The organism is Glaciihabitans tibetensis (assembly GCF_003003265.1).
Taxonomy (GTDB): domain Bacteria; phylum Actinomycetota; class Actinomycetes; order Actinomycetales; family Microbacteriaceae; genus Glaciihabitans; species Glaciihabitans tibetensis.
The window spans coordinates 55,144-112,814 of the sequence record NZ_PVTL01000006.1 but is presented as its reverse complement, the minus strand read 5'-3'; the positions used below and the strand labels follow the sequence as shown (position 1 = coordinate 112,814).

The window sequence follows — 57,671 nt, the reverse complement described above, 5'->3', positions numbered from 1 at the left end:
GGGCCACCATGGCGACGGCGATAATCACGCCGACCGCGCCGCGCTCGTCGCGTAAGGATGTCCGCCCCGCGCGCCCTCTTAGCCACCGCATCGCATTGCCGCCCTTCCGGTGAGTGTGAGTCCTTCGCCGAAAAAGCCGGTGAGATAGCTGTAGTCGTAGGTGATGGTGACGGTCGCGGTGACGCCAGCCGCACAGGTGCCCGTGGGCGTGAAACGGATGTCGGCGTCCGCCACGGCCGGGTCAAGCACGACGGCGGCCGCACGCACATCGGCGCGCGCTGCCGTCTGATCGTTCTCGATCGCGACGGTGCGCACACCCTCGCGGGCGGCATTCGTGAGGGTGATCTGCGCGTTGTAGACGAGACCAAACTCCATGATTCCGATCAGCATCGCCACCAGAATGGGCAGAAGCAGGGCAAATTCCACTGCCACGGCACCGTCTTCGGAGCGGAACATCGCGTGCTCGGGATGTCGGGTGTTCATTACAGTCCTCGGGGGACTCGGTAGACCAGGAATGCCGCGGTGCCCGACGAGATCGGACACCGCGGCACGGACGCGAACGGGTGAGTGCGCGCCTGTGGCTATCCGGCGGGGGTGGAAGTGGTCGCGACCTCCGGAATGGAGTCGCTCACGCCCTGGAAGAGGCCAGCCAGCTGGGGGCCGAGGAAGATGAGGACGGCGACGATCGCGACGGCGATCAGGCCGATGATGAGGCCGTATTCAACGGCGGTCGCACCGGTCTCCTCGCGGGAGAGCCGGTCCTTGGCAGCAACAAGGTAGGACTGGAGAGAGACAACGAGTGACAGCATGATGCGTCCTTAAGGGTAGGGAAACTACGAGACCAATTCGCGGATAAAGCACAACCCCAACCAAAGTTTGAGACCTGTTGGGAAAGACTCAGTCCGTGCCATAACTGTATCCCCCAAAGGGGGACGCGGAAGCCCCCTTTTGGGGGGCATTTAGAGTGAAACAGTTTCACCCTGGACGCGTGGCGGTGGCTACAGACAAAATGCTGGTCAGCCGGAAACTTCAGAGCGCGAGAACCAACACCGCTCCGCCGAACATCAGCGGCCCAAACGGGATTGTTGCGCCCCGCCCCACCCGTCGGAAAGCAATCAACCCAGCGCCGATCACCGCCGCGAGCGCGAACCCCGCTGCGGCGCCCTTCACTAGGGTGTCCCATCCGTCGAACGCGAGGTAGATGCCCACGAACGCCGCGAACTTCACATCTCCCATCCCGAGCCCGCGAGGAGAAATCAGCGCCAGCACCAGGTACAGGACAAACAACACGAGGCCGCCGAGAACAACCCGGATCGCGTCGGCCGCAACATCCGCTCCCGTGAAGCCAGGCGCAGCGCTTGCCGCTGTTCCTGCCGCTGCGCTTGCCGCTGCGCTTGCCCCTGCTCCTGCCGCTGCGCTTGCCGCTGAGCTGGCGCTGGCGCGATCCACCACCACGGCGACGCCGAGGAGAAGGAGCCCGAGCCCGATCGACGGCACAACTATCCGGTTCGGAAGTATGCGCAGACGCAGATCAATCGCCGACAGCCACGTGCCGGTCACCACGAAGAACGCGTAGGCAATCCCCGTCGCAGTGAATCCATAGCGGGTCACAACGCCGACGCAGAGAAGGGATGCCAGTGCGACCAGCACCACCAGGGTCGGGGTCGAGAACTCGCGGAGCAGCCTGTGACCTCGGGCCTTGACGCTCATGGGCTGCCCCTCCGCAGGCGGTTACCGTGCCATGGAAACGCGTGCCATGGAACGAGCACAGCGCCGGTTCTTCCACGCTCGAATTCGTGTTTACGACACAGAAGCGCATCCGTCGCCCCCGTATTGGGGGCGATGCTGCGCAAAAACTGCGCAGATCTTGAGCTTATCCATAGGTTCCGCGAGAATACTTGTCATGAGCGAGGGATGAGAGACTCCCCAGCTTTGGTCGACGTGCGCGTCGATTACGGGATACGAGACCACGTTTCACCCGTTGTGAAAACCCCCGGCATGAGACCCCGGGGGTTTTCTTTGCCACAATCAACACATGAGAATCGATCCAGAAGCCGTCCTGTGGTCAGCGCCAGAACGCGAACGCGCGGGGCGACCCCTGCTCGTCCTGTTGCACGGGTACGGCTCGCACGAGGGTGACCTGTTCGGCCTCTCGCCTCGCCTGCCGCTCGGTCCCGTCATCGCGTCGCTGCGCGCGCCAATCCCCGAAAACGGGGGCAATGCGTGGTTCACGATGCGGGACAGCACCCCGGGAGATCCTTCGAAGGAGAGTGTGGATGCCGCGGCGAGCGCTGTTCTCGAATGGCTCGACACCGTGGACTACACGAGCGTGGGGCTGCTGGGTTTCTCGCAGGGCGCGGCACTGTCGCTCCAGCTGATTCGTCACGCTCCCGAACGGTTCGCGGCGACCGTCGCGCTGTCGGGGTTCATCGCCAGCGGCGGGCACCCGGGTGATGCCGAGCTTGCGCGAGTCCGGCCAGAGGTGTTCTACGGTCGCGGCACAGCCGACCAGATCATCAGCCATGCGGCCGTCGAACGCACGGAAGCGTGGATCCCCGCGCACACCTCTGCGACGTCGCGGATCTACGAGGACCTCGCCCACTCCATCTCGGCGCAGGAGCTCGCCGACATCGCGGAGTTCCTTCGCGGCAAGCTGGACTGAGTTGGCGTCACTCGAGCGCGAGCCGCATCGTGGTGAGGTCGAGCCAGCGTCCGAACTTCGTTCCCACCTCGGGAATCACCCCGGTGACCTCGAAGCCGAATCGGGCGTGCAGGCGAAGGGACGCAACGTTTCCCGATTCGATGTCCGCGATCATCACGTGGAATCCGGCTGCGCGCGCATGATCGATCAGCGCTTTCATCAGCAGGGACCCGATACCGCGACCGTGGAACGCGGGAACCAGGTAGATCGAGTCATCCACCGTGTGCCGATATCCACTGTAACCACGCCATAACCCGTACGAGGCATAGCCGGCGAACGTGGCATCCACCTCGGCGACAAACACCGGAAAGTTCATCGCCCGTTGGGCCTCGAGCCAGCTCGCGCGATTGGCCCGATCGACGGTGGCGTCGAGCCAGAGGGCGGTTCCCGTGGAGATCGCGTCGTTGTAGAGCGCCAGAATCGCATCGAGATCGTCGGGCCGCGCCTCCCGGATCGAGACTGTGCCCGTCGGCCGGGCGGGTGGTGAGAGTGCATCATTCACAGCACACATCGTAGGGCCGGCACGCGAGCGTCAGCGCCTCCACAGGTGAGCGTCGGTGGTCCGGGGCAAGATAGTCGGATGGGCGATGTGCTCGAACGATTCTCCCCCGCGACCCGGGCGTGGTTCACGGGTGCCTTTCCCGAGCCCACCACCGCGCAGACCGGCGCCTGGGAGGCCATCTCTTCTGGCGCTCACGCCCTCGTCGTCGCCCCCACGGGTTCCGGCAAGACGCTCGCGGCGTTCCTGTGGTCCATCGACCGCTTGATCAGCCAGCACGCGCAGCCGGCGCTGGCTCCCGCTCGGTCTGGCACGTCACCACAGCAGCGCTCGTCGTCGAAGCTGGGCACGTCGTTAGAGGCGGGCTCGTCGACCCAGCCGCGCTCGTCGTCGAAGCCAGGAGCCGATAGCGCGGCTGATCCCGAGAAAACCCGCACGCGCGTGCTCTACATTTCGCCGCTGAAGGCTCTCGGCGTCGACGTCGAGCGCAACCTTCGCTCGCCCCTGGTTGGTATCACCCAGACCGCGAAGCGCCTCGGTCTGCCCGCGCCGGGTATCACGGTCGGGGTGCGGTCGGGCGATACATCCACCCAAGACCGGCGCCTGCTGGCACGCACTCCCCCGGACATCCTCATCACCACGCCGGAATCGCTCTACCTCATGCTGACCTCGGCGGCCCGCGAAACCCTGCTCGGGGTCGAAACGGTCATCATCGACGAGATCCACGCGGTCGCCTCGACGAAACGCGGCGCGCACCTCGCCGTCTCCCTCGAGCGTCTGGACGACCTGTTGCCGAAGCCGGCCCAGCGCATCGGACTGTCCGCGACCGTGCGTCCGCGCGAGGAGGTGGCCCGTTTTCTCGGCGGGAGCGCCCCCGTGACCATCGTCGCGCCCCCGTCGGGCAAACGATTCGACCTGACCGTCGTGGTGCCCGTCGACGACATGACCGAACTCGGCACCGCTCCCGTGATGGAGGGCTCCTCGGCCGGCGCTGCCCCGCAGGGATCGATCTGGCCGCACGTCGAGGAGCGCATCGTCGACCTCATCCTCGACCACCGGTCGACCATCGTGTTCGCCAATTCACGCCGCCTGGCCGAGCGTCTGACCGCCCGCCTGAACGAGATTTTCCAGGAGCGGATGTCTCCCGCCGCCGCCTCGCCAGAATCCACCATCGCTTCGGAACCAACAATTGCGCCTCGCGACGACGGCTTCAATGGTGACCTCGATGGTGACTTCGACGAGGGCGTAGCCCCGGCCTCCGACGACATCAGCGACGCATCGGGCGCACTTCCGGCGAGCTCTCTCGCTGCCGATGCACTTCCGGCGGGAGCGCTGGCCGCGGGTGGCAATTCTGGCGCCGCGACATCCCCCATGGACACGGTTGCCAGCCCCGCCGGCACCGCCACCGGCACCACCGCCACCGCCACCGCCACCGCCACCGCCACCGCCACGAAGACGGTGACAGACGTGCGCTCGCCCGTCGCCGGGATGCCCGCGCAGCTGATGGGGCAATCCGGAGCCACCTCCGGCGCGGGTGCCTTGCTCGCCCGCGCCCACCACGGCTCTGTGAGCAAGGACCAGCGCGCACTTATCGAGGATGACCTGAAAACTGGGCGGCTGCGGTGTGTGGTGGCCACCTCATCGCTGGAACTCGGTATCGACATGGGCGAGGTCGACCTCGTGGTGCAGGTGGAGTCGCCGCCATCGGTCGCGAGCGGGCTGCAACGCGTCGGCCGGGCAGGGCACCAGGTCGGCGAGATCTCCCGCGGGGTGCTGTTTCCGAAGCACCGCGCCGATCTCATCCACACGGCCGTGGTCAGCGAGCGGATGGTTTCCGGCGAAATCGAGGCGATCGCGATACCCACAAACCCGCTCGACATTCTCGCCCAGCACACGATCGCGGCGGTGGCCCTCGAGCCGATCGACATCGAGGAATGGTACGAATCGCTCCGCCGCAGCGCGCCCTTTGCTACCCTGCCGCGCAACGCCTACGAGGCCACTCTCGACCTGCTCAGCGGCCTCTATCCAAGCGACGAGTTCGCAGAACTGCGCCCGCGCATCGTGTGGGACCGGGTAAGCGGCACTCTCACCGGTCGTCCGGGGGCACAACGCCTCGCCGTCACCAGCGGTGGCACCATCCCCGACCGCGGGCTGTTCGGGGTGTTTATGGTCGGCGCGAGCGGAAGCGACGGCGGCAGCGCGTCCGGCAGTCGTTCAAGCAGCCGCGCCGGTGGCGGCCGCGTCGGCGAGCTGGACGAAGAGATGGTCTACGAGTCCCGCGTCGGCGATGTGTTTGCGCTTGGTGCCACGAGCTGGCGAATCGAAGACATCACGCACGACCGCGTGATGGTGACCCCCGCGTTCGGGCAACCCGGGCGGGTGCCGTTCTGGAAGGGCGACGGTCTCGGTCGACCGGCTGAACTCGGGCAGGCGATCGGGCAATACGTGCGGGAGGTGTCATCCAGCTCGGCAGAAAAAGCGGCGGTCCGCGTGGCGGGCGGCGGCCTCGACCAGCGCGCCGTGACCAACCTGATCACCTTTATTGCGGAGCAGAAGGCGGCAACCGGGCACGTGCCGACCGACACCACACTCGTGGTGGAACGTTTCCGTGACGAGCTGGGCGATTGGCGCGTCATCCTGCACTCGCCGTACGGCATGCCCGTGCACTCCCCGTGGGCGCTGGCGGTCACCGCCCGGGTGCGCGAGCGGTATGGCTACGACGGCGCCGCGGTCGCCGGCGACGACGGCATCATCGTGCGACTGCCCGACACCGAGGCTGAACCTCCCGGGGCGGAGCTGTTCGTGTTCGATGCCGCTGAACTCGAGCAGCTTGTCACCGAAGAAGTCGGCGGTTCTGCGCTGTTCGCGGCCCGCTTCCGCGAGTGCGCGGCGCGGGCGCTGCTCCTGCCGCGTTACAACCCCGGCAAGCGGTCGCCGCTCTGGCAGCAGCGTCAGCGAGCCAGCCAGCTGCTCGAGGTCGCTCGCAAATACCCGAGCTTTCCGATCGTGCTCGAGACCGTCCGCGAGGTGCTGCAGGACGTGTACGATCTTCCGGCACTGATGGCGCTGACGGGCCGCATCGCGAGCCGCAGCATCCGCATCGTCGAAACAGAGACCGAATCAGCTTCACCCTTCGCACGCAGCCTACTGTTCGGGTACGTTGCGGCCTTTATGTACGAGGGTGACTCGCCGCTGGCGGAGCGGCGAGCGGCGGCTCTCTCGCTAGATCCCACCCTGCTCGCGGAGCTGCTCGGCCGGGCAGAACTGCGCGAACTGCTCGACGCCGGCGTGATCGAGCAGACCGAGCTCGAGCTGCAACGGCTCGCGCCGGACCGCCGCGCGCGAGACCTCGAGGGAGTGGTCGACCTGCTGCGCGTGCTCGGGCCGCTCTCGCTGGAGGAGATCGTGCAGCGGAGTTGGCTCGCGGCACCTGCGGCGGCAGCGACGGAGGCTGCGGCAGCGACGGAGGCTGCGGCAGCGGGTGTGGATGCGGCTGCGACCTCGGGTGTGGATGCGTCTGCTACCTCGGGTGTGGATGCGTCTGCTGTGGATGCGTCTGCTGCGGCGACGGATTCCGGCCGCGCGGCACTGCTGCAGGGACTCGCCGACCTCGCCCGCTCGAACCGGGTGTTGCGCGCGTCAATCGCGGGGGACGAACGCTGGGCGGTCATCGAAGACGCCAGCCGACTGCGTGACGCCCTCGGGGTTCCGCTGCCGATTGGCGTTCCCGCCGCCTTCATCGAGCCTGTCGCCGATCCGATCGGTGACCTCGTCAGCCGTTACGCGCGCACCCACTCGCCGTTTACCGCGAACGCCACCGCGGCCCGGTTCGGCCTCGGCGTCGCGGTGGTGCTCGATTCGCTCCGCCGCCTCGGGCAGGGACGCCGGGTTGTCGAGGGTGAGTTCCGCCCCGGCGCCGCGGGAAGCGAGTGGGTCGACGCGGAGATCCTGAGGCGATTGCGCAGTCGCTCGCTCGCCGCCCTTCGCCACGAGGTCGAGCCGGTGTCGACGGACACTCTCGGCCGGTTCTTGCCAGCCTGGCAGAACGTCGGCACGAGCGCCGCGCCTCCGCGGCTCAGTGGAGTGGACGGTCTCGTTCAGGTCATCGACCAGCTCGGCGGCGTCGCCCTGCCCGCCTCCGCCTGGGAAACCCTCATCCTCCCAGCACGTTTGCGCAACTACACCCCCGCGTGGCTCGACGAACTCACGGTCACCGGTGAGGTGCTGTGGTCGGGAGCAGGGTCTCTCGCCGGAAGCGACGGCTGGGTCAGCCTCCACCTCGCCGACACCGCGCCGGTGACGCTTGCGGCGCTTCCCGATGGTGACACCACGGAAACAACCGAGCTGCAACGCGAGATCCTGGTCAGCATGGCGGGCGGCGGGGCGTATTTCTTCCGGCAGCTGGCCGGTGCGGTCGGATCGACGGATGACGCGGAGCTCACCACCGCGATCTGGGACCTGGTCTGGGCCGGGCTTGTGACCAACGACACCTTTTCGCCGCTTCGTTCGTTCCTCGGCGGAAAGGCCGCTCCATCGCGGGTTCCGCGCACCCGCGCCTACCGGGGACGCGCTCGGCCCACGATGCCCACGCAGGCAGGCCCGCCGTCCGTCGGCGGCCGCTGGTCGTTGCTGCCGTTGGCCGAAGGCGACACCACGGTTCGGGCCAAGGCCACCGCAGAACTGCTCCTCGAACGCTACGGGGTGGTCACCCGCGGGGCCGTTATGAGCGAGGGCATCCGGGGCGGTTTCTCCCTCATGTACAAGGTTCTCAGCACCTTCGAGGAGACCGGGCGCGCCCGGCGTGGCTACTTCGTCGACGGCCTGGGTGGTGCCCAGTTCGCCACCGGCGCGACCGTCGACCGCCTGCGCCACTTCACGCGGGAGCCGGGATCGTTCGCGCAGGAGTCAGAGTCGGGCTCGTCCGTCCAGGCGTCAGATTCATCGCGCTCGTTCGACCGGGCGTTGGAATCGTCGGGCTCGTCCGGCTCGGACGCCGACCCCGTCGCCGTGACCCTCGCGGCCACAGATCCCGCCAACCCGTATGGCGCCGCCCTGCCGTGGCCGCAGGTTACGGGGCACCGTCCCGGGCGTAAGGCCGGAGCCCTCGTGGTGCTGGTCGACGGCTTTATGACCCTCTACGTCGAACGCGGGGGAAAAACTGTGCTGACGTTCAGTGCGAACCAGCGGGTGCTTGCCGCCGCGGCATCCTCCCTGGCATCAACCGTTCGACAGGGTCTCGGCAAGATGCGCATCGAGGTAATTGACGGCGAATTCTCGATTGGCACGCCGCTCGGAACCGCGCTCGTCGACTCGGGCTTCGCCGCGACCCCGCAGGGGCTGCGCCTGCGAATGTAGCGCCACGCCGCCGCACACAGGTCGCCCCGTGCGCGGCGCACCGGCGTAGTTCTGGCTATCCGAACCGGCCGTTCACGTAGTCGAATGTGCGCGAGTCGATCGGGGACGAGAACATCGCCTCGGTGTCGCCGTACTCCACGATCGCACCGGGCGTGCCCTGCGCCGCGAGGAAGAACGCGCACTGCTGCGAGACCCGCTGGGCCTGCTGCATGTTGTGGGTCACGATCACGATGGTGACCTCATCGATCAGCTCAAGCATCGTCTCTTCGATGACGCGAGTGGATGTCGGGTCGAGAGCCGAGCACGGCTCGTCCATCAACAACACGCGAGGCTTTACCGCGAGGGAACGGGCAATGCACAGCCGCTGCTGCTGCCCACCCGACAGGCCGCCGCCCGGTGCGCGAAGGCGGTCTTTGACCTCTTTCCACAGCCCAGCCTTGGACAGCGAGGACTCCACGAGGTAGTCCTTGTCGTCGCGGGTGGCGCGGGTTCCGGTCAGTTTGAGTCCCGCGAGAACGTTGTCGTAGATCGACATCGCCGGGAACGGGTTGGGCTTCTGGAAGACCATTCCGATGCTCTTGCGTGCATCGGTGAGGCGGCGACCGGTGTCGTAGACGTCGTCGCCGTCGAGCAGCACCTCGCCGGCGAGGCTCGCGGATGGCACCAGCTCGTGCATCCGGTTCAGGATCCGCAGGAACGTCGACTTGCCACAGCCCGACGGACCGATCAGTGACGTGATGACGCCGGCCGGCATTGTGAGGGAGACACGGTCGAGCACCTGGTGGTCACCGAACCACGCGGAGATGTTTCTCGCGTCGAGTGTCGCGAGCGATGACCCGCCAATTGTGGGCGCGCCAGCGTTGGGGCCACCGGCTGCCGGGGCTCCAGCGACCGGACCGGGAGCTGCCGGGCTCGTGAATCCGCCGGCGGGGGCCCAGCCTGCGCTCGGCGCTGCTGGCGGAGCGACGGGCGGCATCGTTCCCGGAGCAACGGGCGGCAACGCGGCGGCTCCGGCGGACGGTGCGGCAAAAGATGGCGGTGCAAACGACGGTGCGGCAAACGACGGTGCGGCAAAACTCGGCGCGGCGGGCGGCGCGTACTTGGTCACCGACGGCGCCGCGGCAGCGGTGGCCGCAGGGACCGCGGGGGCGGCACCCCCGGGGGTTGTGGGAGCGGCGGCGCCGGCGACCACGGGAGAAGGCACTCCGGACGCCCTGTCCGCCGGGTTCGCCGCGGGCATGCTTACTCGGGCGCGTTTGCCCCGGGTCGGCTGCGCAACGGGGATCACCTCGGTCAGGTCGCTCGCGCCCGAAGCGCCCTGGGGGGTGCGGTGCTGGTCAGTCGTCAGCGGGTCAGACATGGAGTCTCATTTCTTTTCGTACTTCGAACTGCGCAGTTGGTAAATCCAGGTGACCGCGTGAGCGGGTCACGGTCGCTCACAGAAGCGGGCCTCGATCGCTCACAGAAGGTTGGGCAGCAATCGCGTCACCTGGTCGGCGACGAGAAGCCCGGCGGTCAGCATCACCGGGACGAACACGACCCAGGTCTTCTGCGCACCGATGCGCCGATACGCCCAGACGGCAGCGATCTCGGCGACCACAAGAAACTGAAGCGCAAAGACAAGGGCCCAGGCCGTGCTGGTGTCTGTGGCCAATTCCGTGTGCGCGGCAGGAAGAAGAGCCGACGTCGTTTGGCGGGTGCCAGCAGGCTGCACCTCGCTCGTGAGCTGGGCGTCAACTCGGGCGACGCCGTCCGGCACGAAGGCTGCGCCGCGGGCGGTTTCCAGAATGAGACGGCTCTCTCCCGCCTGAGGCGCGGCCGGTGACGGGTCCCCGGCATACCGCACACCGATGACCTCAAACACCTGTTCGCCTTGACCGGTGACGACGGTGAATATCTCACCGGGGGTCAGTTCCTGCAGACGGCTGAAGGGACCACCGAACGCAGCCGCGCGTCCCATGACGACGCTGACGCCGGCCTGCCCCGGCAGAACCGTGTCGCGGCGGTGACCCGGACCAGCGGTGAGCACCCCAGAAGTAGTTCCCTCGGAGATCACCTCGTCCACGCCGATTGCGGGGATCGAGATTTTCCCGACGGGAGCGCCGTCGCTCAGGAGAACGTCGTTGAGATCCCCTTCGCTCACGGCCGCGGTGCCCTCGGCGAGTTGAACCCGGTACGAATTGTCGAGCCGCTGTTGGGAGACAAAGTGTTGTACGTGGCTCAGCACCATGAGGTTAAATGCGAAGGCCAGCAGCACTATCGCGACCAGCACTAGCGAGCTGCGCAGCGCCGCCTGAACCGGGGTGAGAGCCACCGCTTCCATCGCCGCGCGCGGCGGACGGCGCGGGGGGCGGGGCGGGCGAGGTGGCATGCTCGATCGACCCTTGCCCGGCCGAGCCATTGTGTAATCCGCAGAGTACCGGCTCGCTGAACCCGGGTTGGCATACGCCTCCCGCGCCGCGGCGCCGACAGAAAATGCCGTGGTCGGGGACTCCGGCGCCTTCGGCGGCGCCTGCGGTTCGGCGGGCGGCGCGAGTGTTGCGGTGGGCGAGGCTGCGCGCTGGTCGTCGGTGTTTGCCGCGCCCGTGTTCCGCGCGTCGGTGTTTGCCGCGCCCGTGTTCGCCACATCCGTGTTCCGCGCGTTTGTGTTCGCCACGCCCGTGTCTGCGGCGTCCGTGTTCCGCGCGCCCGCGGGCCGTTCGTTCGTCAGCGTCACGCGGTGACCCTCGGCAGTCGAACCGTCCGCGCTGACCGCAGCACGTACGACACGCCGTACGCACCCGCGGCCACGAGAAGAATGGTGAACAGAAGCCATGGTTCGGCGAACACAATCCGGTCACGACTAACCGGAACCAGCTTCACGCCACCGACCTCGGCGGGAGGGGTGAACGTCATGTGAGCGGTGACGACGGTCCACTGCCCGACTCCGGGCAGCCGCGCGGTGACGACCCGGGACTGACCAGCTTCGAGGCCGACCACGTCTTTGACTTCGGTGCTGATCTTCGTACCGATCAGGGTGGTGAGCCAGAACTTCGCGGAGGCGTCGATGGGTTCGTCGGAGATGTTCCGCACGGTGAACTTCACCTCAAGGCTTCCCCCGAGGGGGTTCAGCGAGGGGTCGTAGCTCGAGGTAAGTCCGCTCAGCAGGACGGCACCGCCGAGGCTGGTCGAATCCTCGCCCAGGTCGCCTGTGCCGGTTGAGGGGGATGTCTCGGTGGTAGTGGTTGCCGTCGGGCCCGAGTTCCCGCGTCCGACTCCCGTGCCGGTGCTCGGCAGGGTTCCGTTGCCGGTTCCCGTTCCGGTGCCCGTTCCCCCGGCGGGCGTGAGCACCGCCGGCGTCGGTGTCGGTGTCGCTACGGTGATCGAGATGTCGATGCCGCCGTCGTCGGTCGCGGCCGCGGCACTGTGCGCTCCGGTGGTCATCGCCAAGGCGGAGAATCCGAGCACAGCGCAGAGAGCAAAGGTCGAGACCCGGCGCGCTGCATTCCCGGCCATGTGGGGGAAGGTCATCTTCGTCATCGCTCCTGCGTCTGATCTCTCTGCTTGCGTCATCGTTGCTGGCGTTGCACCGGCTGGTCGTTTTGACTTCACGGCGCTCATCGGTCGTTCCGTCCCGACACAGGTTCGGCCAAAGCTGGATCGCCCGGGCCAACAGGCTGCTCAGCACCGGTTGCCGTTCCGCCCTCGGCGACGCGGCGCGCCATCTCAGCCTCTTGGTACGCCATCCAGGCCTTCGCGCTCTTTTCGTCGCGCTTGGCCCGCCACCGACGGAACAGGAACGTCCCACCGACGAGCAGCAGCAGAACGATGAGCCACCAGGGCGTGACGAAAATAGTGGTGTCGCGGGAGACACTCGCCAGGGGCCCGGGGTTGAGCGCCTCGACATCCACCGATGGCGCCAATTGAACGTACGGGTTCAGGTAACCCCACTGGCCGACACCGTCGACGACCGTGGTGAAGGTGCGCTCATTGCCTGGAAGAATTTCCGACATCTCCTCGCGCTCCGTTTCGGCGGCGGAGACCCCGAAGAGGGCCTTGACTCCCACAACCACGCTTGCGCCAAGGGCGACGTTGCCCGAGTTCGTCACGGTGTAGGTAACCGTCGTGTCGCCTGCGAACGGGTTGATCTGTGCGGCATAGTTCGCGGAGATGTTGCTGATGGTCAGGGCGGGCTGCAGCTCTCCGGGCACACGCACATACATCCGCGTGGCCACTCGGCGGTCAACGAGGATCTCGCCCGAGGTCGATTGCACGGAGATTACTACTCCGGCCGCGTGGTCGCCCGGCGCGGCATCAGCCGGCACGTCGAGCGAGAACGGAATAACCTGCGAGGCTCCCGGCTCCAGCGGAATACTGAGCTGCTTGACGCCACCGGCGAAGGAAACCCAGCTGCCGGCGTCTACCGGCACCGCATCCGTGTCGAGCAGGCCGTAGCCACCGTCGTCGGTGTTGTAGGCGTCCGTGGCGAACACAACCATCGTCTGGGCGGTGGTGCCGGTGTTGCTTGCGACGTAAAGGTCATCGATGTGCTGGCCGGGTGTCGCCTGGTAGCTGAAGCGGGACCGCTGGTCGGGTCCGGAGGCATCGGCGGGAGCGCCAGAGATGCCATCGGTGTCATCCGCGCGCGCGGGCGAGACCGCCAGTGTCGCAAGCAAACCCGCCCCGATGAGTACCGCGAGGACAAGCGCAAGAGCCCGCACAACGCGGGTCGGGAATGCCAAGTAAGAAGCCACAGTGCATTAGTCCAAACAAAGGTGTCTCGCGGGGGGATCAGGGCCCAACGACGGGTGAACGTGAGGGGGTTTCTACTCCGGTGAAAGGTCTTTCCGAAACCGGGGGCGTGAATGAGCGAAACCGGGGGTGAAACGCAGAAAAAGATGGAGCGATATGACGGATGCTGCAAGCGCAGGCGAGAGGGACCGCGACGTGCGCGGCCCCTCCCGTTTAGTGCTGTGGTGCTGTGTGGGGTTGTGCTACTTCGAAGCGAGCGTGAGCGTCATCTTCGAGGTGTAGGTACCGGCCAGCTTGTCGGCCGGAGCTACGAACTTCAGGTCAGCGTCGAGAACGGTGGTTCCCACAGCGGTGTTGGCCGTGGCGGTCGCGAACGCGGACGGGTAGGTAGCCGAACCGGCGACCTGCGCCGGGGCCGTGGTCACACCGGCGGCAGTCGTGGAGACAACCTTCGGTGCAACACCGAGCTGCTTGGCCGGGATGGTGTTGGTGGCGTCGGCCTTGTTGACGAAGTCAGCAACCGTGGTGGTGAGCGTCCAGCCAGCCTTCGACTGAACGCGGCCGTCGTTGACCGTGATCTGGCCGAGGGTACCGGTCGAGGTCGAGAGACCGTCGACCAGGGTCGGCGAACCAATCGTTGCGGATGCACCGGTCGGAACCGAGAGGCTGAGGACGCCCTCGGGTGCGGTGACCGTGGTGGCCTCGAGTGCGATCTCACCGGTGAGGTTGGTATCAACCGGGGGAACAACAACCGGGGTCTCGAACGCGCGGGCCGTCCACTCACCAGTGACCGGCTTTACGTCGATCGTTGCGAACCACAGGCCCGACGCCGCCATGGCAACACCGTTGTACTTCAGGCAGGCAAGGCCGGCGCTGTAGGTACCACCGTTGGCCTTGACGGACATGACCGAACCGTTGATGTTCGCGGAGAGGGTCATCGGGTACTGCTGGATCTCCTTGTTGCTGCCGGGGATCATTCCCGACGGCGCCGAGGCGGTCCAGCTCTGGATCAGGCGCTCGGAACCGACGGGCGAGATGAACGTACGGACGATCTCGGTGTCCGCGCTGCACTGGAAGCGTGCCATCGGGTTCGTTGCTGACGCAGAGACAACTACGTCGTAATCGAACGGGTGAACCGCCGTTGCCGGGAAGGTCTCTTCCGTGATGGCGTCGATGAGATAAACGGGAATGTCGGAGCCGTTCTTTTCAGCGGCGGATGCGCTGGTCGCGGATGCACCAAAGATGGCGGCGGCGACGAGGGAAACGGCAAGGATGCGTTTGCTGTGAAGCTTGTTCATTATTCTGCCTTTCGTTCTGTAAATGTGGAGGATTGGGTGAATGTGGAGGACTAGGTGAGGTTGGCGCGGACGACGGTCGTCGACGACGGCGCGAGGAAGCCGAACTTCTTCTTCACAGCACCGGAGGTGGCTACCGGGTTGCTGAAGTTGGTGAGGCTCTTCGCCTTGGTCGGGTCAACGAGCGCAGCAAGCGCCGGGTCGAACCTGGCATCGGCCGCGTTGATGCGGGCGTACTCAACAACCAGGTACGTCTCGCGCCCGAACGTTGCGTTCGAGTAGTAGGTAGCGTTCGGGACCAGGTTGGCACCCGTTCCGGTGAACGGCTCGATGCCGTTCAGCGGGCTTCCGAGCGATGCGGCACCGGTGCGGTTCTGTCCTGCACCGTTCTTCTGGGCAACCCAGCTTGCGACCGAGAAGGGGATGATCTGGCCGTTGGTGATGACGGATCCGTCGTTCTCGGCGAAGCTGCTCTGCACGACGCAGGATCCGAGGGTCGGGTTCCCGATTGCGGAGAGGAAGAACTTGCGCGTACCGGACGCCGCCTGCGGGAGGACGGGGGTGACGGGCACGCCACCAATCGACGTCAGCGAGCAGTCGTAAACAGACTTGAGCTGAGCCGTGGTGATCTCGCCAAGCCCCGCGCCGACGTAGGCGTAGGAGAGAGCGTCGCGGCCATAGGGGACGTACGCGAGAAGGCCGTTCGCGTTGGCCGTGGCGCCAGCGCCGCTTGAGGTGCGCGCAATGTCGACCTGGCCGGTGATCGAGACGGCGGGAGTTGCGTTGCCTGAGACGGAGAAGGCGCCTCCATCGATCGATCGGCTGAGCGCCTTAATGCCGTCGCCGGAGCCGGCGGGGCGAGCAAAGTAAACTCCGGCCGTCTTCGTCTGGATGGCAGCGGAACCGAACGCGTCGTAGGAAGCAATGAAGCTTCCGTTTGCGGTCGTCTGCACGCTGGAACCGGTGATGTTCGTTCCGTTGGCGAGCGCGTTGCCCGAATCCTGGAGGGTGTCAGATCCGACCAGCACGTAGCTGCTCGAGACGGGGTCGGCGTAGGAGGGAGTTGCAAGAGCGAGGCCAGCAGCAGCGACGCTGAGAGCCGCACACATCGCGACAGCTTTATTTCTCTTCACTTCGGATCCTTTATGTTGAGTGTTTGACCGAGCTGTCGCGAGTACGACAGCCACGACTTGGGCACAGCACAGTCCCGGAGATCGGGCTCCGTTGCGGTACCAAGAATTGGGGGCATCAGAAGCGCCTTCTGAGCCGGGAGAAGAGCGGAACGGCCGCAGCGGCCGCGAAGCCGCCGAGCACTCCGCCGGGAATCGCCGCGGAGATCGCGCCGGTCTTCGGATCCTTCGGGGTCTCCGCCCCGGTGAGCGAAGCCGCGGTGACCCCCGTCGCCCCCGGATCCGTCGGCGCGCTCACCGCAGTGACGGACGAAGGAGCGCCAGTCGCAGCGGCCGCGGCGGCGTTCGAAACTGCGGACGCGGCAGCGGGGGCTGCGCCCGGGGTCGACGGGGCGGGCGACGCGGGCGGCTGTACTGGAACGCCGCCGCTCTGGATGATGTTCGCCGCGCTGAGTGCCTGCGTCTGCCAGCCTGCGGGAATAGGTGCGTAGCCCTCGGGCAGCTCCCCCGCGTTCGTCCCGGATACCTGGCCGGCGGTCGCCGCGTAGCGGATGAACGTCGCGTAGTCGGCGCGCTGATCCGCGTCCGTCTGCGCGGGATTGAGCGCGGCATAGACGGGCATCGCGAGGGGGTACGCGGACGGTGCTGCCTTCGCGGCATCCCCCGTTGGGTCGAGTTCATACACCTGCGCCTGGCCCGTCGCGGTCATCGCCGCGGCCGCAGCCAGAAGCGAGGTGTTGGTGGGAGCGACGAACTTGCCTGCCGCGTTGCGCAGCGATGCCGAAACAACCTGGTACTTGGCTGCGGAGGCGGTGTCGGTGAGGGCGAGTACACGCTGTTGCCCGATCAGGTCTCGCAGGGCCTTGCCGTACTTGGGTGTGGCCTGAGTCGAGTCCCACGCGCCGAGCACCTGCCCGTCGCCGCGGAGAGCCAGGTACGCGCTCTGATCGAGGTCGTTCGTGTACGGGCGCCAGGTCACCAGATTGACCGCCCCGCCGAGAGTTGGGCTTGCGGCCTGCTCGACAGGGTCCGCCTTCGGAAAGTTGTCCCGAGGGAGCACCAGGCCGCTGGTGGCGTCCTTATTGACTTCTTTGGTCACGTCTGCGTTCGTCGAGCTCCAGGGATTTACCCTCATGCCCCACGGGTCCGGCTTGCCTTCTAGGAACGCGACAGCATCAGCGTCGGCCATGATGTAGCGCCAGAGCTGCCACGCCGCGTCAGACCGACCCTGGGAGACCAGGAGGTCAGACAGAGAAGGGCTGATGAGCGCCTCGTACTTCCACTCGGCGTCGTTGATCGCAAGGAAGTCGGGGTCGAGCGTCAGGTTGCGGGCATTCTTTCCTTGGTTAGCGGAGCTGACCACACCGACGTGTTTCTTGTCGGCGTAGGTCGGCAGCGAGTCGAGGTAGGAATTGGTGAGCAGTTTGGCAAGCAGGCGCGGGGTCAGGTTGATGTTCTCGAACGGGAGAGCCGTCTTCTCCAGAACATCAGCCGGGACATCCCCAACGGTCGGCTGCCGGTCGATCGCAAACCCGATCGAAACTCCCGAGAGCGCAACCGGCGCGTATTGAAGTGCGTCTGGTGTGCCGCTCTCGGTACCGAGCGGACGCGAGGTGAGCGCCAGTGGCGATGGGACGGTGCCGTTGGCCATTGCTGCGGCGTCCGACTCGGCACCCTTCGACATGTTAAACGTAGCGCCGCCCTGAGACTTGCAGAGTGTCGGCTGCCAGGATCCGATTGCTTCGCTGGCGAGTTCGCTGCCGGCAAGTTGGCGCTCGGCCGACCCGATCGTGCAGTTGACGCCGATGGGCTTGAAGTCGAGCTTGACCGCGACGCTGTGCTTCCAGGAGTCCCAGAACAGCCCGGAGTTGATGATGTGCTGCTCGCCAGCGTCAGCAACTCCGCGCGGGATGACGACAAGCCAGCATGACTGGCTCGCGGTCGAGCCGTCCGCGAGCTTGGAGGCGTTCCCGCAGCCGAGACCCGGGGACTGAAGCGCCGTTTGCACCTCGAACTTGGCTGACCCGCTGCCGCTGGCGCCGGATCCGGCCCACTTGACTTCGTTCGACGTGTACTGGGTTACGAACTGGTTGACGTTGACGTCAACGTCGACCTTTTTGTTCTTCTTGGCCGCCTCGTCGTAGATAACCGAAGCCACCTTTTCTCCAGTGACGGCGGTAAAAGGGATTGACGCATAAGCGGGCGAGAAGACGTTTTCCGAGGGGACACTGAACTGCTGGTCCTGGGGAGCGATGAATTCGTCTTGAACAAAGTTGTCGCGGGTTGCACCCACGGAGTTGAAGGCACCGTACTGGCAGGTCGTGCGGTCCGGTGCAGTCGGATCAACGGGGTCGGTACCCCAGCACTGCGCGATCTGCAGGAAGTTTTCGCCACCGCTGGAGCTACCGGGGGCGGTGGATTGCTTACCGCCCGTCCAACTCACCACGATGCCCTGCGAGGTAAGGTCCTCCGTCTGGGACACGGTGACCTTGAGGTCAGGCATCGGCGCGGTGGCGATGTCGGCGTCTTGGTCCGCGGCCGCGACCGTGACCGCACTCGAGGAACTTGCACTCGCGGCATCCGTCGGGATCACCACGCCCGTGAGCGCGAGCACCGTGGCGACCACGATACCGACGACCGAGCCAGCCCCCAGGGACGCCAACCAGGTCCGCCCGGCAGGCCTCGAGTGACTTACGTTCACGGTACTCTCCAAGTTATTTCGGGGCTTTCGGTCAGCCACCGGCGATCAATTTATGGGCCGATGGTGTCGCTCGGATGAACGAATGCGGAACTAGATGTCCCGTGTAGCTGTCGCGCAGAATGAGAATTGATCGGGGAATGAACGCATCGTGAGGTGGGAACAAATCGTTCCCGGCACCAGACTCCATTGCTGGCTCAGATCCGCACCCGCATGCACCAACGCCGGCGGCCGCGCGCAGTTCGCCGTGCGCAGTTCGCCGTGCGGCCGAGCACCAGAGCAGCAGCGCGTCGGCTGGCGGCTGGCAGCGGCAAGACAGTTGGGTAGCGGCGCCGTACCTACTTTGTGGCTGTCGGACGCCTCTTCAGCCGCTTCGACAGCATCGGGGGCAGAACCACCGCGCCAACGAGCAGCAGCGCGGCGAACAACATCACGTACTGCTGCCCACCCCATCCCCCGCCTGGAAGCGTAAATGGTGAGGACGAGGCCGTGCCGACCATGCCCGACCCGCTGATGAGGGCGCCGTTGCTGTCGTAGACCGGAGCGGAGCCTGCGGCCGTGGCAGCGTCAGCGGTTCCCCCTCCTGCGCCAGCGCCGGCTGCCGCACCAGCACCGGCTGCTGCTGCAGCCGCGGCCTCGGGCGAGTCCGAAGCACCCGGGGTGTCGTTGCTCACGGGCGTTGCGGCCGGTGCGCCTCCGGTGCCTTTGCTGCACTGGGTGGTGCCCTGCTTGTCGCATGCCTCGGGTGCCGGCGCGCTTGCCGCAAGCTGGTTACTCGCCGGAGAGTCGCCCGGCTTGAAGGTTGGGTTTCGGCACGAGTTGATGTCGAAACCCGCAGGGTCAGCACCCGGGATCCGCGCGATCTGTTTCGATCCCGCGAGAACGAGGTTCATCGGAAGCGGCGAGTACCCGAGCTGCTGCGCCTGCTGTTGCCCCTCACACAGTACGTAGTTTGCGAACGCACCCAAAGTCTTCCCTTCCTTCTCGGTAAAGACCTTGTTGACCGTGGTGGGCACGATCATGTACGAGTAGCTCGACAGCGGGTACGTGCGGCTGTCTGCGCTGTTGTAAACGCCATCAAGGATCTGAGTCAGATAGTCCTTGGAAGCGGGGTTCTCGTCGATCTGCGCGTTCATCAACGCCACCGCGACGGAAGGCGCGGTCGGCTCGATGTAGTAGCCCGCGTTGTTGAGCACCTTTGCGACGGGAAATCCCGACTTCAACGCATACGAGTACTCGACGTAGGTGATGGCGCCCTCGCCATAGTCCTGCGCGACGTACCCGGCGACACCAAGGGACCCGTTCTGGGCCTTGATATTGCCAGAGACCGGATATTGAGAGGTCAGACCGCACGGCACCGGGCGGTTCACCACACCGCAGTAGTTGTTCCAGAGCGCTGTGTGCTGCTTCGACATCCATAGGGAAAATTGGGCTGTGGAGCCGGACCCATCCGAGCGCACCACCGGCACGATTGTTTTGTCGGGCATCGTCAGGCCGGGATTGTCCGCCTTGATGACTGGATCGTTCCAGTTGGTGATCACGTTGGTGAAAATCTTGGTGATCGTCTCACCACTGAGGCGGAGGTTAGTGACCCTTTTCCCCCCGATCTGCAGGTTGTACATAAACGCCGTACCACCGGCGACGATCGGCATGTAAGCGAACCCGCTGGTCGGCTTTTCGGGGAGGGAACCGTCTTCTGGAGCTGACTGGAACGGGATTTCGCTGATGGCAAAGTCCACGTCCTGCAGGATGAAGTGACGGCGCCCAGCAGAAGACCCCTCGCCGGAGTAGTTGATTGTCATGCCGTAGTTCTTGTTGACGTTGCTCCGCCATTGGTCGAGCGCGTTCTGGGACCAGGTCGAGCCGATGCCCGAAATCGGTTCCCACGTGTCGGCGGCATTCGCAGCGACCACGCCGGTGCCGGCGACAAGGCCAAGCGACAACGTCGAGAGCGCGATTCCGGCCGCGATGGAGCGGATTAGGCGTGTGAGCCTCACGATTGGGTTCCCTTGCTGTCGGTTGTGCTGTCGTGCGCGTCTGCGCCAGATGCGGGTGTTACGGGCGGCGTTGTTGCGGGCGGCATTGTCGGCGCCGGCGCCGAGGTTGGCGGCCCAGCGGTCGGCGGTGCAGCGGTTAGTACCGCCTCGGGACGTCCCAAGAAGGTGCGCCCCGGAGCCGGGCTGCGGTGCGCCAGCGCCTGCGCCGGAGACTGAATGGTCGATCCCGGAGTGGCTCCTGGCGCGGCTCCGGCAGCTCCGGGCTGCTGACGCCGTTTCTGCATGGCCGGTTCGGACCGCGGTGATTCTTCGATGCGGCGGATGTCACGGGCCGAGTTGGCGGCAGCTGCGGCCCTCTGGCGCTTCGAGAGTTGCGTCGGTCCGCGTCCACCGACGAGGCGGGCAATGGTAAACAGCGCCAGAACGATGGCGATGAGCACCGCAGCCGTACCGAACCCCCGCGCGATCATGTTGGGCTCGGGCGACTTCACAAAGTCGAATACCTGGAGCGGCAGCGAGATCATCGGTCCCGAGAACGGGTTGAGGTTCATCTCGGCTGAGACGCCAGAGGTGAGCAGCACCGGCGAGGTTTCACCGATTCCGCGCGCGGTGCCGAGGATCACGGCGGTGACGAGGCCCGATCGGGCCGTCGGCAGCACCACGTGCCAGACCATGCGCCAGCGGGTTGCGCCCAACGCGTAGGACGCCTCGCGGAGGTTCCCGGCGACCAGTCGAAGAACCACGTCAGAGGCCCTGATCACGATCGGCAGCATCATCACGGTAATCGCAAGAGCCGCTGCGAAACCAGACCGTTCATGCGTGATTAGCGCGATGATCGCTGCGTACACGAATAGCCCGGCGACGATGGACGGCAGCGCGGTCATGGCATCGGCAACGGTGCGTACAAAACGAGCGAACCGTCCGCCGATTTCATTGAGGAACACCGCCGTAATCACGCCGAGCGGGATGGTGATGGCGAGCGCGATCGAGATTTGGATCAGCGTGCCGACGATGGCGTGCAGGATTCCACCGGTATTGAGCGGATCGAGAGGGCCCGCGAGAGCCATCGTCTGCGTGAAGAAGTTCAGATGCGGCAGCGCACTACTCCCCCGCACGACCGTGTAGACGACGACGAAGACCAGCGCCGCGAACAGGAGTATCCCGGCGCTGGACAGCAGCACCGTCATCACCTTGTCCGAAACCTGCTGGCGATCGGACCGCAGCGCGACCAGGAGCGCGTAAAGAGCGAGGAAGCCCAGGAACGCGATAACGACCCATCCGACGGCGCCTGTCATCGGCGTGAACCAGCCGAACAGCAAGCAGGCAAGCGCTAGCCCGGCAGCGAGTGCGCCAAACAGGTTGAAACGGTCGTCGAGAGTTGCGCTGCGAAGGGCGCGACGCGGCGCGACCACCACGCCGTCGCGGTCGGGAAGCCGCGTGCGTGCCCCCGAGCCTGCCCCTGTTCCCACCGGCGGTGTTGTCTGTGGCTGGCCGTCCAACCTTGCCTCTCCACTTCCTACGGGTGGCACCACCGTTGGAGCCAGTTTCGTCGGCGGGTCCTGGGTGATCGTCGCTGACCACGTGGTTGCGGGCGCGTGCGCGGGATTGGGGGCGAGAGGCGGCGTTCCTGCACTTGCACTCGCACTCGCACTCGCAGCCATCGGGGCGCTCTGCGCAGCGACCAGTCGCGCCGTCGTTGCGGCTCTGGTCTCCCTCGCCCGCTGGATCGCGGCCGTCATCTGCGCTTGCACGAGCTGCGACTCCGTTGGCTCTTCCCCGCCGGAAGCGGGGGGTACTGCTGGCGACGCGAGTACGTAGGGCGCCACATTCATGTCCGACGGTGCGTGAACCGCCAGCGCCGCGTTTCCGTTCGTGAGCGGGACTTCGGTTCCGGCCACGTCCTCCAGGACGGGTCCGGCAGTATCAATGTGCTGGGGCATCACGCTTCGCTCTCGGCGCCGGAGCGCGAACGGGCAACCACCGACGATGCGGTGAAGTTGATGATGAGGGTGATCGCAAACAGGACGAGTCCAGCGGCCATGAGCGCGGACAGCCCGAACTCGCTTGACTCGCCATACCGAAGCGCGATGAGCGCGGACACCGAGTTGGTACCGGTCTTCAGCACCTCCCAGTTGATGACGAAGACCGGCGAGATGATCATGTACACCGCGATGGTTTCTCCGAGCGCGCGCCCAAGTCCGAGCATGGTGCCGCCGATGATGCCACCGCGCCCGAACGGGATGACGACCTCACGGATCATCCCCCAGCGGGTAGATCCGAGCGCCAACGCGCCTTCGCGTTCTCCCGCGGGTGCCTGCGAAAATGCCTCGCGCATGACCGAGGTCTGTGTGGGGACGACCATCAGCCCGACTACGATCCCGGCGATAAAGGCCGATGACGTGAACGCACTCGCGTCAGTGAGCGTGTCCCCATCGGTGGTCACGGCGAATATGGGGATCCAGGCAAAGTAGGTCGAGATCCACTGCGAAATCGGAATGATGTTTGCCTGGAGGAAAAAGGCGCCCCAGAGACCGAACACGACGCTCGGCACGGCTGCCATGAGGTCGACCAGGGTCACCATCGTCGATTTCAGCCGTGGAGAAACGATTTCGGAGATGAGCAGCGACGTTCCGAGCGCCAGAGGCACCGAAACGCACATTCCCACGATTGCGATCGTGATGGTTCCCGAGAGGACCGCCGCGATTCCGAAGGTCTTGGTCTCCGGTGACCACGCCTGCTCGGTCAGGAACGAGAAGCCGCTCACTGACAGCGCATCTGCGGCTCGCATCGACAGGAACAGGCCGACGCAGAGCATGATCGCGACGGTGATGATGCCGGCCGAGTAGCTCACGTAACGGAAGATCGCGTCCGAGATGGAGAGTCGTGAAGCGAACGATCGCCGCGCGCCTCCGGGCGGAGTGTCCGCACCGCCCAGCGCAGCCGCGCCGCCGGGAGGAATCGAGCCGCCCCTTGCCTTAACCCCCGGAAGCTGTGGGATCAGCGCCGTCTCTTCAATCAGCGCCGCGTCAGCACGCGCCGTCTCGTCGACACGCGCGCCGTCGTCAACACGCGCCGTCTCGTCAGCGGGCGCCGTCGTGTCGATCAGCGCCACCTCCTGGGTGCCGAAGGCAGTGTCCAGCGCGTCTTTCATGCACATCCTTGAAAATTACGAATACAGAGGGCTCGTCGATGCTTCCAGGTGATGGCGGAGGCGTGGACAGTGGCTGCGGCGGGGATCATCCGCTCCAACCTGCTCACAATCGACAGTGAACATGAACGACGATCAACGCGGAGATGAAGGACGCTCAACGGTGCCATGTTGACTCGGAACCGTCCGTGGATCGCTGCGTGAGCGCCGCGATCACCAGCCACCAACCGACGACTCGGTTGCCCGCGAGCGACTCCTGCGCCGGTCGGCCGATTCGATTGTGCGGACCGCCTCGACGATCACCGCAAGCTGCAGCGCTTCAACCGCGTCGGCGGAGGCGGCGACGCTCGACGAGGACGTCTCGTACCATCTGCTGCAGGTGATCACAGGCTCGCCGTCGAGAGTGGCGTACCACCCGCGGGTTCCCCGGTCGGGTCCTACGACCGCGGCCACGACAAGTCGTTCCCGGTTGGCGCACACCCTGTCCACATCCGCGCGGGCTTCCGCAAACGTCGGGTACACGCGCACGCTTCGCGCGATCTCGCGGTTGTTCGTCGCGAGCAACCGCCATACTCCGCCGAGCGGTGCGGACGATCCCGTGGCCGGAGGGCGCAAAAATGTCGGAGATTCGGATGCCGACGAAGCCGACGCAATCGCCGAAGCCAGCGCATCCCCGGGCTGGGACGACAGCGAGTGGGGCGGTCGCGCTGGGGCGGATGGAGCAGAAGCAGACGAGGCAAGCGAGGCGGATGTCACGGCGCCAGAAACACGCCGGGGCGGCATCGCTGCACCCCGCAGGGACGGGTGACGCAAGCCGCGTCCGGAGTAGCCACGCTGCACCGTTGGCAGGTGAACTACGGGGGAGCGATCGATGGTCAGGAGCGCCTCCGGGTGCTTACCCAGCGGCCCGTTTGCGTCGGGCAGCAGGTCTCCTGAGAAGCGCTGCCAGGCGGCCACCATAGAATCCGTGTGTGCCGCGAAAAGCGTAAAAACTATTCGTGGCGTCTCTGACATTAATCCCCCGGGTGGTCGCGCACACACGCGCGTCCTTACGGTTGCGCCCGCGGATGGCCGCGCTCCCACGCAAAGGTGAAGGAGAGATGTACGGGAGCTGTGTATGAGGCGAACGATGCCGCACGGACTACCGACCGGGAGTCCCCGAGCCGACCAGCAGCGAATCAGCCTTCGACGCCTCGGAGATGACATCTCTTCACTCACGAACGTCCGCGATTCGGCAGACTGGAGGAATGCCCGAAGGAGATACCGTGTTCCGCACCGCTCGCGCGTTGAACGAGGTGCTCGCCGGCGAGGTCCTTGAGCGCAGCGACTTCCGTGTGCCCGAGTTTGCCACCGTCGATCTCAGCGGGCAACGCATCGACGAGGTGGTCAGCGTCGGAAAACATATTTTGCATCGAATTGGGGAGGTAACGGTGCACAGCCACCTCAAAATGGAGGGGTCATGGCACCGCTACCTCCCCGCGACCGCGTGGAGACGACCCGCCTGGCAAGCTCGCGCGATTCTCGCGACCGCAGGCTGGGTAACGGTGGGATTCCAGCTCGGCATTCTTGAGGTGCTCCCGAGGGAACGCGAGAGCGAAGCGATCGGCTACCTCGGACCCGACATCCTCGGTCCCGCCTGGGATCCGGACGAAGCGGCTCGTCGCTTGACCGCCGACCCCGCCAGGCCCATCGGTCTTGCCCTGCTTGACCAGCGCGTGATCGCGGGACTCGGCAATGACTACCGCAACGAGCTGTGCTTTCTGCGGGGTGTGCTGCCGACGCGGCCGGTGGGTGAGGTTGGCGACATCCCGGGTCTGATCGCCCTTGCGCACCGGCTCATCTACGCAAACCGCGATCGCGCCGAGCGGGTAACGACGGGGGACACGCGTCCGGGGAAGACCGCGTGGGTAGCGCGCCGGGATCGTAAGCCGTGCTTGCGCTGCGGTACCCGAATCTTGCGCGGACGGTTGGGCGAGACGGTTTTGACCGAGCGCGACGTCTACTTCTGCCCCCGCTGCCAAACCTGACGTCGTCGCGAAGGCGCGGCACGTAGCCGCAGGGCGCAAGTCTCGCGGATCACCGCGCGTCGGAGAACCTAGCGCGGACCACCCGCGCTCACTGCCTCGGCCGCCAGCGGACGGCGACGACGAACAGGACGCCGAGAAGCGTGCCCAGGCCCAGGAGGACGACGAGCGGTCCGCTGTACATCGTCACCTGCATGGCGGCAAAGTCGCCCTGGGTTTGTATCGCCACGCCTTCGTTGAATGCAGAGTAGGCCCTCAAGAAAAGCCACGCGCCCGCGCCGACCAGCCCGACTCCGGCGCCAGCGAGAGCGACCAAGTACGGGTTGCGCCACGGTGGAGGTGCGAAATAGTCGTCACCCTGACGGGCGCCGACGGCGTTTGCGTCGTAGGGGATGCGGGAAGTATCCGGCGCGTCGCCTTTGGCCTCCGGTCCTCCGCCGGCCCGTCCGTTGTCGTCCCGTCCAGCACCGTCCGCAGCCCCGACGACAACGACGGACGGGGACACCGGCGCGTCGACCGCAATCCCGTTCACCGCGGCGGGGCCCGACGCAACGCGATTGACCGCACCGCGGCCCGACGCAACGCTGCCGACTGCAGCGCCGCTCACCGCACCGCCGGTCACCGCAGCGCCACGCGCTGTCGCAGCCGCACGTGCTATCGCCCCGCTCTGCTGTAGCTCAGCGTTTGGCACCTCGCGGAGCTGCCCAGCGTCGCGCACCCCTTCGGACCTCGCGCCAGGTCCCGCGGCTGGGGACGTCACATCTGAGGCTGGCTTTGCACTTTGCGCTGGCGAGGACACCGCAGCGGCTAGATGCTCCGAATCCGACGAAAGCCCGGTCTCGAGCCCGACCTGAGCGTCGAACTGAGAAGTGTCTGGTGACCGGACTGCGGACCCGGCTTGGGGCCGGACTGCGGACCCGACGTCGGACCCGACCTCGAAGCCCGGCTGGAACTCGGGATCGAACCGCGGATCGAAATGCGGCCGCGAACGGGTCGAAGAGTCATCCGCCATTGGAGCCTCGCTTTCGCAATGAGCATAGGCACGACGACCTCCCGGCACCAGAGGTTGCCGCGAATTGACTACCGAACCGCCTCAAAAATTAACAGGTAACTCGCAGAATCGGCAAACAGTGCCCATAGAAAGGTCCGCGAACCTACGGGAATGAAACTTCCTCGCCCTCTCGTCATCAATGTCACGTTGGCTGCCGTGATCATCGCCGCCGGCACCGGCGCCTACTTTGTCGCCAACCCGATCGCAGCAGCGACCGCGGAGGCCACGCAGCTCACGGGCACCGTGCAAGAGGGAATCGTCAGCAGCACCATCACCGCGAGCGGGTCGATTGCCGCAGCCCGTCAGGTGAGCGCATCCTTCAGCGTAAGTGGCACGATCGCCACCGTGGATGTCGCGCTCGGCGCCACTGTTACGGCCGGTCAGCAGCTCGGCACCCTGGTGACCGACGACCTCATCGAAGCACGCACCGACGCAGCCAACGCCCTCGCCGACGCCAACACCGATCTCACCGACGCCAATACGGCGCTGGCCGAGGCGAAGGCCGACCTCGTGACAGCAACCGCGGAAGCCGCGACGGCCGCTGCCGAAGAAGCAGCGACCACGACGGCGGGAACGAGCACCGGTGCCGGTTCGGCGACGGGTACCAGCACGGGTACCGGTTCCAGCACCGGCACCGGCACCGGCAGCTCGACCTCGACCACCTCGAGCAGCAGCGCCACCGACACCAGTCAGGCAGAGTCCGCCGTCACCAACGCGAAGAGCCAGCTGAGCAGCGCCGAAGACAAGGTAGACGAGGCCGCCGACGCCTACAACGACAGCGTCGACGCGGTTAATGCGGCCACATTGACCGCTCCGATCGCCGGCTTAGTCATCGCGGTCAGCGGCGAAGTCGGGGGAACCACCTCGACGGGCTCCAGCGGCACCACCTCGGACGCAAGCGGCACCGCGAGCGGCACCGCGAGCGGCACCGCGAGCGGCACCGCGAGCACGAGCACCTCCAGCTCCGGTTTCGTGACCATCGCGGACGTGTCCGCCTACACCGTGTCCGCGGCGATCGCCGAGGCTGACATTGCGTCGGTCGCCGTCGGTCAGGCCGCCACGGTCACCTTCCCGGCCCTCGATGACGTCACCGCCGCGGCATCCATCACGGCCATCTCCCCCACGGCCACCGCGAGCAACTCGATCGTCACGTACGCGACGACCATCACCCTCAGCGAAATTCCCGAGGGGTTACGCCTCGGCCAGACCGCCGAGGCCGCCATCACCACCGCCGCTTCGGCCGAAGGCTCGCTCTATGTGCCCACCGCGGCCATCACCACCGCGACGGACGGCACCTCGACGGTGGAGGTCCTTGATGAGTCGGATGTCTCCAGCGTGGTCACCGTCGAACTCGGCGTGGTCGGTGACGAGGGTACAGAAATCACCTCGGGGCTCACGTCTGGCCAGACGGTCGTTCTCGGCGAGGTCGCGGCAACCACGGATGACGCAGCCACGACGGAGCAATCCGGGTTCCCCGGCGGTGGCACGGGCGGCGGATTTACCGGCGGCGAAATGCCCACCGGCGGATTCCCGGGCTAGTGCGGCAAGCCGTGAAATTCCCCATCGCACCACCGACAACCGTCCACCACAACCCCAGCAGGGAGCACGCATGAGCACCGTTCCCGCCAGCGGCGACGCCGCAGTAGCGCGAGAGTCCGGGGCCGTCGCGGGACCGTCTGCGCAGCCTGTTCTCGAGCTCGTCGACATCCAGCAAATATATGGAACGGGGGATGCCGCGGTGCACGCCCTCCGCGGCATCAACCTGGCTGTCGCCGCCGGAGACTACGTCGCCATCATGGGCCCGTCTGGCTCCGGCAAGTCCACGCTGATGAACCTGCTCGGATGCCTCGACATCGCCTCGTCCGGCGTGTACTCGCTGGCGGGAAACGATGTGGCGACGCTCGACGAGGGCCAGTTGGCCGTCGTGCGCAACCGGGAGATCGGTTTCATCTTCCAGTCGTTCAACCTCGTGCCCCGCATGTCGGCGGTCGCCAACGTAGAGCTCCCTCTTGTCTATGGCGGCGTAAAGCGAGCGGAACGCCGCCGCCGGGCGCTCGATGCGCTCGGCATGGTCGGCCTGGGACATCGGGCCAACCACCAGCCGCAGGAACTGTCAGGCGGGCAACAGCAACGGGTCGCGATCGCCCGGGCGCTGGTCACCAACCCCACGCTCGTGCTCGCGGACGAACCGACGGGAAACCTCGACTCCGAGTCCACGGAGGAGATTCTTGCCATTTTCGACACTCTGGCGGACGCCGGACGCACCATCGTGATCATCACTCACGAACAGCACGTTGCGGAGCGTGCACACCGTGTGCTTTCGGTGAGTGACGGCCTCATTGTGTCCGACCGGGTCAGCCGCAAGGAGGTCTTCGCGTGAGCCTCCTCGACATTCTGCTCTCGGCCCTGCGCGGGGTGCTGGCCAACAAGATGCGCTCGATACTGACCATGCTCGGTGTGCTCATCGGCGTAGCATCCGTCATTCTGCTGCTCGCGGTGGGCAACGGGTCAGCTGCGACCATCCGAGAATCCATTGCCGCGCTGGGAACCGACACCGTCACGGTGCGCGCGAGCTCGACGGGCGGCGGCGGCGGTCCGGGCGCAACCGCGACCGAGGGCAGCACCGTCAAGGAGATCACCGTCGACGTCAGCGACAAGCTGTCGGACGCGGGCCTTGGCCATGTGTCTGCGGTGGTGCCGCAGGTCAGCACGTCGCTGACCGTGTCTTCCACGGCGAGCTCCTCCGACAGCGTCTCCATCATCGGCACCAGCAGCGACTATTTCGACGTGTCGACCGCCGAGGTCGGCACGGGCGAATCCTTCACGGAGGACGACGTCGCATCCGCGGCGAAGGTTGCCGTGATCGGATCGGAGCTCGCGACAACGCTCTTCCCGACCGGGTCCGCCCTGGGCGAATCGATCACGGTCGATGGCACTCCGCTCACGATCGTCGGGGTGCTTGCGACCCAGAGCAGCACCGGAACCGACGACCCGAACACCGTCGTTATTGCCCCGATCTCGCGCATCCAGCGGTCGTTCACCGGTTTTGGCGCGGTGAGCAGCTTGTTGGTGCAGGCAACCAGCTCGGATGATGTGGCCGCGGCCGAAGGCGAGATCGGCGTCATGCTCGACCAGTTCCTCGGCGTGGGCGTCGACGACACCGCGCCGTACACGATCACCAACCAGACGTCACTGCTGGAAACCGAGGCGGCGAGCGCGGACAGCTTCACCGTGTTGCTCGGCGCGGTCGCGGCGATCAGCCTGCTCGTCGGGGGCATTGGCGTAACCAACGTGATGCTCGTCTCCGTCACCGAACGCACCCGCGAGATTGGTATTCGCAAGGCGCTCGGCGCAACGCGCGGAGCGATCCTCGGACAATTCTTGGCCGAGGCGGCGACGCTGACCCTGGTCGGCGGGCTCCTCGGCGTGGCGGTGGCGCTGATCGGCGCCACCTTCGAGATCAACGGAACGATGCCCGTCGTGCTCGACTATTCCATCCCGCTCGCCCTCGGCGTCTCCGTCGCGATCGGGGTGTTCTTCGGGGTCTACCCCGCTGGCCGCGCCGCGGCAATGCGACCGATCCAGGCGTTGCGCGCCGTGTAGGCGTCACGCGCGATGTCGGCGTCATGCGCGGCGCCGACGTCATTCCACTGCGGCGTCACCGCGCTGCTCTCCCCCATACCCACTATCCCCAGCCAGATCCCCCAGAGAAATGAGACCACCCATGGCCGCCATCGAACCAAAGTCCACGCCCTCCAGCTCCGCCGTGTCTTCGAGCCCCGTCGCATCCGCCCCACCCGCCTCGGGCGCGACATCCGCCCCACCCACCTCGGACGCGAAATCCGCCACGCCCACCTCGGGGTCGGCGACCGGCACCACCGCCCCCGCTTCCGCTTCCGCCGCCGCCGCCAAGAAAAAGGGGGCCGCGCGCTTCGTGACGCCCGTGCTGGTGCTCGTCGCGGTTCTCGGCATCGGACTGTTCGGTGGCGTGCTCATCGGGCAGAACACCGCTGCGACCACCACCGAGGCCGGAGGCATGACCGCCCGTGGCGATGCGGCAGCTGGCGGGATGCCATCCGGCGAGATGCCAGCCGGCGCGGGCGGGATGGGCGGCTTAACCTCCGGAACTGTTGTCTCCATCGACGGCGACACCATCACGCTTGAGACCAGTGACGGCGAAGAAATCACCGTCACCACCACCGACGACACCACGGTTACCGCGACCGAGGAGTCCGATGTAGCTTCGCTGGCGACCGGCGACAGCCTCACGGTGACGGGGGAAGCGGATGATTCGGGCGACGTGTCCGCCACCTCCATCTCTGAGGGTGCCGCAACCTTCGGCGGCTTCGGCGGGGGCGAGGCACCCGCGGCCGACGAGTAAGCCGGCGGCTGAGTCAACGACTAAGCCGACGAGCAACCTTCGGCCATCCCGAACGCCCGGCCTCGCGTGCAGCACAGGCCGTGGCTGATTGCCGCCCCTACCGGATTCGCCTGCCTCGCGGCGCGAACCCGGTAGGGGCGGCTTTCTGGTCTCGGCGGGGCGACGCTCCGTTCCGCGGGCGACGCTCCTTTCGGCGGGCGACGCTCCGTTTGCCGGGCGCGACGCTCCGTTCCGCCGGGCACACTCTTTCGGCCAGATGGCACGCCGCGTCGGTGGGATACAGCCCCTTGTTGCGCGAGGCTCGGGTGGATAGGTTCGGGACATGAGCCTCGATCCCGTCGTGAGCAACCCGGACTTCTACCGCGTGATATTCGAGAATGAGCGCGTGCGCGTGCTGGAGTACGGCGACGCACCAGGTGACAAGTCCACCCCGCACGGTCATCCCGACAGTGTGATGGTGACGCTGAGCACCTTCCGGCGGAGATTGGCAGCGGGCGGGCGGGAGCTCGAGGTGGAACTTCCGACCGGAGCTGCGGTGTGGTTGCCCGCCCAGACCCACACGGGCGAGAACATCGGCGCTACCGAGACGCGCACCATCTTCGTCGAGCTCAAGGAACCCGACCCGAACCCGCACTCCGGTCCCACCGGCGTAGGTGGCACCGGCGGATCGAGCGTCACCGGCGGCACGAACAAGACCCAGCCCCTCGGCCCGAACTAGTCCGCGCTTAACGCGACCGACGACCGACGACCGCACTATTCCTGACGGCCGTCAAGAGCGCACCTCGCCCCTTCCTCTCTCAACCAAAGCCGTAATACGCTGTCCCCGCTTGCTGCAGAGTGCGGATCCGGGGGTCATAGGTCGGAGAAACGGTGTCCTCAACATTCACAATCGGCACGGAGTTCATCGCGACACCCACTTCTCCCCCAACTTCGCCCGCACCCGCGACACCACCCACTCCCCCGCAGCCCGCAACGCTCGTCTTACTGGATGCAAGAAAGTTCAACCGGCACACGTTTTGGTGCGGGCAGAGCGGCTCAGGCAAGACCTACGCGCTCGGCGTTGTCCTCGAGCAGCTGCTCCTGCACACCCACCTACCGATCGTTATCTTCGACCCCAACGCCGACTTCGTCCGCCTCGCAGAGCCGCGTCCGGACGCACCGGTCGAGGCCGCAGCGATGATTCAGGACGCCGACATCCGCATCTTCCATTCGACGGGAAAACAAACTCCCCGCCTCCACGCCCGGTATGTGGACCTCAGCGTCGCATCGAAGGCGGCGGTGCTCCACCTCGACCCGATCGCCGATGCCGAGGAGTTCAACGTACTCCTCCACGTCGACGAGGACCTTCGCACCGCGGATCCGGTGTCATATATCCGCGGCCTCCGTTCGTCTGAGGACCCCGGGCGAGCCAAACTTGCCACCAGAATCGACAACCTCCAGGCTCTGGAATGGAAGCTGTGGTCCCTCGGAGGGTCGTCCGTGACGGAGCAGATCGACGAACGCCCGGCCGCAACAGTGCTCGATCTGGGTGGGTTCGATCACCCTGCCGAGGCGCAGACGGCGGCGCTGGCCGTGCTCGAACACCTCTGGAACCACAGGGAGGCACGCGAACCCGTCCTCCTCGTCCTCGATGAGGCGCACAACTTCTGCCCACCCAACCCGGTCTCGCCGATTGAGCATGCGCTGACCCGGCAAATCGTGCAGATCGCCGCGGAGGGGCGCAAGTTCGGATTGTGGCTGTTCCTGTCCACCCAGCGCCCGACGAAGATCCACCCGAACGTCCTGTCGCAGTGCGACAACCTCGGCGTGATGAAGATAAGCACCCCCCGGGACCTCGTCGAGCTGGCGGATGTTTTCGGCTACGCGCCCGAATCTCTCCTGCGCCAATCACCGACCTTTGTGCAGGGTCAGGCGCTCTTCGCCGGTGGTTTCGTCGAGCGTCCCACTCTCGTGCGCGTGGCGTCGAGGGTGACGGAGGAGGGCGGGTCAGACGTGCGGGTTCCGCTGTAACGCTGCGCCGTGCGCGCTGCGCGCTGCGCCGTGCGCGCTGCGCGCTGCGCCGTGCGCGCTGCGCGCTGCGCGCCGTGCCCAACACCTCAGCGTTGGAGAACCACCTACGACCCAACCCGCGGCAGCAGCCCCAGTTCCATCGCGAGCGTGACCGCCCGTGTGCGGTCGTTCACCCCGAGCTTCCCAAAGACGTGCAGCAGGTGCGTCTTCACCGTCGCCTCGCTCACGAAGAGGGACTGCGCAATCGTTCGATTGCTCTGCCCCTGCGCGACCAGTGCGAGCACCTGCGCTTCCCGATCGCTCAGGCTCGCGGCGACAGCGGGTGGCGCCGCGGTCCGGCGCACCAACAGGGCAGCGACAGCCGGCGAGAGCGCGACCTGCCCGCGCGCTACCGACCGGATGCCCGCCAGAATCTCCTCGTGCGGCGCTGCCTTGAGCAAATACCCGCTCGCGCCCGCTTCGATGGCACGCAGAATGCTGTCGTCCGATTCATACGTGGTGAGAATGATGATGCGGATGTCGGGTGCCGCCGCGACAACCCGCGCTGTCGCCTGATCGCCGTCCAACCGGGGCATGCGCAGATCCATCAGCACCAGATCGGGTTTCAGCTCGAGAGCGAGCGTGACCGCCTGCTCGCCGTCAGCGGCCTCGCCAACAACCTCCAGATCCGTCGTCGACTGGAGCAGGGCCACGATCCCGCTGCGCACAATCGGGTGGTCGTCGGCTACCAGGATCCGGAGCGGGCGGGTCACGAGCGCACCTGCGCCGCGCGGTCACGGGAAACTGGAGCACCAGAACTAGCACCAGAATCAGCTCCAGCACCAGCACCAGCACCCGCCGACAGCTCCAGTGGCAGAGTCGCGCGCAGCGTGGTGCCCGCCCCGGGAGCGGTCGCCACGACAAGGGTGCCACCGGCGAGCGCGAGCCTGTCGCGCATACCGGGCAGTCCGTGTCCCGTCGACTGTGCCTCGGCGTCGAAGCCGATGCCGTTGTCGGCTGCTGTCAGCACGACCGCGTCGCCGTCGGCCCGAACGGTTAGAGTCGCGACGGTGGCGGCAGAGTGCTTGCGGATGTTTGCCAGCGATTCCTGCGCCGAGCGAAGCAACACCACCTCGGCGTCACGAGAGAGTCGACCGGGACTGCCCACGTAGGCATCCGCCTCGAACGACGCATTGATGCCCGTGTCGCGGACGAACCGCTCAACAAGACGCCCCAGTGCCGCAACAATCCCCTCTCCCAGCTCCACCGGCGCTCCCGCGGTGACGAGGGAACGCGTCTCTACGAGAGCCTCGCGCGCGTTCGTTTCGAGCGCTTCCAGGCGCCGCTCGAGCGAGCCAAGATCACCGGCCTGCAGCTCCCGCTGCGCGTGCTGCGACAACATCACGATGCCGGTAAGGCTTTGTGCGATGGTGTCGTGGATGTCACGTGCGAGCCGTTCCCGTTCGCTGGTAGCTCCGGATTCCCGGTGCAACTGCGCCAGGCGCCCCTGTGTGACGGTGAGCTCGTCGAGCAGCAGCTGGCGCTCGTCGCTGAGCTGTTCGATCCGGGTCATCCAGATACCCAGCGCTACGCTGCCGACGAGCGAAATCACCTCGATGGTGAGCGCCTGCTGATACGCGCTCGGTGTGCCGTCGAGCGCGTAGACAAAGCCCACGGCGACGGCTATCGCCAGGGCGGCATTAGCGATGACGGCGGCACGAATGCCCGGCATCACCACCCAGATCAGCGGAAAAGCGATGACCTGGATGGTCGCCATGCTGGGGTTGAAGCTCGTCGCGATGCCGGATCCCAGAATCAGCAAGGCGACGAAAGGAACGGCAAACCGAGAGTCGTCCCGTGCGCGTCTGCCCAGCACCACGTAACCAATCGAGATGACGCCCAGCGTGGTCAGAACTGCTGGCGCGCTCGACCCACGCTGGCTGGCGATCAACACCAGCAGCACCATTGTCGCGGAGAAGAAGATGTCCCACCACGGCGCTCCGGACTGACGCGCAGGCCGCGCTTCGGACTCGCGCACTGGCCGCCCTTCGGATTCGCGCACAGGCCGCGCTCTGGGCACTGGCCGCGCTCTGGACCCACGCACCGGCCGAGCTCCTGGCTCGTGCACGGGCGATCCTGCTGGGGTCGTCACCGGGACATCCCACCCTTCCGCATTCAGCTGTCTTTACGAATCCACCGGAACGTCAGCCGCGACGCGATGAGCCCAACCACCAGCCAGACGACCAGCACGATTGCGACTCCGGTGAGGCCCCATTCTCCCCCCTGCTCCTGGCTGGCAAAGCTGTCAGGCAGGAAGACGGAGCGCATGCCCTGCGCCATCCACTTCAGCGGAAACACCGACGCGACGTTCTGAAGCCACTCGGGCAGCATCGAGAACGCGAGGTACACACCGCTGATGAATTGCAGCACGAGCACGATGGGAATGATCACCGCCGTTGCGCTCTTGCCCGTGCGCGGAATCCGCGAAAGTGCGATGCCGAGCACCGCCGACGTGAATATGCCGAGCAGGTACACCCAGGCGAACGTGACCCACTTATCGCCGTCGGTAGGCAGCTCCACATCGAAGGCAAACCGTGCGATCAGCAGCAACAGTCCAATCTGCAGCATCGAGGTGAGGAGCACCTGTCCGATCTTTCCGATGAAGTACGACAGCACCGGCAGCGGCGTTCCGCCGAGGCGTTTGAGGGTGCCATCTCCTCGCTCCACCGCGATGTCCACCGCCAGGTTCTGCACACCGCTGAGCAGGATGCCCGCAGCGATCATCCCCGGGAGGTAGAAGGCGGCCTGTGAGATTCCGCCCGTGCCGTCCGCGTTCGTGCCGACGTTGCCCGTGGCGCTGAACGCCACGGAGAAAATCGAGAGCATCACAATCGGAAAGAGGAAGGTGAAGAAGATGGTGTCACTTTGGCGGAAGTAGACCCGGGTTTCGTAGGTGGCGCGGGTGACGCCGAGGGCGATGGTGTTCATGCGAGCTCCTTGGCGAGATCAGTTGCGGATGCTGCGGCGGCACTAACGAGTCCGAGGTACACGGACTCGAGGCTTGGACGGATGACCTCGAGCCCGTCGGGCTCTTTTCCAAGACGAGCGAAAAGCGCTGCAACGGTGTGGGCGGGTTCGCTCGTGCGTTCCTCGTGCAGCCCGCCGGAATCGCGCCACCGCACGATCGGCACCCTCGCCGCCGGGCCGCCGATTTCGTTGATCTCCCCGATCTCGATGAGGCGCCCTGCCGAGATGATTCCCGCGCGATCACCGAGCTGAGCGGCCTCGTCGAGGTAGTGGGTGGTCAGCAGGATGGTGGTGCCCTCACGCTTGAGCTCTCGGATGAGTTCCCAAAATTCGTGCCGGGCTTCTGGGTCGAACCCGGTCGTCGGTTCGTCGAGGAAGAGCAGTTCGGGCCGCCCGATAACGCCCAGCGCGACATCCACCCTTCGACGCTGCCCACCGGACAGCGCTTTTATGCGTGTCTTGGCCTTGCTCGTCAGCCCGACCGCAGCGATCGTCTCGTCGACATCGCGCGGATTGGGGTAGAAGCGGGCGAAGTGGGTCAGTTGCTCGTGCACGGTGACGTTGCCGCTCTCCCCGGTGGACTGCAGCACGATCCCGAGCTTCGCTTTCCACTCGAGGCCACCATGTTGGGGGTCCACCCCGAGCACTGAAACGTCGCCACCGGTGCGGTCGCGGTAGCCCTCGAGAATCTCAATCAGGGTGCTCTTGCCCGCGCCGTTCGGCCCGAGCAGAGCGAACGTCTCTCCGCGCGCTACATCGAAGCTGACCCCGTCGAGGGCGGTGAACTTGCCATAGGTCTTGCGGATGTCGCGCACCCGAACATGAGCGGAAGAATCAGTCATGGCTCTATAGTGATCGCTCCTCAGGCTGACCGAAACGGTCGATCGGCCAAAGCTCCTATCAACCGAATGGTGGATGCCGCGGGGGCAACGGTGCGCCGACATCAGTAGCCGAGAAGCGGACCAGCTGTTTCATTGCTTCGCTCCGTGACGCCATCTGTCGTGGTGTCTGCTTCGGGTCGACGGATGTCGGCGGGACAAGCCAGTAGGTTGCCCGATCTCGATGGATCTCCCACCCCTGATTGTGCAGCTGCAGATGGTGATATTTGCACATAAGAATGCCGTTGGCGATGTCCGTGCGCCCGTTGTCCCGCTTCCACTGTTCGACGTGATGAACTTCAGTCCAGGAGGGCGGCCGGTCACAGCTCCCGTTTCCGTCGACGTCGCCGCTCCTGCATCCACCATCTCTGGCGGATATCGCGATTCTTTGCTTTTGGTTGAACAGGCGTTGCTCCCGTCCCACGTCGAGCGGCTGGCCCGAATCGTCGACCGGAATCTCACTGGTGCTGCCCGCGCACGTCAGCCGCGCAACTGTCTCGGGTGACACCGGATCGCGCTGGCCTTCGAGCCACCCCGGGCCGAATGTGCTCCCTGCCGGAGCGATGCGTTCGATGCCACTGTCTGCACTCGCTCGCCCATCTGCGCCCGCATCCGCATCATCCCCTGCGCCCGCATCCGCATCATCCCCTGCGCCCGCGGGCTGCGATGCCATCTGGCGCGGCGGACGGGTCGTGAGGATGCGCACCGCGGGCGCTCCTGTGCCGAGCAGCGCGGAGGAGTCCGCGTCGACGCCGATGCGGAGTAGCTGCGCGAACTCGTCTGACGCGAGCTGCTCGGTCGACCGGGCATCCGCAAGAATTCGGTCCGCATGGTGTTGAACCGCGGTGCCCGCACCGTGCCGCGGACCTCCTCGGCGCGGGGACGTCACCCGGTCGAAGACCTCTCCCACTCCGGCGGCCGTCTCGGGGTCCATGAGCCAGACCAGACGAGACATCCCATCCTTTTGCTGCACGAAGGTGAGGGACCGCTTCTGCCGTCGCTCCTCTTCACGCAGGCCGATGCCGGCGAGATCGAGTTCGTCGCGTGCTCGCCGCGCTCGCTCCAGAAGCAGATCAGGATCGAGGGACTCCGCCTCGACGACCAGGCGCCGTGCGGCGCTCAGCAGCGCGCCTTCGGGAACGCCCTCGGTCGGGGTGCCGAGACCGCGCTGAATCGACTCGGCGGCAGCCAAGGACAAACCATGGGTGAGAGCATGCCCGACGGGAGCGAGCCATCCTTGCGCCGGTGCGAACACCGCGCCCGTTATGGGGTCGATTGGTGAAGCGCCATCCGGGGTGGGTGTAGCGGCGATTTGCGTGTCGTGAATGAGGCGGCCTCCGCGAAGAGCCTTCGCAGCGTCCTGCCCGGGCAACCGCCCGACCACTTTCGCCATCTGGATGGGTGTCCGATGGCCCTGCTGTCTCGCTAGCCCTGCGGAGCCGAGCTCCGGGGCCGATCTGCGTTCCAATTGACCGGACACGATCGCGAGACAGGCGTCGGCGAGCCGGTGCAGTTCTGCCGACTGGCCCAGAAGGCCCACGATCGCGTCGTTAGCGAGCCGATCGTAATCAACGACACTTGTTGGAATCTTCCTCAATGCTTCGATCGCTGCGGCAAATGCCGCTGTCACCTCGAGCCCATCTGTGCCAGGTAGCTGTAATCCTTCAGGGTCGAACAGCAGCGAGGCATCGCCCGGCGCGAGACCCGCCACGCTTCCGCGCGCGCCGTCAGGCGCAGCGGCACCCGCCGCGTGAGAGGGCTGAAAGCCTCGAAATGCCATGGATCAAGTCTTCTCTGATCTACTCCCGCGTGACCCGGCTGTCGCAAATCGGTGTGGAGCATCTTTCCCATAGGCGCTGTGGAGGACGAGTCCGACTGGCGGTGAGCCCGCGAACGTGCAGCGGCCAGACCGTCAAGGTGGCCGCCGTCAGCCGCTAAAAGTGGCCGCGGTCACCCCGCAAACCTGGCCGCGGTCACCCCACGAACGTGCCCGCGGTCACCCCACGAACGTGCCCGCGGTCAATCGCGGCAGCAATATGTCGCGCGTGAGCGGCGCGAGAGGCAGCGCGGTTGCCTCCGCCGGCTCGACCCAGACGATTTCTTCGATCTCGGCGGCAGCAGCGACCGTCAGCGAGATCACCCGCGGGAGCGCGAGGTAGAAGGCCTCCGCGTCGACCACGTGGTCGTGCTCGTTCGCGGCAGCGGCGGAGAAACGTCCCCAGTATTCCAGCGCATCCGCGTCGACGACGAGTCCCAGTTCTTCACCAAGCTCACGCACGAGCGCCTCGGACGGCGTCTCCCCGTCGTCGATTTTCCCACCGGCCTGCATAAAACGGGCGGTTCCGCGCTTGCGGACGAGAAGCGCGAGTCCAGCGTCATCCACAATCACGGCAGCGGCTATGCGGATTGTGCGTGGGCCATCTCCCAGCGGCAGATCGAGGTTCACGGTGGCTCCGTCGGAAGTAGAGGTTAGAGAACAACGTCCCACAACGTAGTCGACAATGGCCCAACATTTTCTGGCCTATGGGGAGCACTATGGATGGATGATGGAATTTCGAGACGGCAATGGCAAGTATGAACTCGTCGACAGGGGCACCGTAATTGGCGTCAGCGTCTACCGCGATTCCGGCAACAGGAGGCTGTTCACCCATACCGAGATCGATTCCGAGTACGCGGGCAAAGGACTCGCGAGTCAGCTGGTCAAGTTTGCCCTCGACGACGTTCGCGCGAAGGGCAAACGAGTTGTCGCGATCTGCCCGCTGGTCGTTTCTTTCATCGCAAAAAACCCGGACTATGCCGACCTCGTCGACGAGATTCGCGGCGTCGACTGAGCACCGACTGTTCCCCCTCACCGGCTACCCACTGACTGGCTACCCACTGACTGGCTAACTGGCGACCTGCCCGCCGACTGTCTGCCGGGCTGACGGGCTACCCGGCTGCCCGGCTGCCGGGCTGACGGGCTACCCGGCTACCCGGCTACCCGGCTACCCGCTGCCTACCGTACTGGCTGGCTGGCCTCTCGAATCTTGTCGGAGATGCGGGTCAGCTGTGCCACAGCGTCGGTCGGCGAAAGCCGAGCCGTGCCGACCAGCTCGACCGTGCGCAACAGGTCGAGGTGCTCGGCCGCGGCCAGGCCGGCGATTGATCGCGGCGCGCTGTCGATCGCGGCTTGCGCTCGCAATCTTGCCTCAAGCGACTCACTCGTCCAGTGGAATCCGACTTTGCTCATGTCGGGACTTTAACCCCACCCGGGCGCGACCTAAACCCCTCTTATCCAACTATTAGTGGGTTGACAGACAGTGTTCACCCTGTGCTTAAGCACAGTGTTAAGCACGGGCGAGAAACCGGCACTGTCAAGCCCCTGCACCTCCGCCGTTCGCGACGGTACCGTGGCATCTCATACCGCTCTGCGTTGCGCTGTGCGGAGCACGCACGGTGGGGCAGCGCTGTGAGAACAGAAAGGAGCGGGGCAATGGGCACCCTGTTCTACGGCGAACGCACAGACATTACTTTCGAGGACCGCACACTCTTCCACCTGCAGATTGTCATGGGTGCGAAACTTCGACGCGGCGAGTCCTTCTTTTTCACCTGGAAGGAGGATGTCGCGACAGGCAGTGGCCGGGGGAGCATCTGGATACAGCACTCCATTCCCCTCGTGTTTACGCTCCGTACCAGCCGCCCCATCGCCGTGAACCGTCGATGGCTGGAACAGCTCACCATCTCCGCAAACTCAGCGCAGGGATTGTTCCTCTCCGAAGAACCCCTCGAGGAAGCCGATTCGACGCCGGAAGCCGTCCATCGCCACGAAACGCAGTCGCACGGTCATTCCACCCGCGCCCCCCTCCCGCGCACTGGAGCCACGTCGACCACTCGCACGCCCCCCGCATCGCACGCCGTGGGCTCCACGCACACATCGACCCCCGTCGGCGCGCGCTAGCTCCTTCGGGCTGCGCCCAGCTGCCTCGCCAGCCCGCAACCGGCGCCAGACCGGCTCTTTCGCTACGCTCGCACTAGGCGCACGGCGCGAAGGAGGCTTGTTGTGGCACGGATCACCCACCTGTTTCGGTATCCCATCAAGGGTCTCAGCGCGCAACCTGTCAGTCGCGTCTCCCTGCGCCAGGGCGGCGGGTTTCCCGGCGACCGCATGTTCGCCTTGGCCCGCCCTGACGGTCTCTACAGCGAGACCCGGTTCGTTCCCCTGCCCAAGCGGCAGTACTTCATGTTGATGAAGGACGAGCGGCTGGCAGGCCTGACCACCCACCTTGACGTGGACACTCTCGATCTGACCGTCCGAGTCCGCGGCAACATCGTGCTTGAAGCAAACCTCGGCACCCCGGCGGGCATCCTCCAGCTGCGCCGCTTCTACGCGCGGGTACTCGACCTGCCGTCCGACGCCCTGCCGGTGTTCGCCCAGCAGCCCGGCTACAACTTCAGTGACAGCGCCAAGGCCTCGCGGCAGCTCATGAACTCCCTCTCGTTCATCAATCTCGCCTCCGTGCGTGATCTCGAACAGCGCATCGGGCGCCCCGTCGACCCGCTACGTTTTCGGGCGAACGTCTACCTCGACGGGCTCGAACCGTGGGAGGAGCGGCGGTGGTTCGGCGGGGAGTTCTCCGCCGGCTCCGTTCAGTTTCGCGGCCTCGAAGAGACGACGCGGTGCGCGGCGACCGAGGTGGATCCGCTCACTGCGCGCCGAGACATCCCCCTGCCCCGCCTGCTCGTTGAACACTACGGCGACGACGTGCTGGGCTTCTTCGCGGAAATTCTCGCGGACGGTGAGCTGCACATCGGCGATGAGGTGACCGTGGCCGCGCAGCCGAGCGTCGGCGATGCTCTGCGCGTCGGCGGTGCACCCCGCGTCGGCACTGCACCCCGCGTCGGCGATGCTCTCGCTGAAGCCAGCGACATACCCTTCCCGGTGGTCCGGTGACCACCACCCGCCTCGCCGTGCGCATTCTCGACAAACGCGCCCTCACCGCATCCGTGTTCTCCTTCACCCTGGGTGCAATTGATGAGGCGGGGGCGGATGTCGCTTTGCCCGCGTTCGACGTCGGTGCCCACATCACCGTGGCGACGCCCGGTGGCGCGTCCCGCAGCTACTCGCTGAACAACGATCCCGCCGACCGGTTTCGCTACGTCATCGCCGTTCGTCGGGCGCCGGACGGACGCGGTGGATCCGCAAGCCTGGTGGATGACACGGCCGTCGGTGACACCCTGTTCATCTCAGAGCCGCGGAACACGTTCCCCCTCCATGCGGCTTCGCGCTATCTGCTCATCGCCGCCGGAATCGGTATTACCCCGATTCGGGCGATGTTGCGGTCCATTCTCGCCGTCGGAATCAGCGACGTGCACCTGGTCTACCTGACGCGTTCCGTCGAGGAGACAGCGTTTTACGACGAGCTGACCGACCCGGCGTTAGCCGAATTCGTGACGGTTTACCATCGCGCAGAGCACAACGGCGTGCCGTTTGACTTCTGGCCGCTGGTCGCGGACCCCGGCGAAAGCGCCGCCGACCGCCGCATCTTCTGCTGCGGTCCCGAGGCGCTGCAGGACGAAATTCGCGCGCTGACCATGCACTGGCGCCCCAGTGCCGTTCACTTCGAGGACTTCAACGGAGTCTCCGCGTTCGGCGAACTGACTTCCCCCTTCACCGCCGTGTGGCACCCGTCCGGCCAGCGCATCGCCGTGTCGACCCAGGAGACACTGCTCGACGCGCTTCGGCGGGAGAACATTGAGGTACCGAGCTCATGCGAGAGCGGCACCTGCGGCACCTGCCGGATCAGGCTCATCGCCGGCGCTGCCCTGCACCGCGATGTCGTGCTGGACGCCGACGAGCGAGAGCACTACCTGATGCCGTGCGTGTCCCGCGCGGACGCCGCATCCGTAGACGCGGGAACCGCGGACGCGCGATCCACGGGCGAGCGAGCTGGCGACGCGCCCACTGGCGAGGCAGCTGGCCACGCGTCCGGCGCAGAGGCAGCTGGCGACGCGTCCGGCGCAGAGGCAGCTGGCGACGCGTCCGCCGCCGGCGCCAACGAGCTCATCGTGGGTCCTCTGGACGCGCAGGAGCGCTGAGCTGCACCATCGATCCGCGCCGCAACACTCCCCTGCCGGGCGCCGCCTGACCGCGTCCTTCCAGGCAGCGCGCGATCACAACCCGCACCAAGACTGCGTAGCCAACTCCAGCCGTTATCGCCACCAGCACGCCTGCGGGCGGGGCCAGACGGGCAAGCAATACTGAACCGATTCCGTAGGACAGCACGGCGAAACCCACCGCGGCGCCGACCCACCCAGCCGTCCGGGAGAACCAGCCCTGTCGACCACCGCTCTTTGGGTACAACATGCCCGAACCTTCCGCCTTACCCCCACGTGCACGCTACGGTCGTGGGCGCCGAAGACACAGTGCTTGCGGACCGGGCGGGGCCCCGCTAACGGTGTCGCGGGGCCAGAGTCGCGCCAGCGCCCAGGCCCTGACTCGCACCAGTGGGCGACTGCCCCGAATCGTGCCTCCGGGCTACGACCAGAGTCGCGCGAGCGGGCTCTCCTCCAGCTGGTCGAGCAGCTCGGCGACGTCGCTGTAGGTGGCGATCGCTCCGGCGTCGACCAGTTCTGCACGCGAGACGCCTCCGGTCAGCACCCCGATGCAGGTGACGCCCGCGCTGACCGCCGCCTCGACATCCCACACCGCATCCCCGATCATGATCGTGTTTGACGGGGCAGCACCCGCCTTGCCCAAGGCCACGGCAATGATGTCCGGTGCGGGCTTCGCCGTCTCGACGTCGTCGCCCGAGGTGACCTCGGCGACGTCATCCTCGATGTCGAGAACCGCTCGCAGGTGCTTCAGTTCGGTTTCCGGGGCGGAGGTAGCCAGCACAACCGTGACACCACGCTCAGCGAGCGCCGCGACCAACTCGCGCCCGCCCTCGAAGGCACGCAGGCGGGGCACCATGTCTTCGTAGTAGGACGAGTGCAGCTCGGTTGCCCGTGCAGCGAGGTCGGCGGCGGAGGAGGAAGGTTGCTCAGGCAGGAGGGCGTCAAGGAGTTTCTCCGAGTCCATACCGATGCTCCGGTGCAGACGCCAAGTGTCCACCGGCACGTCAAGATCGGCGAAGGCGTGGGCCCAGGCCTCGACGTGGAGATAGTTCGAATCGACCAGGGTTCCGTCGATGTCGAAGAAGACAGCACGGACCGGAGCCGTTTGCGCGGAGGATCGGTTAGCCATCCGGCTATTCAACTCGGACGAGATGCCAAACTCCTAGGCGTTATTCAGCGCGGCCAGTGAGTCGGTCAGTGAGCCAAATCGCAGGCGTTCGCCGGGACTGCGCAGGCGGGTCAGCTCGTAGTGCCAGCCACGCTTCTCGACGTAGCCAAGCACCCGTTGGGCATCGCCCTGCGGCAGGTCGGCGTCGCAGACACGCCATTCGTGGTCACTCAGTTCCATAACTTCCAGCCGTTGGCGAACGGTCATTGCGGGGTACGACACGCTGTTCCAGCTCTCTGACGGGTGGCCACAGTTTGTTTCTCAGCGAGGCCACGTCGGCTATCAGGTGCGCGTCGACCTCCGGAGCGCTCACACCGCGCAGTCCGGGTCCAGCACCCCCTGATTTGATGTCCCCATCGAAACACAGCCGCCGAGACGCGTCCATGGACTTGACAGCGCCCCTTTTTGCTGTCATCCGAATCGGCGTTCCTCGCCACGTCACCCACAGCCGCTGCCGGTGCTTGTGTCCCTACGAGTCCGAGGTCGAGCCTGCGGTAACAGGGCGGCGGCGCAGAAAACTCAGGTCAAAAGCCACAGCGCCGAGCTGAATTGAGAGAGAACCCGTGACCGAGACATCCACCCAATAAATGTCTGGACACAGTCATCGCGGAAACAGGCGACACCGGATTTTGTTGCGTACGAATACGCCACCCTTCGGGCGCCCCGCGAGCTGGAATCGGTCCACAACGAAACCTTTTGCATTGTTGGCTGGGTCGTTAGGGGTATAAAAGCGTTGGATCGGGCATTTGCGCTTCAGGCCGACCAGCTGATCCTGTGAATTGTTTCAGCCACGCACGCGTCACCGCCAGCGGAACCACCCGGGTGAGCCCGCTCATCGACAGCAGTACGAGATTGTGTTCGAGGCCGGTGAGCGGGCGAGTCACCATCTACATCCACCTTCCGCACTGGGCTGCTGCACCAGACTTCTGCACCAGCCGGGAGGACTTCAGGTGAGCATTCCGGGAGGGTTCCGGCCAGCGCACTTAGTAGCCGGAGTAGGTCGTGGCGAGGTACTTCTTTGCGCCAGTCTCCACACAACTGGTCATCTTGTCGCCGAACCCGTTCCATTGGTCACGCGCATCTCCGGTGTACATCGATGGATTGGAGAGGAACGCGTTCACCAATGCCGCAGCTTCGTCACCGGCGAGTTTGCCAAAGACGGCGCTGCCCGGCAGCCGGATCGGTGCTCCACCCTTGCCGGCGACGTCGTTCGCCAGTTGGGTCTTCATCGCCGCCACGAGCTCTGCGGGACTCGAGTCTTTTGAGACCGTCACCGTACCTGGGGTCAGTGACACGCTGTCGAGCACGCTTTCTCCGTGCGCAAACTTGTTCAAGCAGGTGGACAGGAGGCTAAGTGCATCAAACTGGGCCGCGATCACCTGGGATCCCTTGTCGAAGCCATCGGCGACTGCGCCACCGGCGCCTATCGCGCGCAGACCAACGGCGACACCCTTCAGCGCCCAGCCTGCCGCTTTGACAACGAACGCGTTTGCGAGCAGCACCCCCGTAGCAAAGGTCATCACAGCGGAAACAACACGACCCGCGACGCTGCTCAGGACGTTGCCGAGCTTCTCAACGTCTGAGTAGTTGTGGATGTCGGCTTCGACGTAGCGGTCGCGGTCGATAATCACCCACGCGGTCTCGCCCTCCTCAGCATCGACGCCCTCCCAGCCATCAAAACGATCGGCGTCCTCGGCCTGCAGTTCTACCTGGGCGCCTCTCAAAAACCTGTTGGCGGCACCACCAGGGCAGTTGCCCGCTGTGGTGATCGAGGCGTCACCAACGGACAGCGTGAAACACACCGTCTGGAGGTTGAACTCGGTCGGACCAGAAACCACACCGGCCGCGCTGACCGTGCGCACCGGACCGATTCCTTCGGCGTTGCCGATGACGGAGTAGCCGAACTCGCCCTCGGCAGAGATCACTGTCTTGGTTGTGCGGTTGTGGCGCGTCCACAGCGGCGGGCATCCACCGTCGTCTTCCACGAGAGCGGTCGCAAGCTCCCGGCTCGGGATTGTGACAGCGCCGGAGTCATCGTGAATCCGCACCTCCACACCCAGCGGCGCGCAGTACTCGAGGCGGTAGGGCAGAGTGCCAACCACCTTCGCGACACCCGCGACATAGGTGTCACTCGTCACATCCGTCGTGAGAGCCGTGAGGCCCGGCGCACCATTGATGGGTATCGGATTGAGCTCTACCGTCTGGCCCGGAGCGATCAGGTTTTTGTCGTTGCAGAACGGTTCATCGGCGGAACCCGGAAGGATGACGAACCCACCGCCCTGCGGCAGCGTCACGTTCGGCGCAGCACAGTTCAGCATGGACCAGTCAGCGGTGACGGTGATGCTGCCCACAACCTTCTCGAGATCGAGCACAGGACCATCCGCGCGCCCGACCAGCGACGCGACGTCACCGCGAGAAGCGTGCACCATGGTCGACAATCCGGTGGTTGTGTCAGTTGACCAGTAGACCTGCGACGCGCCCAGCATAAAGTCGCGACCCCCGAAGCGGGCAGACACCCGGGCCTCGTCTGTTTCAACGTCGACCCGTCCCGAAGCTACGAACGAGTTGGTGACAGATTTCACGTGGTAGAAGCCGCTGGGAGTGAACGTGGACGTGCGCTCCTCCGCGATACCACCACAGCCGGTCTCGGTGCCCCAGCCGGTGGCGAAGGCGCCCTCAGGAACTCGTTCTTCCGTTGTTTCGTAGGAAGCGATCAATGACCGCGAGATGACGGTCACGGAGACACACTCCACGCGACTGAACCGGGCGGTTACCTCGAAACGGGCCGTTTCAGGAACCTCCACGGAGAGGGTTCGCTCCACCTTTGTCTGACTCAGTCTTCCGACGGAAACAACCTTTCGTTGCTCGTCGGTGAGTGGCACAATCCCGCTGCTTGTCAGCCAGGATTCGAGCACAGTGTCGTCGTCGGCGGTGGCGATCACACTGAGGCGGGTGCCCGGAACGTATCCGGGACTGCCGTCGTAGGCGACACATTCGCCGGTGGCGGGCAACAGGTTAGCGCTGGCCAGGGGACGAACCGCGCTCAGCAGGCTCACGTTTCCCCCATCCGGCTGCAGAAAATCGGTGCGCACGCAGTCCTGAACAGAGAACGTTGCCGACACCGTGCGGTCGGCATCCATCGTGACCTTGCCGACCACCTCGTTCACCATGGTGGCGCCCACAAATGGGCCGTCGAGCACGTATTTTGGTTCCTCGGTTCTGGCATCCGCTCGCACGTACACCACCGTTCCGGCGGCGTACCGGGGCCTGGAGTTGTTCCAGTCGACGATCTCCTCAGCGGTGGGCATGTTCGGATCGGTGCAGTTGGGCGCGGTGATCGCCGTGAGCCTCCCGCCCGCGGACTGGCTCTCAATACGGGAGGGCGTCACCTGCAGGGTGAAGCACTCAACGACCGGAAGCGTGCCGACAGCCATCAGTGTGGTTTCGCCCGTGATCACCAACACGAGCGGTACCGACCGGTCAGTCAGGTCAGCACCGTTGAGGGTCCAGTGGTCGAAGATGTTCCCTTCGGCCACGATCGGAGTGACCCGCAGGGTGGACCCGGTGCGAACGCCGGTCTGGTTGCCTCCACAGCGCGTGGCCGAGGTGTAGTCGACGGTGCCGTCGATAAACGGGTACACACACAGGCTCGCCGACTGCGTTGTGCCGTCGACCGTGGCCGGCGGGGCGCCGTCAAAGGACACAAACCGCACCGAGTAGTTGGTGGTGATGGGGGTGCTGACCGCCTTTGTTGTCGGGGTCAGCGTGCAGCTGCCCGCGAGCGCGGGTCCGCTGCACGCGGCGTTGGCGATCGTGACAGCGACGGTGCCGGAGGCCGGCTGGGCGCTGGTACGGGTGCTCCAGGTGGCGGTGATGGGTTCGCCGTAGACCCAGTCCTCGATCGTGGGCGAGAAGCTGACCGTGAGCGCCGAGGTACGGGGAGCCGCGGTGAAGGTGACCTGGCTGGTCGACGTTGTGTTGTTCGAGTCTCCGGAGTACACAGCGGTGAACGTGTTTATTCCCGTGCGCACCTCGCTGCCCGGAATAACGCAAGGCACGTCCTGCACACAGCGCACACCCGCAACCGTCAGTGTGCCGGTGGGGGCGGGGCTGCGCTGGGGACCTTCCTGCACAATCCTCGCGGAGACCGTCACGGGCTCCCCCGCACGGGCAGACGACATCATGACCACAGAAACCGAGGTGGGACGAATAAGCACGGAGGCAGTCGCTGTAGTCGATGCGGCGCTGGTGTCGATCCCGTCGCCCGGAATCGAGGCGGTGACGTTCAGCGAACCAACCTGGCTGGTCGGCACCGACACGGTCCCGCGGAATGGGTCGGTACCTGTGCCCCTGGTGAGGGAAATCTTCCACGGCATACCGTCAATGACCACGGTCGCTGCCTGGGAACGGGACAACCCGTCGTAGCCGCCGCTGGGATAGGCGGTTATACCGACGTTGAGAGTCTGGCCCACCACCACCGACGGGATGTTCAGTGCCAGGGTGGTCTCGGGCGCCGCGACCACAATGACCAACGGGGCGCTGGTAGCAATCCCGCCCAACGTGCCGTAGCTTGCGGAGGCGACAATGCTGAGCGCGCCTGGGCGCAGGTTGCTGACCCGGAGCTCACCCCTGTAGCCGTTTCCGCTTGCGGTGTCGTTCAGAGTGACCTGACCAAGATATGCACCGTTGCCGTCGCGTACGTCGACGATCGCGCCCACGGCCAACCCGGTTGATCCGGGTGCGATCCACTCGGCCGTGACCTGCACCAGAATCGCGCCGCCCGCTACGGGGTCTCCGCGTGAGGTGACCACCAGGTTCGGCACGATCCGCACGGGCGCTGCCACGGTCACCGGAACGGTGGACGAGTAGGCGGTCGCCATTTCGCTCTGTGGGGTGAAAAACACTGCCGCGCCGATCTTGTGCGCGCCTTCAACGTCAATCGTCACCACGGCATCGCCGTGGCCAGCCTGGTCAAGAGTGGCACTACCGATGGTTCGCACGTCACCGTTGGGAGCGGTGTCGGTGATCATCACTGCCGAAACCGTCGACACCGGAACGTTGGTGACGTCTACGTTTACGGCGAAAGGTGTGCCGCTGAAGACATCCATCGGAGCGCTCACAGAAACGCTGGGGGTATATGGCGGAAGCACAAGGTCCGGAACCATGTCTCCACGCCACGCGTAGGTTCGGTCTGGGCCCTGGGTGTTCGAGAGGAACTCGATGCCCAAAGGTGGGAACGGGTCGGGGAGAATCACCCGAAATTGAACGGAGCCGTTGATGAGGGGCTCCCGCGCGATCATGGCGCCACCCACGTCACTGAGTTGCACAACGCCGGACGGCACCGGGCGCCCTTCGGCGGCGGGGTAGGTGACCGTGAGGTAGCGCTCGAGGGGATCGGACAGGTCGCCCGACCAGATCATGCTGGGCGCGGGCAGCTGCACCCGGGAGAGCTGCACGTGTGTTGTGCCCGATGAACCAGAGTAGAGAAAACTGGAATCGAAGTACGACGCTTCCGCCACGATCGTTGCGGTGTCGTCCGCACCCAGGTCGTCCGCGGTCGGAATCCATGTGAAGGAGGCGGAGCGCGAGGCATTCACTGCGGCGGAACCGAGGAGCTTGTTTCCCGCGTAGAACGTGACACGACCCACTGTCGGGGTAGCGCCTGTACTCGTCCGCACGCTCGCAGAGAACGTGACGGGCTTGCCGAACTCCATGCCCGACTGGCTGGTCATCAGCGTCATCGTTGTTGGGGCGGTCGTCACCCGAAGTGAAGCAGCTGTTGCGGTCGCTTCCGCGTTAAGCCCGTCGCCCACCACAGTGGCCGACACAACGTGGTTGCCCGGACGAAGCCCGGTTACGTTTACGGTCGCGGCCGCGGCGCCACTGACAATCTGGATAATTTCCGACGACAGGAGCGCGTTTGTCGCGGTGTTGCGCACCTCGAGGGTGCGCGGCCCGTCGAGAGACGAGGCCACGGTCACGCTAAGCGGTGCCGGAATGCCGTACTCAATCGACGTCGTCGAGAAAGCCGCCGTCACGCTGGTTGCGGCAGCGACTGCCCGCAGGAACGGTGACGGCGCCACGGCGGGGGCCGCCCCCGGGGCTGCGGTCGGAGCAGGTACCGGGGCAGTATCCGGAGCAGGCTCCGGGGCCGGAGCAGTAGTCGGGGCAGGTTCAACCGTCTGCACCACGGGGCCGGAGGTGCTCACACTGGCCGTCGCATCCGCGGGGGTGTACTCAAACCGGAACGAGCGCTCGCCCACCTCAAGCGACACATCAACCAGTGCAGCGGTTGCGATGGACGCGATGTCGCTGGCGACGAGGGCAGTCGGCAGGCCGAACGCTACGTCTCCGTCGAAAAACTGGACAGAGCCCGCGGGGGTTCCGTCGTCGCTGGCGTCCGCAGCATCCACCTCGGCGCTGACCGTGAACAACGATCCGTCCGAGGTGGCGCTCGGCGTGATGCTCGCGGTAAGCACGGGCTCGCCGATGACGGCGGCGGAAGCGGGCGCCGACACGGTGCCGGGAACAATCGCGAGCACCATGGCTGCCACCACCAGCATGGCGACCTGGGTGAACCGCTGGCTGCCGAGGCGCCAGCCGCGCCGCGCCTCCGTGATTGGGGCAACGGGTGTGGTCGGCGGCAGAATCACCGCGACGATGAATCCGAGGCATGCCACCAGCAGGGCAAGAGCGACGGCGGTCGCCAGCAACCCCAGACCGTCGTGTCCTGCTCCTTCGAGCGCGCTGGACGCGGCGGTGCCTGCCCAGGTGAGCGCGGTGGACACCCCGGCGGCCACAATCACGTTCGCGAGCAGGGGCAACCAGCGCGCGGTCACAATGGCCACGGCCGCCCGCAGGAGCCCTCGGAGTCCGCGTGGACGTTCCAGGGATGCCGCAATTACGGCGGGCACCAGCGCAACAGCAAACACAAGAGGGAGTAGGGGGATGCCGCAGACGAGAGCGCGGCGAACACCGGACTTGCCGCGCACACGCAACGCCAGCGCGGTCACCAGCGCTCCCACCACCAGCAGGGGCCAGGCAACAGCGGCGAGCAGGATCGCAACGATCACAAGGACGAGTGCGGCAAGCAGCCGCGGAAGCGCACGGAGCGCGGTGAGAAGGGCGCCACCCACGCGGGGCCGCACCACCACCGCGGCGACGGCGATAATTCCAAACAACAGCATCAGAACGGCGATGCCCGCCACAACGACACCCACCGTGCTCGCCCAGCCGATGGTCAACGCGGCGCTTTCAAGGTAGCCGTCGCCGACGATGGCACCCAGGCCAACTAGCAACACAATCGCGAGCAGCGGTGCCGCAATCACGGCTATCGCCGCCACGGCAGCAACCCGCCCGAGAGTAGTCGCTCGCACGGCCGACCGAAGTCGAATGTGCAACGGGGTCCATCTGGAGGACATGGTGCCGCCGATCGTTAGCGGCACAACACGGACGATCCCGGCGATTACCTCGGTCGAGAATATGGGCACAGGCGATTCACAGCAAGCCGCCCGTTCGGGGGTCACGTCGGCTCAACAACATCCCCTCGAACGTTCTCGTCTGGGGAGCTGTATGCACGCGCTGACCGAACGCGGCCGCTCGGTGCCCGGTCGGTATCTCGCTCGCTTTGCTGTCGGTGCCGATCGTGTCATCCGTGATTGTGATCAGTCCCGCCTCGACACAACCGCCGACGTTGCCAACCATCTTGCCGACCATCTCGTCGACGGCACCACGACGGCCAGCGGGGATACGCTGGGGTGTGATCCTCACCATGTTTGCCTCAAAAATCCACCGCGCTCGCGTTACCCACTCTGACCTCCACTACGTCGGCTCCCTCACCGTCGACCTCGACCTCCTCGATGCGGCGCAGATGCTGCCGGGCCAGCAGATCAGCGTGGTGGACGTCGACAACGGCGAGCGGTTCGAGACCTACCTCATCGCGGGCGAGCGCGGCTCCGGTGTGATCGGGGTGAACGGCGCCGCAGCGCACAAGGCCCAGATCGGTGACACGGTCATCCTGATCACCTACGCCGGGATGAGCCGCGCCGAAGCGCTGAGCTTCGCACCGGTTGTGGTGCACGTCGACGAGCACAACGCCATCGTCCACATCGGACACGACCCGGCCGCGGCGACCGAGGGCACCGAAGTTCCGCCGCTCTCACTTCCGCGCGGCTAAAGCCTGCTCCTACAGAACTGCACCTACAGCGACTGCTCTCACAACACGCGCCTACAGCAACACCTGCGTGGTGCGGTCGCGGCCGAGGCGTTTCGACTCGTACATCGCGGCGTCCGCGGCGCCGATCAGACCATCGACCGTCGTTGGCTCGTGGGATGCCTCGTGCACGGCGATCCCGATGCTGGCACTGACCGCAAACCCCTCGGCCTCCGGGTAGGGCAGACGAATCTCGCGATGAATGCGGGCCGCGATCGCGGCGGATTCGCGTTCACCCGTGTCGTGACAGATCACCACAAACTCGTCCCCGCCGTAACGCCCGACGAAGTCCGCTGCACGCACCGATGCGCTCAGACGCTTCGCAACCTCGCGCAGCACGGCATCTCCCTCACGGTGGCCGAGCTGATCGTTGACCGCCTTGAACCCGTCGAGGTCGATGAACATCACGGAAACCGGACGGAAGGTGTTTGCCGACGACGAGACGGCGAGCGCGATGCTTTCGCGAACGAACGCCCGGTTGGCAAGGCCCGTGAGCTGGTCATGCAGAGCGGCGTACGCGAGCTGATCCTGGGCCCGCATTCGGGTCAGTCCCTGGCTCGCCTGGCGAGCCACCGACAAAACCATCTCGGTCTCGCTCGACGTGAACGAGCGTTCGCGCCCGAAGAAAGCCGCGGTCACACCGATCGGAGTGGCGTCGTTCATGATCGGGAAAACCGCGACGCAGTGCAGCCGGGCTTCGCGGAGCGCGCTCGTCACGAGCGGATACTGTTTCCGGTCCTCGTCGCTTCTACCGACAACGACCGGCCTCTCGAGCTGCAGCACCGCGTTTCCCACGCGATTCGACTCTTCGCGGATGAGCACGTCGAGTGGGTTGGTTCCCGCGACGACTTCGAGCTCCCCCGCTGAGTTCACGAGGGCCACACACACGGCGGCCGCAACCAGCGCATCTTCGAGAATCGACGCGAGAATTTGCGCGATCAACGCCTCCGTGTCGCTCGTCGCGAAGGCCGCCGAGGCACCCTGCAGGATCGCAACTCGCGCAGAAAGGCTTTCGGCCGTGCGCTGCGCGGCGCGCAACTCCTGCTCGTAGCTGACCCGGCTGGAGGCGTCGAGTACCCCGATGCGCACCTCCGAGAGGTTGCCACGCTCGTCGAGCACGCTCGCCGCGTTGATGAGGACGGGCAGCGTCGGGCCGGCGGCCGTGACGAGCTGCAATGACATCTCGTTCGCCGTGCCCTGAAGACCCAGCACCGGACGATGCCGGGTTTCATAGAGCAGCTGCGACCCAGGCGTGAGCAGGTTCCGAAAGGGCTGGCCGACAAGCTGGTGCTCTTCGTACCCTCCCCAAGCCAGGAGCGTCCCGTTGACCCGGAGGATGAGGTCTTCGTGGTCGGTGATCAGATAGCCGAAGGGAGCGCTCTGGTACAGGGCCTCGAAGTATCCCGTGTCGGGTGAGGGCGACGGATCGGTGCTCACGACAGAAAGTCTCGGATCGCGGTGACCACCTGGTCCGGTGCCGAGAGGTGCGCGCAGTGTCCCGTCACGGGCAATACCACGAGCTTGCTGCCTGCCACGTGCTTGGCCACGTATTCGCCCACGGCCACGGGGGCGATGACATCATCGCGCGACTGCACGACGAGTGTGGGCACGGTGACGTCGTCGAGATCCGGTCGGTTGTCGGAGAGGAAGGTCACGCGTGCGAAGTGGCGGGCGATCGTCGGATCGGTCCTGCAGAAGCTCTCGTTGAGTTCATCGCTCAGCTCGGGCTGCTCGGCGGCCCCCATCATCACGGGAGCCATGGTCTCCGACCACCCGAAGTAGTTCGCATCGAGGACATCAAGGAGCCCGTCAATGTCGACCTGGCTGAAACCGCCCGTGTAGTCATCCGTGTCGACATAGCGCGGAGACGGACCGACCAAGATCAGCGCGGCAAATCGGGACGGTTCGCGGTTTGCGGCGAGCATGCCGATGATTCCGCCGACCGAGTGGCCGACCAAAACCACGTCGGTCAGGTCGAGCTGCTCGACGATCTCGACGACGTCGCTGGCGTATCCCTCGAGGGAGTCGTACTTGCCCGGACGGTAGGCGGTGACGTCGGATTTTCCCGCACCGACATGATCAAACAGCACGACCTGGTGATCGACGGCAAAATGCGGGGCGACGCGGCGCCACATGTCCTGGCTGCATCCGAACCCGTGGGCGAAGACAATGGGGCGACCCGAGCCGTGAATCGTGACGTTGTTGCGTGCCACTACATCGACCGCGCTGGACGCCATGCCACCCACCAATCTGACGCTGCCGAGCCGTGAACCTCAAGATGTTCAGAACCTCAAGATGTTCAGAGTAACGGATCTACCGACCCGTTCTGCTCGACCCGATATACGCGCAGATCGTGCGCGCACAGCAATACTCGCGGGCGCGGCAATAGGCTTGGCGAGGTCCGCCTCGCAGCGATGCGGGAGTCGCGGACCATGTACCGTTCCGGCATTCAGGAGAACCCCGTGACCGAATCCGCCCCCGTTGATCCCACTTCTAGCGACGCCTGGAAGCAGCTCGCCACAATCGCAGAGGGCTTTTCACCCGATCTGCGCGGATGGTTCGACGCGGACCCCGGACGAGCCGATCGGTACACCTTCCAGGCGGCCGATCTCACCGTCGACCTGTCCAAGGGCCTTCTGACCGAGGAGATCCTGGGTCACCTCGTGCAGCTGGCGATGGATGTCGACATCGACGGCCGCTTCCAGTCCATGATCGCCGGCGAGCACATCAACGTAACGGAGGACCGCGCGGTTCTTCACACGGCGCTGCGTCGCCCCAAGGACGGCGCGGATCTGGTTCCGCCGAAGGGCTTCGTTGTTGATGGACAGGATGTCGACGCCGACGTTCACGCGACGCTCGACAAGGTGTACGCGTTTGCCGAGAAAGTCCGGTCGGGCGAGTGGACGGGTGTAACGGGCAAGCGCATCGACACGGTCGTGAATATCGGAATCGGCGGCTCCGACCTCGGACCGGTGATGGTCTACGAAGCACTCAAGCCCTACGTGCAGTCGGGCCTCGAGGTGCGGTTTGTCTCGAACATCGACCCGACCGATGTCTACGAGAAGACGGTCGGCCTCGACCCCGAGACCACGCTGTTCATCGTCGCATCGAAGACCTTCGGCACGCTGGAAACCCTCACCAACGCCCGCCTGGCCCGCACGTGGCTGTGGGACCAGCTCGGCGCTGCCGGTGCACTCGCCGACACCGACGAGGCCCGCAAGGGCGCCGTTGCCAAGCACTTCGTTGCGGTGTCGACCGCCCTCGACAAGGTTGCGGCGTTCGGCATCGACCCCGAAAACGCGTTCGGCTTCTGGGACTGGGTGGGCGGCCGCTACTCCGTCGACTCTGCCATCGGCACCTCCGTCATCATCGCGATCGGCCCGGACAACTGGCGCGAGTTCCTCGCCGGCTTCCACGCCATCGACGAGCACATGCGCACTGCGCCTCTCGAGCAGAACGTGCCCGTTCTGATGGGCCTGCTCAACGTCTGGTACTCGAACTTCCTGGGGGGGCAGAGCCACGCGGTTCTGCCCTACGCGCAGTACCTGCACCGCTTCCCCGCCTACCTGCAGCAGCTCACGATGGAGTCGAACGGCAAGAGCGTCCGCTGGGATGGCTCCCCCACAACGACAGACACCGGCGAAATCTTCTGGGGCGAGCCGGGCACCAACGGCCAGCACGCTTTCTACCAGCTCATCCACCAGGGAACCCGCCTCGTTCCGGCCGACTTCATTGCGGTCGCCAACCCCGCCCGTCCGCTGAAGGACGAGACCGGCGATGGAGCGGGCGTCGAGCCCGGCCAGGATGTGCACACGCTCTTCATGGCCAACTTCTTCGCCCAGACGAAGGCGCTCGCGTTTGGAAAGACGGCCGACGAAGTACGCGCGGAAGGCACCAAGGAGTCCGTCGTGCCCGCACGGGAGTTCAGCGGAAACCGGCCGACCACGTCGATCCTCGCCCCGGCCCTGACGCCGAGCGTCGTCGGCCAGCTGATCGCGCTCTACGAGCACATCGTCTTCGTCGAAGGCACGATCTGGGGCATCGACTCCTTTGACCAGTGGGGTGTCGAGCTCGGCAAGCAGCTCGCGCTGCAAATTACCCCGGCGGTTCAGGGGGATGCCGCTGCGCTCGACTCGCAGGACAGCTCAAGCAAGGCGCTCATCGCGAAGTACTTGGAGCTGCGCGACTAGCTCCTCCACGATCGTGGCGTTGTGCCGCGCGTTCGGCGCGCGGCACAACGATCCGCGCAGTCACGTCCGTCGGCGCAACCGCTCTACTCGGCGTGGTCACGTCAGTCGGCGTCGTCACGTCATGTGTGAGACGGCGGAGGAGACGGCGGACACTCGGAGGAAATCGAGCTTCTCGGCGGCTTCAGATCCCGTCGCCGCCGTGTAGGCGACGATACGCAGGTCGGTACCGGCAACCGTGAACACGTCGCAGTCGACCTCGATGTCGCCGACGATCGCGTTGCGCACGACCTTTCGTTCCGACTGGTGTTCGCTCACGTCACCGCTCGCCCAGAGCTCCTGAAACCGCGGGCTCGTTGCAAGAAGGTCCTTGATCAAGGCCGTCACTCCCCGATCACCCGGGTAGCGTCCGTGCACTCGCCGCAGGTCGGCAACCAATGACGCCTCGAATCTGGCGGTCGCACCCGAGCGACTGAGGATCATCGGGTCAGTCTGAGCAGGTCCCGGTGCGCGGAAATGCACACGCAGCAAGTTCGGACGAACAGATTCATCCGCCGACGGTTCGCCGATCAGCGCTCCCCACAGGGGACTCCACGTGATGAGGTCCCACGCGGCGCTGAAGACGGCGATGGGTGTTTCGCCGAGGCGCGCGACGAGACGGGACACCCCCGGCGGGATGTGCGTGGGCACTTCACCGGGCGAGGGCGGCAACAGCCCGGCAAGCACAAAGAGGTGGTCACGTTCCGCATCCGACAGTTGGAGTGCCCGGGCAAGCGCTGAAGCGACCTGGGTGGAGGGCCGTCTGGCTCGGCCCTGCTCGAGGCGCACCAGGTAATCGACGCTGACCCCGGCGAGTGAGGCGAGCTCCTCACGACGCAGGCCAATCGCACGCCGCGCGGCACCGGCACCGGCACCGGCACCGGCACCGGCAGGAAAACCCACATCGACGGGCGACAGCCTGTCGCGCCAAGAATGTAGGAGCGATCCGAGATCTCCGTGCGCGGCATCCACCATCTATCAAGTGTGTCAGCGCCGGGCGCGTTCAGGCTGGTACTGCCAGTACCCATGCTGGGCAGTCCACGTGCTGGGCCGGGCCACGACAACCAG

Annotated in this window: 47 protein-coding genes (1 of these 47 running past the window's edge); 16 read left to right on the top strand and 31 right to left on the bottom strand. The window is 65.8% G+C overall.

Features of this window, described 5'->3' with window-relative positions; translation table 11 throughout:
- The 4 genes from B0I08_RS11980 to B0I08_RS11965 all read right to left on the bottom strand — a co-directional run.
- Positions 1-28 carry the start of a pilus assembly protein TadG-related protein gene (locus B0I08_RS11980; protein WP_245884782.1) on the bottom strand. 887 nt of this gene lie to the left of the window's left edge, so only the first 28 of its 915 coding nucleotides appear in the window; its start codon is at positions 26-28; the stop codon falls past the left edge of the window.
- A gap of 50 nt (positions 29-78) precedes the next feature.
- Entirely contained in the window at positions 79-483 is a 405-nt protein-coding gene (locus tag B0I08_RS11975) for a TadE/TadG family type IV pilus assembly protein (RefSeq protein ID WP_245884781.1), read from the bottom strand.
- A gap of 98 nt (positions 484-581) precedes the next feature.
- Positions 582-809, bottom strand: a complete 228-nt coding sequence (locus B0I08_RS11970) for a Flp family type IVb pilin (protein ID WP_106213146.1) — start codon at positions 807-809, stop codon at positions 582-584.
- A 220-nt stretch (positions 810-1,029) separates the two neighbouring features.
- Positions 1,030-1,710, bottom strand: coding sequence for an A24 family peptidase (locus B0I08_RS11965; protein WP_106213145.1), 681 nt, complete (start codon positions 1,708-1,710; stop codon positions 1,030-1,032).
- Between the two features lie 325 nt (positions 1,711-2,035).
- On the opposite strand from B0I08_RS11965, the gene B0I08_RS11960 reads away from it, so the two are divergent.
- Entirely contained in the window at positions 2,036-2,662 is a 627-nt protein-coding gene (locus tag B0I08_RS11960) for an alpha/beta hydrolase (protein ID WP_106213143.1), read from the top strand.
- A gap of 7 nt (positions 2,663-2,669) precedes the next feature.
- Here the strand turns inward: B0I08_RS11960 and B0I08_RS11955 are convergent, their stop codons facing one another.
- Positions 2,670-3,203, bottom strand: a complete 534-nt coding sequence (locus B0I08_RS11955) for a GNAT family N-acetyltransferase (RefSeq protein WP_245884780.1) — start codon at positions 3,201-3,203, stop codon at positions 2,670-2,672.
- A 78-nt stretch (positions 3,204-3,281) separates the two neighbouring features.
- On the opposite strand from B0I08_RS11955, the gene B0I08_RS11950 reads away from it, so the two are divergent.
- On the top strand, positions 3,282-8,555 hold the full coding sequence (locus B0I08_RS11950) for an Lhr family ATP-dependent helicase (RefSeq protein ID WP_245884779.1): 5,274 nt from the start codon (positions 3,282-3,284) through the stop codon (positions 8,553-8,555).
- Between the two features lie 55 nt (positions 8,556-8,610).
- Here the strand turns inward: B0I08_RS11950 and B0I08_RS11945 are convergent, their stop codons facing one another.
- Together B0I08_RS11945 and B0I08_RS11940 are read right to left on the bottom strand one after the other, a co-directional pair.
- A complete protein-coding gene (locus tag B0I08_RS11945) occupies positions 8,611-9,399 on the bottom strand; it encodes a phosphate ABC transporter ATP-binding protein (protein WP_245884794.1) in 789 nt (262 codons plus the stop codon).
- A gap of 615 nt (positions 9,400-10,014) precedes the next feature.
- Positions 10,015-10,926 carry a sortase gene (locus tag B0I08_RS11940; RefSeq protein ID WP_245884778.1) on the bottom strand — a complete coding sequence of 304 codons (912 nt, stop codon included), beginning with the start codon at positions 10,924-10,926 and terminating at the stop codon, positions 10,015-10,017.
- A gap of 67 nt (positions 10,927-10,993) precedes the next feature.
- Between B0I08_RS11940 and B0I08_RS17820 the strand changes: the two genes are divergently transcribed.
- On the top strand, positions 10,994-11,278 hold the full coding sequence (locus B0I08_RS17820) for a hypothetical protein (RefSeq protein WP_181243411.1): 285 nt from the start codon (positions 10,994-10,996) through the stop codon (positions 11,276-11,278).
- On the opposite strand, the gene B0I08_RS11930 is transcribed toward B0I08_RS17820, so the two are convergent.
- The 9 genes from B0I08_RS11930 to B0I08_RS11890 all read right to left on the bottom strand — a co-directional run bounded on the left by B0I08_RS11930 (position 11,268) and on the right by B0I08_RS11890 (position 24,511).
- Positions 11,268-12,074: a hypothetical protein gene (locus tag B0I08_RS11930; RefSeq protein ID WP_146134406.1), complete on the bottom strand. Its 807-nt coding sequence runs from the start codon at positions 12,072-12,074 to the stop codon at positions 11,268-11,270. The genes B0I08_RS17820 and B0I08_RS11930 overlap by 11 nt on opposite strands.
- A gap of 77 nt (positions 12,075-12,151) precedes the next feature.
- A complete protein-coding gene (locus B0I08_RS11925) occupies positions 12,152-13,288 on the bottom strand; it encodes a COG1361 family protein (RefSeq protein ID WP_146134405.1) in 1,137 nt (378 codons plus the stop codon).
- A gap of 240 nt (positions 13,289-13,528) precedes the next feature.
- Positions 13,529-14,584 (bottom strand): hypothetical protein, encoded by a 1,056-nt coding sequence (locus B0I08_RS11920; protein ID WP_106213131.1) that lies wholly within the window; start codon positions 14,582-14,584, stop codon positions 13,529-13,531.
- Between the two features lie 50 nt (positions 14,585-14,634).
- Positions 14,635-15,714: a hypothetical protein gene (locus B0I08_RS11915; RefSeq protein WP_146134404.1), complete on the bottom strand. Its 1,080-nt coding sequence runs from the start codon at positions 15,712-15,714 to the stop codon at positions 14,635-14,637.
- Positions 15,715-15,829: 115 nt separating this feature from the next.
- The gene (locus tag B0I08_RS11910) at positions 15,830-18,412 is read right to left on the bottom strand and encodes a hypothetical protein (protein WP_146134403.1); all 2,583 of its coding nucleotides are present in this window, start codon (positions 18,410-18,412) and stop codon (positions 15,830-15,832) included.
- Positions 18,413-18,747: 335 nt separating this feature from the next.
- Positions 18,748-20,406, bottom strand: a complete 1,659-nt coding sequence (pstS, locus tag B0I08_RS11905) for a phosphate ABC transporter substrate-binding protein PstS (RefSeq protein WP_245884777.1) — start codon at positions 20,404-20,406, stop codon at positions 18,748-18,750.
- Positions 20,403-22,346 (bottom strand): phosphate ABC transporter permease PstA, encoded by a 1,944-nt coding sequence (gene pstA, locus B0I08_RS11900; protein WP_245884776.1) that lies wholly within the window; start codon positions 22,344-22,346, stop codon positions 20,403-20,405. Before pstA ends, pstS begins: the two co-directional genes overlap by 4 nt.
- Positions 22,346-23,557: a phosphate ABC transporter permease subunit PstC gene (pstC, locus tag B0I08_RS11895; protein WP_245884775.1), complete on the bottom strand. Its 1,212-nt coding sequence runs from the start codon at positions 23,555-23,557 to the stop codon at positions 22,346-22,348. Before pstC ends, pstA begins: the two co-directional genes overlap by 1 nt.
- A gap of 210 nt (positions 23,558-23,767) precedes the next feature.
- A complete protein-coding gene (locus B0I08_RS11890; protein ID WP_181243397.1) occupies positions 23,768-24,511 on the bottom strand; it encodes a hypothetical protein in 744 nt (247 codons plus the stop codon).
- A 290-nt stretch (positions 24,512-24,801) separates the two neighbouring features.
- Between B0I08_RS11890 and B0I08_RS11885 the strand changes: the two genes are divergently transcribed.
- A complete protein-coding gene (locus B0I08_RS11885) occupies positions 24,802-25,581 on the top strand; it encodes a DNA-formamidopyrimidine glycosylase family protein (RefSeq protein ID WP_106213121.1) in 780 nt (259 codons plus the stop codon).
- Positions 25,582-25,669: 88 nt separating this feature from the next.
- On the opposite strand, the gene B0I08_RS17600 is transcribed toward B0I08_RS11885, so the two are convergent.
- The gene (locus B0I08_RS17600; protein ID WP_146134402.1) at positions 25,670-26,185 is read right to left on the bottom strand and encodes a hypothetical protein; all 516 of its coding nucleotides are present in this window, start codon (positions 26,183-26,185) and stop codon (positions 25,670-25,672) included.
- Between the two features lie 555 nt (positions 26,186-26,740).
- Between B0I08_RS17600 and B0I08_RS11875 the strand changes: the two genes are divergently transcribed.
- From B0I08_RS11875 to B0I08_RS11845, 6 genes are all read left to right on the top strand, one after another.
- Positions 26,741-28,168: an efflux RND transporter periplasmic adaptor subunit gene (locus B0I08_RS11875; RefSeq protein ID WP_106213117.1), complete on the top strand. Its 1,428-nt coding sequence runs from the start codon at positions 26,741-26,743 to the stop codon at positions 28,166-28,168.
- 70 nt (positions 28,169-28,238) lie between these two features.
- Positions 28,239-29,009 carry an ABC transporter ATP-binding protein gene (locus tag B0I08_RS11870; protein ID WP_106213115.1) on the top strand — a complete coding sequence of 257 codons (771 nt, stop codon included), beginning with the start codon at positions 28,239-28,241 and terminating at the stop codon, positions 29,007-29,009.
- Positions 29,006-30,232, top strand: coding sequence for an ABC transporter permease (locus B0I08_RS11865; protein ID WP_106213113.1), 1,227 nt, complete (start codon positions 29,006-29,008; stop codon positions 30,230-30,232). The genes B0I08_RS11870 and B0I08_RS11865 overlap by 4 nt, the downstream gene beginning before the upstream one ends.
- 121 nt (positions 30,233-30,353) lie before the next feature.
- On the top strand, positions 30,354-31,010 hold the full coding sequence (locus B0I08_RS11855) for a DUF5666 domain-containing protein (RefSeq protein ID WP_146134401.1): 657 nt from the start codon (positions 30,354-30,356) through the stop codon (positions 31,008-31,010).
- Between the two features lie 322 nt (positions 31,011-31,332).
- Positions 31,333-31,728 (top strand): cupin domain-containing protein, encoded by a 396-nt coding sequence (locus tag B0I08_RS11850; protein ID WP_106213107.1) that lies wholly within the window; start codon positions 31,333-31,335, stop codon positions 31,726-31,728.
- 152 nt (positions 31,729-31,880) lie between these two features.
- Positions 31,881-33,020, top strand: coding sequence for an ATP-binding protein (locus tag B0I08_RS11845; RefSeq protein ID WP_245884774.1), 1,140 nt, complete (start codon positions 31,881-31,883; stop codon positions 33,018-33,020).
- A gap of 104 nt (positions 33,021-33,124) precedes the next feature.
- Here the strand turns inward: B0I08_RS11845 and B0I08_RS11840 are convergent, their stop codons facing one another.
- The 6 genes from B0I08_RS11840 to B0I08_RS11815 form a co-directional block, all read right to left on the bottom strand.
- The gene (locus B0I08_RS11840; RefSeq protein ID WP_106213105.1) at positions 33,125-33,772 is read right to left on the bottom strand and encodes a response regulator; all 648 of its coding nucleotides are present in this window, start codon (positions 33,770-33,772) and stop codon (positions 33,125-33,127) included.
- The gene (locus B0I08_RS11835) at positions 33,769-35,037 is read right to left on the bottom strand and encodes a sensor histidine kinase (RefSeq protein ID WP_106213103.1); all 1,269 of its coding nucleotides are present in this window, start codon (positions 35,035-35,037) and stop codon (positions 33,769-33,771) included. The genes B0I08_RS11840 and B0I08_RS11835 overlap by 4 nt, the downstream gene beginning before the upstream one ends.
- A 137-nt stretch (positions 35,038-35,174) precedes the next feature.
- A complete protein-coding gene (locus B0I08_RS11830) occupies positions 35,175-35,987 on the bottom strand; it encodes an ABC transporter permease (protein WP_106213102.1) in 813 nt (270 codons plus the stop codon).
- Entirely contained in the window at positions 35,984-36,868 is an 885-nt protein-coding gene (locus tag B0I08_RS11825) for an ABC transporter ATP-binding protein (RefSeq protein WP_106213100.1), read from the bottom strand. The genes B0I08_RS11830 and B0I08_RS11825 overlap by 4 nt, the downstream gene beginning before the upstream one ends.
- 58 nt (positions 36,869-36,926) lie before the next feature.
- Positions 36,927-38,684, bottom strand: coding sequence for a DUF222 domain-containing protein (locus tag B0I08_RS11820; RefSeq protein ID WP_106213098.1), 1,758 nt, complete (start codon positions 38,682-38,684; stop codon positions 36,927-36,929).
- Between the two features lie 216 nt (positions 38,685-38,900).
- Entirely contained in the window at positions 38,901-39,350 is a 450-nt protein-coding gene (locus tag B0I08_RS11815) for an NUDIX hydrolase (RefSeq protein ID WP_245884773.1), read from the bottom strand.
- A gap of 97 nt (positions 39,351-39,447) precedes the next feature.
- Here B0I08_RS11815 and B0I08_RS11810 point away from each other — a divergent pair, with 97 nt between their 5' ends.
- Positions 39,448-39,735 carry a GNAT family N-acetyltransferase gene (locus B0I08_RS11810; protein WP_106213096.1) on the top strand — a complete coding sequence of 96 codons (288 nt, stop codon included), beginning with the start codon at positions 39,448-39,450 and terminating at the stop codon, positions 39,733-39,735.
- 164 nt (positions 39,736-39,899) lie between these two features.
- On the opposite strand, the gene B0I08_RS11805 is transcribed toward B0I08_RS11810, so the two are convergent.
- Positions 39,900-40,133 (bottom strand): hypothetical protein, encoded by a 234-nt coding sequence (locus B0I08_RS11805; RefSeq protein WP_106213094.1) that lies wholly within the window; start codon positions 40,131-40,133, stop codon positions 39,900-39,902.
- A 243-nt stretch (positions 40,134-40,376) separates the two neighbouring features.
- On the opposite strand from B0I08_RS11805, the gene B0I08_RS18230 reads away from it, so the two are divergent.
- From B0I08_RS18230 to B0I08_RS11790, 3 genes are all read left to right on the top strand, one after another.
- The gene (locus B0I08_RS18230; RefSeq protein WP_342748176.1) at positions 40,377-40,841 is read left to right on the top strand and encodes a DUF7882 family protein; all 465 of its coding nucleotides are present in this window, start codon (positions 40,377-40,379) and stop codon (positions 40,839-40,841) included.
- 102 nt (positions 40,842-40,943) lie between these two features.
- Positions 40,944-41,834: an MOSC domain-containing protein gene (locus B0I08_RS11795; protein WP_106213092.1), complete on the top strand. Its 891-nt coding sequence runs from the start codon at positions 40,944-40,946 to the stop codon at positions 41,832-41,834.
- Positions 41,831-42,979, top strand: a complete 1,149-nt coding sequence (locus B0I08_RS11790) for a PDR/VanB family oxidoreductase (RefSeq protein ID WP_106213090.1) — start codon at positions 41,831-41,833, stop codon at positions 42,977-42,979. Before B0I08_RS11795 ends, B0I08_RS11790 begins: the two co-directional genes overlap by 4 nt.
- Positions 42,980-43,418: 439 nt before the next feature.
- Here B0I08_RS11790 and B0I08_RS11785 read toward each other — a convergent pair whose 3' ends face one another.
- The 4 genes from B0I08_RS11785 to B0I08_RS11770 form a co-directional block, all read right to left on the bottom strand.
- The gene (locus B0I08_RS11785) at positions 43,419-44,126 is read right to left on the bottom strand and encodes an HAD family hydrolase (RefSeq protein ID WP_106213088.1); all 708 of its coding nucleotides are present in this window, start codon (positions 44,124-44,126) and stop codon (positions 43,419-43,421) included.
- 33 nt (positions 44,127-44,159) lie between these two features.
- Positions 44,160-44,387 (bottom strand): hypothetical protein, encoded by a 228-nt coding sequence (locus tag B0I08_RS11780; protein WP_245884772.1) that lies wholly within the window; start codon positions 44,385-44,387, stop codon positions 44,160-44,162.
- A 761-nt stretch (positions 44,388-45,148) separates the two neighbouring features.
- Positions 45,149-51,586: an Ig-like domain-containing protein gene (locus B0I08_RS11775; RefSeq protein WP_146134400.1), complete on the bottom strand. Its 6,438-nt coding sequence runs from the start codon at positions 51,584-51,586 to the stop codon at positions 45,149-45,151.
- A gap of 76 nt (positions 51,587-51,662) precedes the next feature.
- Complete coding sequence (locus B0I08_RS11770; protein WP_106213082.1) at positions 51,663-51,938, bottom strand: hypothetical protein; 276 nt, start codon at positions 51,936-51,938, stop codon at positions 51,663-51,665.
- On the opposite strand from B0I08_RS11770, the gene panD reads away from it, so the two are divergent.
- Positions 51,925-52,341 (top strand): aspartate 1-decarboxylase, encoded by a 417-nt coding sequence (gene panD, locus B0I08_RS11765; protein WP_106213080.1) that lies wholly within the window; start codon positions 51,925-51,927, stop codon positions 52,339-52,341. The genes B0I08_RS11770 and panD overlap by 14 nt on opposite strands.
- Before the next feature lie 51 nt (positions 52,342-52,392).
- Here the strand turns inward: panD and B0I08_RS11760 are convergent, their stop codons facing one another.
- Positions 52,393-53,814, bottom strand: coding sequence for a diguanylate cyclase (locus B0I08_RS11760; RefSeq protein ID WP_106213078.1), 1,422 nt, complete (start codon positions 53,812-53,814; stop codon positions 52,393-52,395).
- Positions 53,811-54,614 (bottom strand): alpha/beta fold hydrolase, encoded by an 804-nt coding sequence (locus B0I08_RS11755; RefSeq protein ID WP_106213076.1) that lies wholly within the window; start codon positions 54,612-54,614, stop codon positions 53,811-53,813. The genes B0I08_RS11760 and B0I08_RS11755 overlap by 4 nt, the downstream gene beginning before the upstream one ends.
- Before the next feature lie 225 nt (positions 54,615-54,839).
- Between B0I08_RS11755 and pgi the strand changes: the two genes are divergently transcribed.
- Complete coding sequence (gene pgi / locus B0I08_RS11750; RefSeq protein ID WP_245884771.1) at positions 54,840-56,567, top strand: glucose-6-phosphate isomerase; 1,728 nt, start codon at positions 54,840-54,842, stop codon at positions 56,565-56,567.
- A gap of 114 nt (positions 56,568-56,681) precedes the next feature.
- Here the strand turns inward: pgi and B0I08_RS11745 are convergent, their stop codons facing one another.
- Positions 56,682-57,578 carry a helix-turn-helix transcriptional regulator gene (locus B0I08_RS11745; RefSeq protein ID WP_106213072.1) on the bottom strand — a complete coding sequence of 299 codons (897 nt, stop codon included), beginning with the start codon at positions 57,576-57,578 and terminating at the stop codon, positions 56,682-56,684.
- Positions 57,579-57,671: the final 93 nt, after the last annotated feature.

Bases quoted from the DNA above. Each gene is read 5' to 3' on its own strand.
- B0I08_RS11975 (WP_245884781.1), bottom strand. From the start codon at position 483: ATGAACACCCGACATCCCGAGCACGCGATGTTCCGCTCCGAAGACGGT.
- B0I08_RS11970 (WP_106213146.1), bottom strand. From the start codon at position 809: ATGCTGTCACTCGTTGTCTCTCTCCAGTCCTACCTTGTTGCTGCCAAG.
- B0I08_RS11965 (WP_106213145.1), bottom strand. From the start codon at position 1,710: ATGAGCGTCAAGGCCCGAGGTCACAGGCTGCTCCGCGAGTTCTCGACC.
- B0I08_RS11960 (WP_106213143.1), top strand. From the start codon at position 2,036: ATGAGAATCGATCCAGAAGCCGTCCTGTGGTCAGCGCCAGAACGCGAA.
- B0I08_RS11950 (WP_245884779.1), top strand. From the start codon at position 3,282: ATGGGCGATGTGCTCGAACGATTCTCCCCCGCGACCCGGGCGTGGTTC.
- B0I08_RS11940 (WP_245884778.1), bottom strand. From the start codon at position 10,926: ATGCCACCTCGCCCGCCCCGCCCCCCGCGCCGTCCGCCGCGCGCGGCG.
- B0I08_RS11930 (WP_146134406.1), bottom strand. From the start codon at position 12,074: ATGACGAAGATGACCTTCCCCCACATGGCCGGGAATGCAGCGCGCCGG.
- B0I08_RS11920 (WP_106213131.1), bottom strand. From the start codon at position 14,584: ATGAACAAGCTTCACAGCAAACGCATCCTTGCCGTTTCCCTCGTCGCC.
- pstA (WP_245884776.1), bottom strand. From the start codon at position 22,346: ATGCCCCAGCACATTGATACTGCCGGACCCGTCCTGGAGGACGTGGCC.
- pstC (WP_245884775.1), bottom strand. From the start codon at position 23,557: ATGAAAGACGCGCTGGACACTGCCTTCGGCACCCAGGAGGTGGCGCTG.
- B0I08_RS11885 (WP_106213121.1), top strand. From the start codon at position 24,802: ATGCCCGAAGGAGATACCGTGTTCCGCACCGCTCGCGCGTTGAACGAG.
- B0I08_RS11875 (WP_106213117.1), top strand. From the start codon at position 26,741: ATGAAACTTCCTCGCCCTCTCGTCATCAATGTCACGTTGGCTGCCGTG.
- B0I08_RS11870 (WP_106213115.1), top strand. From the start codon at position 28,239: ATGAGCACCGTTCCCGCCAGCGGCGACGCCGCAGTAGCGCGAGAGTCC.
- B0I08_RS11855 (WP_146134401.1), top strand. From the start codon at position 30,354: ATGGCCGCCATCGAACCAAAGTCCACGCCCTCCAGCTCCGCCGTGTCT.
- B0I08_RS11850 (WP_106213107.1), top strand. From the start codon at position 31,333: ATGAGCCTCGATCCCGTCGTGAGCAACCCGGACTTCTACCGCGTGATA.
- B0I08_RS11830 (WP_106213102.1), bottom strand. From the start codon at position 35,987: ATGAACACCATCGCCCTCGGCGTCACCCGCGCCACCTACGAAACCCGG.
- B0I08_RS11825 (WP_106213100.1), bottom strand. From the start codon at position 36,868: ATGACTGATTCTTCCGCTCATGTTCGGGTGCGCGACATCCGCAAGACC.
- B0I08_RS11820 (WP_106213098.1), bottom strand. From the start codon at position 38,684: ATGGCATTTCGAGGCTTTCAGCCCTCTCACGCGGCGGGTGCCGCTGCG.
- B0I08_RS11810 (WP_106213096.1), top strand. From the start codon at position 39,448: ATGATGGAATTTCGAGACGGCAATGGCAAGTATGAACTCGTCGACAGG.
- B0I08_RS11805 (WP_106213094.1), bottom strand. From the start codon at position 40,133: ATGAGCAAAGTCGGATTCCACTGGACGAGTGAGTCGCTTGAGGCAAGA.
- B0I08_RS18230 (WP_342748176.1), top strand. From the start codon at position 40,377: ATGGGCACCCTGTTCTACGGCGAACGCACAGACATTACTTTCGAGGAC.
- B0I08_RS11785 (WP_106213088.1), bottom strand. From the start codon at position 44,126: ATGGCTAACCGATCCTCCGCGCAAACGGCTCCGGTCCGTGCTGTCTTC.
- B0I08_RS11775 (WP_146134400.1), bottom strand. From the start codon at position 51,586: ATGTCCTCCAGATGGACCCCGTTGCACATTCGACTTCGGTCGGCCGTG.
- B0I08_RS11770 (WP_106213082.1), bottom strand. From the start codon at position 51,938: ATGGTGAGGATCACACCCCAGCGTATCCCCGCTGGCCGTCGTGGTGCC.
- B0I08_RS11755 (WP_106213076.1), bottom strand. From the start codon at position 54,614: ATGGCGTCCAGCGCGGTCGATGTAGTGGCACGCAACAACGTCACGATT.
- B0I08_RS11745 (WP_106213072.1), bottom strand. From the start codon at position 57,578: ATGGTGGATGCCGCGCACGGAGATCTCGGATCGCTCCTACATTCTTGG.